This window comes from Arthrobacter sp. BGA-UO-ETr-C19 (genome assembly GCF_059568005.1).
Map to the genome: position 1 here is coordinate 1 of NZ_JCAQPC010000018.1, position 57,671 is coordinate 57,671.

General features: G+C 63.0%; 46 protein-coding genes and 1 pseudogene (1 of these 47 running past the window's edge). 28 read left to right on the plus strand and 19 right to left on the minus strand.

All coding sequences use genetic code 11. From position 1 onward, the window contains the following. Window positions 1-211: 211 nt before the first annotated feature. Window positions 212-418 (minus strand): annotated as a pseudogene (locus AC57BR_RS10030) (aminotransferase class I/II-fold pyridoxal phosphate-dependent enzyme); the annotation flags it as partial. A gap of 452 nt (window positions 419-870) precedes the next feature. Next, window positions 871-1,569, minus strand: coding sequence for a maleylpyruvate isomerase family mycothiol-dependent enzyme (locus AC57BR_RS10035; RefSeq protein WP_496360072.1), 699 nt, complete (start codon window positions 1,567-1,569; stop codon window positions 871-873). Between the two features lie 329 nt (window positions 1,570-1,898). Between AC57BR_RS10035 and AC57BR_RS10040 the strand changes: the two genes are divergently transcribed. The 4 genes from AC57BR_RS10040 to catC all read left to right on the plus strand — a co-directional run bounded on the left by AC57BR_RS10040 (window position 1,899) and on the right by catC (window position 5,687). Further along, complete coding sequence (locus AC57BR_RS10040; protein ID WP_496360074.1) at window positions 1,899-3,272, plus strand: MFS transporter; 1,374 nt, start codon at window positions 1,899-1,901, stop codon at window positions 3,270-3,272. A gap of 77 nt (window positions 3,273-3,349) precedes the next feature. Continuing rightward, a complete protein-coding gene (locus AC57BR_RS10045) occupies window positions 3,350-4,282 on the plus strand; it encodes a LysR substrate-binding domain-containing protein (RefSeq protein WP_496360076.1) in 933 nt (310 codons plus the stop codon). Beyond that, a complete protein-coding gene (locus AC57BR_RS10050) occupies window positions 4,279-5,379 on the plus strand; it encodes a mandelate racemase/muconate lactonizing enzyme family protein (protein ID WP_496360078.1) in 1,101 nt (366 codons plus the stop codon). The genes AC57BR_RS10045 and AC57BR_RS10050 overlap by 4 nt, the downstream gene beginning before the upstream one ends. Window positions 5,380-5,408: 29 nt before the next feature. Then, window positions 5,409-5,687: a muconolactone Delta-isomerase gene (gene catC, locus AC57BR_RS10055; protein WP_236820697.1), complete on the plus strand. Its 279-nt coding sequence runs from the start codon at window positions 5,409-5,411 to the stop codon at window positions 5,685-5,687. 17 nt (window positions 5,688-5,704) lie between these two features. Here the strand turns inward: catC and AC57BR_RS10060 are convergent, their stop codons facing one another. From AC57BR_RS10060 to benA, 5 genes are all read right to left on the minus strand, one after another. Then, window positions 5,705-8,536: an AAA family ATPase gene (locus AC57BR_RS10060; protein ID WP_496360080.1), complete on the minus strand. Its 2,832-nt coding sequence runs from the start codon at window positions 8,534-8,536 to the stop codon at window positions 5,705-5,707. Between the two features lie 59 nt (window positions 8,537-8,595). Further along, window positions 8,596-9,423: a 1,6-dihydroxycyclohexa-2,4-diene-1-carboxylate dehydrogenase gene (locus AC57BR_RS10065; protein ID WP_496360082.1), complete on the minus strand. Its 828-nt coding sequence runs from the start codon at window positions 9,421-9,423 to the stop codon at window positions 8,596-8,598. Next, window positions 9,423-10,994, minus strand: coding sequence for a benzoate 1,2-dioxygenase electron transfer component BenC (gene benC / locus AC57BR_RS10070; protein WP_496360084.1), 1,572 nt, complete (start codon window positions 10,992-10,994; stop codon window positions 9,423-9,425). The genes AC57BR_RS10065 and benC overlap by 1 nt, the downstream gene beginning before the upstream one ends. Before the next feature lie 124 nt (window positions 10,995-11,118). Beyond that, window positions 11,119-11,655 (minus strand): benzoate 1,2-dioxygenase small subunit, encoded by a 537-nt coding sequence (gene benB, locus AC57BR_RS10075; RefSeq protein ID WP_496360086.1) that lies wholly within the window; start codon window positions 11,653-11,655, stop codon window positions 11,119-11,121. 35 nt (window positions 11,656-11,690) lie between these two features. After that, a complete protein-coding gene (gene benA / locus AC57BR_RS10080) occupies window positions 11,691-13,076 on the minus strand; it encodes a benzoate 1,2-dioxygenase large subunit (protein ID WP_496360088.1) in 1,386 nt (461 codons plus the stop codon). A 324-nt stretch (window positions 13,077-13,400) separates the two neighbouring features. Here benA and catA point away from each other — a divergent pair, with 324 nt between their 5' ends. The 4 genes from catA (at window position 13,401) to AC57BR_RS10100 (ending at window position 17,626) form a co-directional block, all read left to right on the plus strand. Beyond that, window positions 13,401-14,282, plus strand: coding sequence for a catechol 1,2-dioxygenase (gene catA, locus AC57BR_RS10085; RefSeq protein ID WP_496360090.1), 882 nt, complete (start codon window positions 13,401-13,403; stop codon window positions 14,280-14,282). 91 nt (window positions 14,283-14,373) lie between these two features. Continuing rightward, window positions 14,374-15,657: a benzoate/H(+) symporter BenE family transporter gene (locus AC57BR_RS10090; protein ID WP_496360092.1), complete on the plus strand. Its 1,284-nt coding sequence runs from the start codon at window positions 14,374-14,376 to the stop codon at window positions 15,655-15,657. 858 nt (window positions 15,658-16,515) lie between these two features. After that, window positions 16,516-16,641, plus strand: a complete 126-nt coding sequence (locus AC57BR_RS10095; protein WP_496360094.1) for a hypothetical protein — start codon at window positions 16,516-16,518, stop codon at window positions 16,639-16,641. 505 nt (window positions 16,642-17,146) lie between these two features. Further along, window positions 17,147-17,626, plus strand: coding sequence for a hypothetical protein (locus AC57BR_RS10100; protein WP_496360096.1), 480 nt, complete (start codon window positions 17,147-17,149; stop codon window positions 17,624-17,626). Between the two features lie 112 nt (window positions 17,627-17,738). On the opposite strand, the gene AC57BR_RS10105 is transcribed toward AC57BR_RS10100, so the two are convergent. The 3 genes from AC57BR_RS10105 to AC57BR_RS10115 all read right to left on the minus strand — a co-directional run bounded on the left by AC57BR_RS10105 (window position 17,739) and on the right by AC57BR_RS10115 (window position 21,647). Beyond that, on the minus strand, window positions 17,739-18,461 hold the full coding sequence (locus AC57BR_RS10105) for a nucleotidyl transferase AbiEii/AbiGii toxin family protein (RefSeq protein WP_496360098.1): 723 nt from the start codon (window positions 18,459-18,461) through the stop codon (window positions 17,739-17,741). Next, window positions 18,440-19,033 carry a hypothetical protein gene (locus AC57BR_RS10110; RefSeq protein ID WP_496360100.1) on the minus strand — a complete coding sequence of 198 codons (594 nt, stop codon included), beginning with the start codon at window positions 19,031-19,033 and terminating at the stop codon, window positions 18,440-18,442. The genes AC57BR_RS10105 and AC57BR_RS10110 overlap by 22 nt, the downstream gene beginning before the upstream one ends. Before the next feature lie 1,471 nt (window positions 19,034-20,504). Beyond that, on the minus strand, window positions 20,505-21,647 hold the full coding sequence (locus AC57BR_RS10115; protein ID WP_496360103.1) for an alpha/beta hydrolase: 1,143 nt from the start codon (window positions 21,645-21,647) through the stop codon (window positions 20,505-20,507). A gap of 647 nt (window positions 21,648-22,294) precedes the next feature. Between AC57BR_RS10115 and AC57BR_RS10120 the strand changes: the two genes are divergently transcribed. Then, window positions 22,295-22,630, plus strand: a complete 336-nt coding sequence (locus AC57BR_RS10120; RefSeq protein WP_496360105.1) for a hypothetical protein — start codon at window positions 22,295-22,297, stop codon at window positions 22,628-22,630. Between the two features lie 525 nt (window positions 22,631-23,155). On the opposite strand, the gene AC57BR_RS10125 is transcribed toward AC57BR_RS10120, so the two are convergent. Beyond that, entirely contained in the window at window positions 23,156-23,956 is an 801-nt protein-coding gene (locus tag AC57BR_RS10125) for an IclR family transcriptional regulator (RefSeq protein WP_496360107.1), read from the minus strand. Window positions 23,957-24,251: 295 nt separating this feature from the next. Here AC57BR_RS10125 and AC57BR_RS10130 point away from each other — a divergent pair, with 295 nt between their 5' ends. The 5 genes from AC57BR_RS10130 to AC57BR_RS10150 all read left to right on the plus strand — a co-directional run bounded on the left by AC57BR_RS10130 (window position 24,252) and on the right by AC57BR_RS10150 (window position 30,587). After that, a complete protein-coding gene (locus AC57BR_RS10130; RefSeq protein WP_496360109.1) occupies window positions 24,252-25,655 on the plus strand; it encodes an MmgE/PrpD family protein in 1,404 nt (467 codons plus the stop codon). A 78-nt stretch (window positions 25,656-25,733) separates the two neighbouring features. Further along, window positions 25,734-27,086: an MFS transporter gene (locus AC57BR_RS10135; protein ID WP_496360111.1), complete on the plus strand. Its 1,353-nt coding sequence runs from the start codon at window positions 25,734-25,736 to the stop codon at window positions 27,084-27,086. Window positions 27,087-27,176: 90 nt separating this feature from the next. Next, a complete protein-coding gene (locus AC57BR_RS10140; protein WP_496360113.1) occupies window positions 27,177-28,649 on the plus strand; it encodes an aldehyde dehydrogenase in 1,473 nt (490 codons plus the stop codon). Window positions 28,650-28,765: 116 nt separating this feature from the next. Continuing rightward, on the plus strand, window positions 28,766-29,779 hold the full coding sequence (locus AC57BR_RS10145; protein WP_496360115.1) for a zinc-dependent alcohol dehydrogenase family protein: 1,014 nt from the start codon (window positions 28,766-28,768) through the stop codon (window positions 29,777-29,779). 40 nt (window positions 29,780-29,819) lie between these two features. After that, window positions 29,820-30,587, plus strand: a complete 768-nt coding sequence (locus AC57BR_RS10150) for an IclR family transcriptional regulator (RefSeq protein WP_496360117.1) — start codon at window positions 29,820-29,822, stop codon at window positions 30,585-30,587. Here the strand turns inward: AC57BR_RS10150 and AC57BR_RS10155 are convergent. Together AC57BR_RS10155 and AC57BR_RS10160 are read right to left on the minus strand one after the other, a co-directional pair. After that, window positions 30,561-31,952: an MFS transporter gene (locus AC57BR_RS10155; protein WP_496360119.1), complete on the minus strand. Its 1,392-nt coding sequence runs from the start codon at window positions 31,950-31,952 to the stop codon at window positions 30,561-30,563. The two genes, AC57BR_RS10150 and AC57BR_RS10155, sit on opposite strands and share 27 nt — an antisense overlap. A 39-nt stretch (window positions 31,953-31,991) precedes the next feature. After that, window positions 31,992-34,148: an amylo-alpha-1,6-glucosidase gene (locus AC57BR_RS10160; RefSeq protein ID WP_496360122.1), complete on the minus strand. Its 2,157-nt coding sequence runs from the start codon at window positions 34,146-34,148 to the stop codon at window positions 31,992-31,994. Window positions 34,149-34,397: 249 nt separating this feature from the next. Here AC57BR_RS10160 and AC57BR_RS10165 point away from each other — a divergent pair, with 249 nt between their 5' ends. From AC57BR_RS10165 to AC57BR_RS10200, 8 genes are all read left to right on the plus strand, one after another. Next, window positions 34,398-35,180 carry an IclR family transcriptional regulator gene (locus tag AC57BR_RS10165; RefSeq protein WP_496360124.1) on the plus strand — a complete coding sequence of 261 codons (783 nt, stop codon included), beginning with the start codon at window positions 34,398-34,400 and terminating at the stop codon, window positions 35,178-35,180. A 453-nt stretch (window positions 35,181-35,633) separates the two neighbouring features. After that, complete coding sequence (locus AC57BR_RS10170; RefSeq protein WP_496360126.1) at window positions 35,634-36,389, plus strand: SDR family NAD(P)-dependent oxidoreductase; 756 nt, start codon at window positions 35,634-35,636, stop codon at window positions 36,387-36,389. A gap of 189 nt (window positions 36,390-36,578) precedes the next feature. Continuing rightward, a complete protein-coding gene (locus AC57BR_RS10175; RefSeq protein WP_496360128.1) occupies window positions 36,579-37,961 on the plus strand; it encodes an MmgE/PrpD family protein in 1,383 nt (460 codons plus the stop codon). Between the two features lie 232 nt (window positions 37,962-38,193). After that, the gene (locus AC57BR_RS10180; RefSeq protein ID WP_496360130.1) at window positions 38,194-39,594 is read left to right on the plus strand and encodes an MFS transporter; all 1,401 of its coding nucleotides are present in this window, start codon (window positions 38,194-38,196) and stop codon (window positions 39,592-39,594) included. Window positions 39,595-40,133: 539 nt separating this feature from the next. Further along, a complete protein-coding gene (locus AC57BR_RS10185; protein ID WP_496360132.1) occupies window positions 40,134-41,537 on the plus strand; it encodes an MFS transporter in 1,404 nt (467 codons plus the stop codon). A 300-nt stretch (window positions 41,538-41,837) separates the two neighbouring features. Next, window positions 41,838-42,866: a zinc-dependent alcohol dehydrogenase family protein gene (locus tag AC57BR_RS10190; RefSeq protein ID WP_496360134.1), complete on the plus strand. Its 1,029-nt coding sequence runs from the start codon at window positions 41,838-41,840 to the stop codon at window positions 42,864-42,866. Window positions 42,867-42,900: 34 nt separating this feature from the next. After that, window positions 42,901-44,400, plus strand: a complete 1,500-nt coding sequence (locus AC57BR_RS10195) for an aldehyde dehydrogenase family protein (protein ID WP_496360136.1) — start codon at window positions 42,901-42,903, stop codon at window positions 44,398-44,400. 101 nt (window positions 44,401-44,501) lie between these two features. Next, entirely contained in the window at window positions 44,502-45,281 is a 780-nt protein-coding gene (locus tag AC57BR_RS10200) for an isocitrate lyase/PEP mutase family protein (RefSeq protein WP_496360138.1), read from the plus strand. A gap of 999 nt (window positions 45,282-46,280) precedes the next feature. Here the strand turns inward: AC57BR_RS10200 and AC57BR_RS10205 are convergent. The 3 genes from AC57BR_RS10205 to AC57BR_RS10215 form a co-directional block, all read right to left on the minus strand. Beyond that, a complete protein-coding gene (locus AC57BR_RS10205; protein ID WP_496360140.1) occupies window positions 46,281-46,775 on the minus strand; it encodes a cupin domain-containing protein in 495 nt (164 codons plus the stop codon). Between the two features lie 12 nt (window positions 46,776-46,787). After that, window positions 46,788-47,315 carry a cupin domain-containing protein gene (locus AC57BR_RS10210; RefSeq protein WP_496360142.1) on the minus strand — a complete coding sequence of 176 codons (528 nt, stop codon included), beginning with the start codon at window positions 47,313-47,315 and terminating at the stop codon, window positions 46,788-46,790. A gap of 71 nt (window positions 47,316-47,386) precedes the next feature. Next, window positions 47,387-47,833 carry a nuclear transport factor 2 family protein gene (locus AC57BR_RS10215; protein ID WP_496360144.1) on the minus strand — a complete coding sequence of 149 codons (447 nt, stop codon included), beginning with the start codon at window positions 47,831-47,833 and terminating at the stop codon, window positions 47,387-47,389. 335 nt (window positions 47,834-48,168) lie between these two features. On the opposite strand from AC57BR_RS10215, the gene AC57BR_RS10220 reads away from it, so the two are divergent. From AC57BR_RS10220 to AC57BR_RS10245, 6 genes are all read left to right on the plus strand, one after another. Next, entirely contained in the window at window positions 48,169-49,608 is a 1,440-nt protein-coding gene (locus tag AC57BR_RS10220) for a sugar porter family MFS transporter (RefSeq protein WP_496360146.1), read from the plus strand. A 101-nt stretch (window positions 49,609-49,709) separates the two neighbouring features. Next, window positions 49,710-50,477: an SDR family oxidoreductase gene (locus AC57BR_RS10225; RefSeq protein WP_496360148.1), complete on the plus strand. Its 768-nt coding sequence runs from the start codon at window positions 49,710-49,712 to the stop codon at window positions 50,475-50,477. 164 nt (window positions 50,478-50,641) lie between these two features. Further along, the gene (locus AC57BR_RS10230) at window positions 50,642-51,451 is read left to right on the plus strand and encodes an IclR family transcriptional regulator (protein ID WP_496360150.1); all 810 of its coding nucleotides are present in this window, start codon (window positions 50,642-50,644) and stop codon (window positions 51,449-51,451) included. Between the two features lie 497 nt (window positions 51,452-51,948). Further along, window positions 51,949-52,788: a hypothetical protein gene (locus AC57BR_RS10235; protein WP_496360152.1), complete on the plus strand. Its 840-nt coding sequence runs from the start codon at window positions 51,949-51,951 to the stop codon at window positions 52,786-52,788. 183 nt (window positions 52,789-52,971) lie between these two features. Beyond that, window positions 52,972-54,459 (plus strand): four-carbon acid sugar kinase family protein, encoded by a 1,488-nt coding sequence (locus AC57BR_RS10240; RefSeq protein ID WP_496360154.1) that lies wholly within the window; start codon window positions 52,972-52,974, stop codon window positions 54,457-54,459. A 78-nt stretch (window positions 54,460-54,537) separates the two neighbouring features. Next, window positions 54,538-55,389, plus strand: a complete 852-nt coding sequence (locus AC57BR_RS10245; protein ID WP_496360156.1) for a class II fructose-bisphosphate aldolase — start codon at window positions 54,538-54,540, stop codon at window positions 55,387-55,389. A gap of 289 nt (window positions 55,390-55,678) precedes the next feature. On the opposite strand, the gene AC57BR_RS10250 is transcribed toward AC57BR_RS10245, so the two are convergent. The 3 genes from AC57BR_RS10250 to AC57BR_RS10260 all read right to left on the minus strand — a co-directional run. Beyond that, a complete protein-coding gene (locus tag AC57BR_RS10250) occupies window positions 55,679-56,356 on the minus strand; it encodes an aspartate/glutamate racemase family protein (RefSeq protein WP_496360158.1) in 678 nt (225 codons plus the stop codon). A 327-nt stretch (window positions 56,357-56,683) separates the two neighbouring features. Then, window positions 56,684-56,956, minus strand: coding sequence for a hypothetical protein (locus AC57BR_RS10255; protein WP_496360160.1), 273 nt, complete (start codon window positions 56,954-56,956; stop codon window positions 56,684-56,686). A gap of 356 nt (window positions 56,957-57,312) precedes the next feature. Further along, window positions 57,313-57,671 carry the 3' portion of an aldehyde dehydrogenase family protein gene (locus AC57BR_RS10260; protein ID WP_496360162.1) on the minus strand. Its footprint extends 1,159 nt past the window's final position, so 359 of the gene's 1,518 nt are visible here — the last part of the coding sequence; the start codon falls outside the window, past its right edge; it ends in the stop codon at window positions 57,313-57,315.

Here is a 57,671-nt window from a genome sequence, read left to right on the forward strand (position 1 = left end):
TCGATGATCTCTCCCGTCACAGGATCGATCATCACCCCTGTCATCTCGGTCGTGGACTCTGACACGGCCGTCTCCTTTCGGATCAGGCCGGACCCTCACACACCGTTTTTCTTACAGTCCCTAGGTGGGGGACCGGCCTTTTTGGCCTGCTTTGGCACCACCGCTTGAAGGGATGCAAGGGCTGTCCGTGTCCCTTTAGAGGGGGAGATCCCGCCGTCGATTCGGCCGAAATGGGGTTCTGCAGGTCGTTGTAAATGATCGCCTCGGGATTAGGGGTGATCGACGCGCGCACCTGGTCAAGGTCAATCGCGAAGCCCTGGCTCGTGGGCAGGTAGCGGTAGGGCACGGCCGTGCCGCCGAGGTACTCGATCGGGGATTCGTAGCTCGGGAAGCCGGGGTTTGGGTAGAGGACCCGTTCCTGAATCAAAGGCAAACAGCATCATGACGAACACCAACGCACCCCGGTCCCCGATAACCTCTCCACGGCCATCGAGCACCTCGACCTCACTCCTGAAGGCCTTGCCGACGCCCCGGCCCTCCAGGAGGACACCGAGGGCCTCGTGCACACTGGAAACAGCTAAGACTGTTGTCCCCTCTGCTCGGGCAAGGCCCGGCTACTACGCCTGACGACAGCGGCCGCTCTTCGCTTGGGTGCGGTTGGGACTTCGTCCAGCCAAACCTGCCACACCCACCCCGGCTGACAGGGTCAATGCACATTTCTATGAGAGCGACGGTCCCGGCCTGGTGCACCTGTCTTTCCTAGGCTCACTGCTGGAGACAAAGTGGGACTGGAAAACATCCCCGCACCTGCGGCGAAAAGTCAGTCCGACCCGCTCAGGATGGGACGCTGCAATCTTCGAGCCGGCCGGCTCACCAGCTAGGCAGTGCTGGCACGGGGCCGTCCGCCTCGATATGTGCTGCATCGCCGCGCGCCAGCCACTGAAGCAGGCCCTCACGGTCGGACTCGATGTGCAGCGCGCCGTTGCCGATAATCCACTGGTCGCGTTCCTCGGTCACCAGCGTCATCCCCGGCGCCCCCTTGGCACGCAGTGCACGTACCACGGCCTCGATGGCGTTCAACAGCGAATCGGGGTCGGCCTCCTCGATGGTCCAGGCGGTCTCAAGGTCATGGTGGTGCACCACCACCTCGGCAATTCTCAGCGCCACAATGGATGTGGCCGGCAGGTCCCGGCCACCTGCCCTTACTTCCGGCGCCGCAAGTTCCCCGGTCAACCGCTCGGCTTCACCGGCGAAAGCGGCGGCTGAGTCCCGCACTTCAGCCAGGAGCTCCTCCCGCGGCAGGGCAGCAAGGGCAGCGATGGCCTCCGAGCGCGCTTCAGGGGATGCGTACAGCCGGCGTTCCTCCCCGGACGTGGCCCAGTCAATCAGCCCTATCAGGGCACGTCCGCTGGATGCGACGTGCGCGATGACGTGGGCGCGGGTCCACCCTTCACACAGCGAAGGAGTAGCCAGCTCTTCATCGGACAAAGAGGAGACCGTGGCCAGGAACATATCCGTCTCCCGGCCCAGGCGGGACAGGTCTGAGTGCAGCCGTGCTGGATTGATCATCACGCCAGCCTAACCGCGGCGCCCTGCTCCCGGCCACGGTTACGGCACGCCGGGTTCATACCGGCAGCCTATGGACTAAGACCCACCCTCCCACCGACGCCGGGATGCCCCTGCTGCCGGGCGCATTTGGCCTGTTCCCGCTGGATCCATCGCAAAAACAGCCCCTTTGATACGCGGAAACGGCACAATGCACCCCCGGCGCTAAACCGGGCATTTCCCTCGTATGCCGTGCGTCACATTACCTGTCAGGCTGGGTTGCCGAGGCCCCGGCGCGGATCCATCCGAATGTCGCAATGCCTCCACACCCGCCCCCTGAAAGGACACGCCCCATGACGCTGCCGCACCCCCAATCCACCCTCTCCGGAAACCCGGGAAAGGAGGCTCGGACGGCCAACTGGGTGGCTTTCGTCATCTGCGCCGCCCTCCTGTTCGATGGCTACGACCTGGTGGTCTACGGCACCGTCCTTCCGGGACTGCTCGCAGACGCAGGCCAAATCGGTCATTTTGATGCCGCCACCGCCGGGCTCCTGGGATCCTGGGCCCTCATCGGCGTGCTGGTGGGGTCGCTGGCATGCGGTGCGATCGGCGATTTCTTCGGCCGCCGCCGGCTGATGCTCGCCGGCATCGCCTGGTTCTCCCTGGGCATGTTCGCCACCGCCCTGGCCACGGACGTCACCGCCTTCGGCGCCCTCCGGTTTGCCACCGGACTCGGCCTGGGCGTCGTCATCGCCAGCGCCGGCGCCACGATGGCCGAGTTCGCCCCTGCAGGACGGCGGCAGTTCTACAACGCGATCGTGTACTCCGGGGTCCCCGCGGGCGGCGTGCTGGCGTCCGTCCTGGGCATCGCGTTCCTGGACAGCATCGGCTGGCGCGGTCTCTTCATCATTGGATCCCTGCCCCTCCTGGTCATCCTGCCCGTTGCCTGGCGGAAGCTTCCGGAATCCCCGCGGTGGCTGTTGGCCCGGGGCCGGGAAGAGGAAGCCCTGGCCGCTGCCTGGCGCACCGGGGTGCCGCTTGCCGAAGAGCTGGTGATCCGGGAGGCCGGCGCCGCCCCGCGGAAATCCGGGTTCGCCGCCGTCTTCTCCCGCCAGTTCGCCGTGGCATCCATCCTGCTGGGACTGATGTCCTTCTGCGGGCTCCTCCTGACCTACGGGCTCAACACCTGGCTGCCCAAAATCATGGAGGGCTACGGCTACGGCAGGACCTATGCCCTCTTCTTCCCGCTGGCCCTGAACCTCGGCGCCGTGGTGGGCGGACTGGTCGCCTCCCGGATGGCCGACAGGAACGGACCGCAGCGGGTTATCGCTGCCACGTTTGCCCTGGCCACCATATCCCTGGGATTGATGACGTTCAGTTTTCCGTTGCCGCTGCTCTTCACCTTCATCGCCACCGCAGGGGTGGGAACCCTTGGCACCCAGGTGCTGGTCTACGGATTCCAGTCCAACTACTTCACCACCAATGCCCGTGCCGCCGGCGTCGCCTGGTGCGCCAGTGTGGGCCGGCTGGGCGGGGTGCTGGGTCCGATCATCGGCGGCTGGCTGGCCGCCGCGGGCATCGGCGGGGCAACAGCCTTCTATATCTACGGAGGGGTGGCCCTGCTTGGCGGCGCAGTCACCATCCTGGTACCGCGCCAGCACAGGCTGGACGAAGCTGTGCCGGCGGCTGAAGAGCAGCAAGATTACGTCGAAAAAGTATCTAAGTAAGGCTTTTTATGGTTATTCTATGAATCAATGAGGCTCCATCCCGCCTCACCCCGAACGCTTGGAGAGGTGGCACCGCAATGGAGATCCGGCAGCTGAACTACTTCATTGCGGTGGCGGAGGAGCGGCACTTCGGCAGGGCGGCCAAGCGGCTCCATATGGCGCAGCCGCCCCTGTCCCAGCAGATCCGCCAGCTGGAAGACCAGCTGGGCGTCCAGCTCCTCAACCGCACCACCCGCCGGGTGGACCTGACGGCGGCGGGCCAGCTCCTGCTGGACCGCGGCCGCCAGATCGTCAACGACGTCGAGACGCTCCGGGCAGATGTCTACCAGGTGGGAATGGGCGCCACCGGCGTCCTCCGGGTGGGGTTCTCCGGATCGGCAACCTACGGCGTTATGCCCCGGATAGCGCGTCTCACCAAGCAGGTCCTTCCCGGCCTGTCGCTGGCGCTGAACGGAGAGATGCTGACGCCGTCCATGGAAGCAGGGCTGCGGAACGGGACCCTGGACGCGGCACTGCTGCGTCCCCCCGTTGCCTCAGAGGAGATCGACTACCGCGTCGTCTCCCAGGAGCCACTCGTCGTCGCACTTCCCTCCTTCAGCGCCCTAGCGGTGGACCGGCCCGTGGCCATGCACGAACTGCAGGACCAGGACTTCATCGCCTACAGACCGGAGTCCGTGCTGAACCGCATTACCTCGGACCTCTGCCGCCAGGCAGGCTTCCAGCCGCGGATCACGCAAGTGGTTGGTGAGACCTCCACAATGCTGGCGTTCGTGGCAGCGGGCGGCGGCATCGCCGTCATGCCGTCCAGCGTGCGTGCCTTCCAGCTCGACGGCGTCGCGTACCGGGAAATCGACAACGTTCCGCCGGTGGAACTGGCCGTCGCCTGGCTGCGCGGCCACCGGTCCGCCCTGCTGCAAAACTTCCTGGACGTCGTGGCCACGGCAACGGCTGACGCGTCCGCCCATGCCGCCACCCCCGCTCCTGCTGACGAAAGGCTCCTCCCATCATGAAGATCGCAGCCATCGAGGCGATCCCCTACTCGATCCCGTACCGCCACCCGCTCCATTTCGCCTCCGGCTCCGTGCACGAGGCCGACCACGTCCTGGTCCGCGTCCACATCGATGACGGCGTGGTGGGAACCGCAGACACCCCGCCCCGCCCCTACACCTATGGTGAGACGCAGAAGTCCATTGTTGCGGTGGTGCAGGATGTTTTTGCCCCGCAGCTGGTGGGCATTGACGTCTTTGACCGGGAAAAGATCCAGGCCGTGATGGCGCGGACCATCCACAACCAGACGGCCAAGGGCGCGGTAGACATTGCCGTGTGGGACGTCATCGGCAAGACCCTGGGGCAGCCCGTGACCAAACTGCTGGGCGGCTACACCGACTCGCTGCGGGTCTCCCACATGCTCGGGTTCAAACCCGCCCAGGAACTCCTGGCGCTGGCCCTGGAGTTCCGGGAAACCTACGGCATCAACACCTTCAAGCTGAAGACCGGACGCCGTCCGCTGAACCTGGACATCGAAGCCGCCAGAGTGCTGCGGGAGGGCCTGGGCGAGGACGCCGAGCTGTACATGGACGCCAACCGCGGCTGGACAGCCAACGAGGCCGCCGAGGTGCTGCGCCGCACCTCCGACCTCGGCCTGCAGTTCCTTGAGGAGCCCGACGACGCCCGCGAAGTCCTTGGCCGCCGCCGTCTGGTCACCAACTCCCCCATCCCCATTGCCGCGGATGAGTCCGCCGCCAACCTCGGCGAGGCTGCCCGCGAAATCCTCACCGGCGGGGCCAACCTCCTGTCCGTCAAGACTGCCCGGTCCGGCTTCACCGAAGCCGCCAAGATCGTTGGCATGGCCGAGGGCATGGGCATCGACGTCTACATCGGCAACCAGATCGACACCCAGCTAGGCACCGTGGCCTCCGTGGTGTTCGGCGCAGCCTTCGCCCATAGCGCCAAGCGTGCGGCGGAGCTGTCCAACTACCTCGATATGACCGATGACCTGCTGGCCCGGCCGCTGGCCATCACGAGCGGCCGGATCCACGTTCCCGAGGGGCCCGGCGCGGGCACCGACGTGGACGACGACAAGCTCGCCCACTACCGCACCGACTGACACCAACCCCTTCCATCGAGAGGTCACCCATGAAGTACCTGGTCCATATGGACGTCAAACTGCCCGCCGGCATGCCTGCCGAAGAAGCCGCCGGAATCAAGGCAAAGGAGAAGGCCTACTCCCAGGAACTGCAGCGCTCCGGAAAATGGCCCGAGATCTGGCGCGTGGTGGGGGAATACGCCAACTACTCCATCTTCGACGTCGAATCGAACGACGAGCTCCACGGCATCCTGCAGGACCTTCCGTTGTTCCCGTACATGGACATCACCGTGGTTCCGCTGGCCAAGCACCCCTCAGACGTGAAGTAGCCGCCACAGTCCCAGGGTCAGTCCTTGTCCCGGAACGCCGCCGCGAGCTCGCTGCGTGACCGGATTCCCATTTTCCGGTACAGCCGCGTGAGGTGGTACTGCACCGTCTTTTCGGCCAGGAACAGGGCCCGGGCTGCCTCCTTGTTGGTTGCCCCCGCAGCCACCAGTTCGGCCACGGCCTGTTCCTGGGCCGTGAGCTGTTGATGGTGGCTGCCCACCGAAGAGAGCACCGGATCAGCCGGGTCCGGCAGGTTTCCGACGTCCAGGCCTGTCGCCTTCAGCTCGCGGTCGCACCGTTCCACATACGTGGCTGCGCCGAGGGTGTCATACAGGTCGCGGGCCGCGCGCAGCACCGATGACGCCAGGCGCCGCTTTCCGGCCCGGCGCATGCTTTGCCCGAACGCGAAACTTATCCGCGCCCGCAGGTAAGGGCGGTTAAGCCCGCGGAGGTGTCCCAACGCCGCCTCGAAGTGTTCCCTTGCCGTGTCCGGGTCCCCCTGCGCGGCCAGCAGCCGCCCCCGGGCCCATGCCATGCGGGCCAGGTCCGAAGGGACTTCCCGCTCGCGGTGCACTCCTTCAAAAGCGGTAAGGAACGTATCGGCGGCATCGAGCTTGTCAGTCATGACCAGCGCGTTGACGTAGGTGTCCTGCCACGGCCAGAAGGACACCCGCTGATCAGTCCAGGGGTCCAGCTCAGTCAGCGGCTGCAGGGCAGCCAAGGCACTTTCATAATCCGCCCGCGCCTCGTGGAAACGGGCACGTGCCAGGCTGGCCGGGACCTGCATGGCCCGGTACGTTCCCGGCTGCACTGCGGCCTGCGAAACGTAGTAGCGTGCCCGGTCCCAGTCGCCCCGCATGGACCACAGCTCGGCGGCCGTCCAGTACAGCAGCGGGCGGATCAGCGGCATCCGCGAGGTCTCCAGCCGGACGCTTGCCCGGGTGATGGTGGCGGCGGCCGCATCCCAGTTGCCCAGCACAAGGTGGGTGCGGGCCAGCCAGGCCTCGGCCCACAGGGAGATCCGCAGCGATCCCCCGCGGTACTCGGTGGGGGCGGCCGACTCAAAATTCACCAGCGCGGATTCGGCGTTGTCCAGGCGCAGGGCCAGCCAGCCGGCGCCCATCTGCACCCGCTGCTTCTGGGCATTCTCGGCCGCCTGGGCAGAGGCCCGCTGATAGGAGGCCTCGGCGTCCGCTATCCGGCCCTGGGCATAGAGGCCCAAACCGTAGATGGCTTCCGACTCGATGTGCGCCGGTGTTCCGGGCTCCGTGAGCGCCATAGCGCGTTCGGCCCAGCCGGTAATCATCGGACCATCCCAGGAGGCCACCCCGTGGAGGACGAAACGCTGGGCCACCTGTGCTGCCGCGGCGGGTTCATGCTGCGGATTGCTGGTCCGCCAAGCCATCTCCAGTTGGCTTTCGGCGCTGTCACTCTGGCCGGACACCGTGGACAGATACCCCAACACCGAGGAGCGAAGGGGCGAGGGCGGCAGGGCATCCACCGCCCCTGCCCAGGCCTGCGCCTGGGCCACATTACCGGAGCCGACCAGGGCGTCGACCGCTCTCAGGAGCCGGAGGTTGCGGGCGCGGATATCAGGGGACAGCCGCGAGGCGGAGAACAGCGCGGTGGAGGCATCCTGCCACGCTCCAACCGTGGCCTGCCGCCGCGCGAACTCTTCCAGTTCCGCGGCCAGGGTTTCGTCTGCGGCCGGGGTGGCGGCAACGCGGTGGCCCAGCTGTTCGCCTTCGGACTGGACAGCCTCGGCGGCCTTCCGGTGCAGGGCAATGCGCCGGCTGGGGACGATCTGTTCGTAGACGGCTTCCGCGGTGCCGGGCTCCAGGAAGACGACGGCGGAGCGCGACTGGTCCACGGACAGTCCGAGCAGCCCGGCACGGTGCCCCTCATCGAGGGCCGGCATGACGGATTCCAGGCCGCCCACCTTGGCCACCTCAGCCAGGCCCGCGCCGGGGGCGAGCACCGATGCGGCCTCAGCGGCGGCGACCAGGGCGGGGGACGCGCCGGCCAGGACGCTGCGGACCCTGGCGCGCACCCGGGAGGTCGGCGGCAATGAGGGAAACCACGACTGCCAGGTCTCCGGGGGCAGTTCACGGAGCAGCTCCACGATGGACTGGGCAATCCCGCCGGTGTGCGTCACCAACCCGTGGGCCGCCGTCGCGCTGAGGTCCAGGCCGAACAGGCTCCGTGCCACGTCCTGGACCTGCTGCGGCGAGAGGGGCTCCAACGGAATGCGGGCCACCTGGTGGCCGGAGAGGAAGTCGAGCACACCGGCGGGGACACGGGGCGCGTCGACGGGGTTGAGCGTCAGCAGGAACAGGACCCGCTTGTCGTGCAGCCTGCGCATGACAAAAGTGAGGATGCGCAGACTCTCCTCGTCAAGTTTGTGGACGTCGTCGACGGCGACCACCACGCTGCCGTGCGTCTGCAGGCCTTCGAGATGGGTACTGAGGGTGGCGGCGTAGTTGACTACCTGGTCGGGGGTCAGGGAGGCGACGGGCCCGGGCGCCAGGGCCGGGCCGCCGTCGTAATCCTTTGCCGTGCGGAGCGGCAGGGTACGCATGAGCTGGGAGTAGCCTGCCAGGGCGAACTGCGCCTCCCAGTCGTCCCCCATGGCGGACAGGACGCGGACGCCACGGGCCGCCGTCCGGCAGTGGTCAAGGAAGAGTTCCAGGAGCGAGGTTTTGCCGGACCCTGACGGGCCGGACAGGACCACGGTTCCCACCTTGCCCTTGCGGACGGTGCGGAGGATTTCCAGGAGCTGCTCAAACGCCGCGGCCCGGCCCGCCAGCGGGAAGTCCTCCGCCATTTCGCCCTGGGTGGAGCCCGCTGTCATGGCCGTAATCCTACCGGAGCGGCCCGTGCGCCCCTGGTGCCGCGCGTCCAGCACGGGCCCTACCCCAGGTCGCCGCCGGCCACCGGGAGGATGCTGCCGGTCAGGTAGGACGCCTCGTCCGAGGCTAGGAACACAATGGGCGCCGCCTGCTCGTCCAGGGTGCCGTAGCGCTTCATGAACGAGGAATCCACCGTCTGGTCAACGATGGTTTGGTACCAGTCCTTCTCGGTGGCGGATTCGGCGTCGGGCCCGCGCTTGACCTTGCGCGGCGGGGCTTCCGTGCCACCGGGGGCGGTGGCCACCACGCGGATGCCGTGTCCGGCCACCTCCATGGCCAGCGACTGGGTCAGGGCGTTCACGCCACCTTTGGCCGCGGCATAGGGCACCCGGTGCATTCCCCTGGTGGCTACCGAGGAGACATTCACGATCGTGCCAGAGCCTTGCTTCATCATGGCCGGCAGGACTGCCCGGCAGGTCCAGAGCGTGGGAAAGAGCGAGCGGCGGATTTCCTTCTCGATCTTGTCCTCGTCGTACTCCTGGTACGGGCGCGCCCAGATGGTGCCGCCCACGTTGTTGACCAGGACGTCCACGCGCCCGTGGGCCGCTAGCGCGGCCTTGATGGCCTGGGTGGCGCCGGCAAAGGTCTCGAGGTCTGCGGTGACGGACGTGGCCGACCCGCCCGAACCCGACGCCTTGGCGGCCTCGTCGATGCCGCCGGCAACATCGTGGACCAGGTCCGCGCGGTCCACCAGGACCACGGCGCCGCCTTCGGCCCCGATGCGCTCGGCCACCTTTTGGCCGATCCCCTGGGCAGCACCGGTGACGACGGCGACCTTGCCGGCGAACCTACCGGGGGTCACGTATTGCCCGGCGTACGGCGCAGCCATCAGTGTGTGGCCTTGGCGTCGATGGCCCCGACCATTGTCCCCTTGGCATCCTGGGCGTGGGCCATGATGACTTCGCGCAGTCTGGCTTTGTCCCCGCGTTCAAAGGCGTCGACGACGTCAAGGTGGTCCTGCGTGACGCGTTCGAAGATCGGCGTGCCGGTTTCGAAGGCTGCGGCCATCTGGGCGTGGACGTCGAGGCGGCGGTAGGACTCCAGGAGCATCGGGTTATCGCAGATCATGAAGAGGTACTCGTGGAATTCCTCGTTGGTGCGTGCGAACTCCTCGGGATCGGTGATGTTCCCGCCCTGTACCGAGCGGGTGGTGGCTTCGGCCAGGCGGCGGAACTGGTGCAGTTGCTCTTCGCTGAGCCTTCCCAGCAGCAGTTCGCTGACCGCAAGCTCCAGGCCCATGCGGGCATCGAGCTGGGCGAAGCTGTCCTCCTTGCGGAAATCCAGCCGGCCGGTCTCCAGCGAGGACACGGCCTCGCCGCGGGTCATGGTGTCGCCGTCGGCCTGGATCTTCTCGGCCGGCGCCGGGGCGCCCGTTTCGGTGTCGCCTCCGGTGGTCTCCTTCGGAGCGAACCGTTCGAAGTAGAAGTTGGCGGGCTGGATGCCTTCGGTGTCCAGCCATTTGGAGACGGCGTTGACCATGGGGGGCGGGCCGCAGAGGTAGATGTCCACGTCGCCTTCGTTGAGGTGCGCGGGTTCGATGATCTGCGTGACGTAGCCGGTGTGCGGGGCGGAGGTGCCTGGCTCGGAGGCGATGTAGTCCCAGGTGAAGCCGGGCAGCTTCGCCTCGTAGGCGCGCAGCCAGTCCAGGCCCACGATGTCCGCTTCGCGGGTGAGCCCGTAAATGAGGTGGACCGGGGTGGACGGCGGGTTTTCCGCGAGCTTTTCCAGGATGGACAGGAGCGGGGCCAGCCCGGTGCCGCCGGCCAGGAGCAGCAGGGGCCGCTTGGGCTCACGCAGGAAGAACGAACCGTACGGCCCCGTGAACTCGATGGCGTCGCCTACGGCGGCGCGGTCGCGCAGGTACTCGGACATGGCGCCCAGCGGAGTCACACGGACCATGAAGGACGCGCCCTGGACCTCGGGACCGCTGCTGAAGGAGTAGGAGCGCTCGTCATCCGTGCCGGGAACCTTGAGGTTGACGTACTGGCCGGGGAGGAAGGCCAGCGCATCCCGGTTGTCCACCTCCAGGGTGAAGGACACCGTGGTGTCCGTATGCCGGTTGAGCTCCTTGATGGTGGAGGTGAAGGACGCGGCTGCAGTCTTCGCCGATTCCGACGTGGCCGGGATTTGGATGGTCAGGTCGGACTCCGGAACGGCCTGGCAGGTCAGCAGATAGCCTTTTTCGAGTTCCTCCTCGGTCATGGCGTCGTCGATGTAGTCGCCCGGGTCGAAGGAGCCGGAATCGCAGAACGCCTTGCAGGTGCCGCAGGCGCCGTCGCGGCAGTCCGAAGGGATGTTGATGCGCGCCTTGTAGGCGGCATCCATGACAGTCTCATAGTCGCCGACCTTGATGACTTTGGTGACGCCGTCTTCGAAGCTGAGGGCTACTTTGTGGCCCATGGGGTCCTCCTGGCTGGCCGGGCGCGTCGTCGCGGCCCGGGAAAAAGTTGTGGCGTGCCCGGCGGGCACGGGGTGGGAGCCGCCGTGCGGAGCCCGTATGTCCCGGGCGCCGGTTGCGGGCAGGTCAGATCATGTAGACGTCCACCACGTGGTGGATGTAGTCGTTCTTCAGGATCACCTTCTTCTTCAGGATCACCGGCTGCGGACCGGACAGGTCCACCGTGTAGTAGCTGGTGCCGAAGTAGGTGTCCGTCGTGTTGTAGCGGAAGTAGAGGGTGAACCAGTTGAAGCGCACCTCCACCTTGCCGCCGTCGTTCGCCAAAACCTCGACGTCCGTGATGTTGTGGCCCGTACGCGGCTCCGGGAGGGAGGTGGCCGAAGACCTGTCGGTCTTGATCCGGAACACCCGGTCCTCGATGCCACCGCGGTTGTCGTAGTAGATCAGGGAGATCTCGTTCTGGGGATCCTGCGTCAGCTGGTCGTCCACGTCCCACGCCGGCATCCAGAATTCGGAGTCCGGGTGGTAGCACTCCAGCCATTCATCGAACTGGCGGTCGTCCAGCAGCCGGGCTTCCCGGTAAAGGAACGCCCGGACGGTTTCGAGGGTCGCAATGTCCTCCGCAGTCTTTAGGACCGGGGCGGTGTGGGTCAGGTTGGTCATGGGTTCTGCGCTCTCTGTGGTTCCGGCGGGCTCTGTCAGGCGGAGACGGGGACGGATTCCAGCGCGGAACGCTCCTCTTCCTCCGCAAGGGCCCGGTCCATGACTTCCTTCCAGTACCCGTGCTGGATGGGGTAGAGCCCTTCGTCTTCGGTGCGCACGCCGGAGGCGATCACCCGGGTCATGCCCAGTGCCTGAGCCTGCTCGTCCGGGCCGGTGATCTCGTGGGTGGAGCCGCGGGTCATGTCGTTCCACGGGGCGCTGGTGGCCCAGTAGGTCTTGTTGCAGGAGCGGAATTCCTCCAGGTCGTCCGGTGTGGCCATGCCCGTGGCGTTGAAGAAGTCCTCGTACTGGCGGATGCGCTTGGAACGGTTCTCCTGCGACTCCCCCTTGGGGGCGATGCAGTAGATGGTCACCTCTGTCTGGTCAGCGGAAATCGGCCGGAAGTGGCGGATCTGCGAGGAGAACTGGTCCATGATGTAGACGTTCGGGTACAGGCAGAGGTTGCGGGAGATGTTGATCATGAAGTTGGCCATCTCTTCGCCGTACGTGGCCACAAGCTCGTCGCGGCGGTCCCACAACGGGCGGTCCTGGGGGTTGGTCCATTCCTGCCACAGCAGCAGGTGCCCGTGGTCGTAGGAGTAGAAGCCGCCTTTGACCTTGCCCCACTTGCCGGCGTCCATGGCCTTGGTCTTGTTGGCAGAGTCTCCGGCGCTGCGGCGGGCAGTTGTGGCCGCGTAGTTCCAGTGCACGGCCGTGACGTGGTAGCCGTCGGCGCCGTTCTCGGCCTGGACCTTCCAGTTGCCGTCGTAGGTGTAGGTGGAGGAACCGCGCAGCACCTCGAGGCCTTCGGGTGACTGGTCGACGATCGAGTCGATGACCTTGGTGGCATCACCCAGGTGCTCCTCGAGCGGGAGCACGTCAGCCTTCAGCGAGCCGAACAGGAAGCCGCGGTAGGATTCGAAGCGGGCCACCTTGGTGAGGTCGTGCGAGCCTTCCTTGTTGAAGGTCTCGGGGTACCCGGCGTTCCGGGAATCCTTGACCTTCAGCAGCTCACCCGAGTTCTTGAAGGTCCACCCGTGGAACGGGCAGGTGAAGGTGGTGCGGTTGTCCGTCTTGCGGCGGCACAGCATGGCGCCGCGGTGCGAACAGGCATTGACGAGGCAGTTCAGCGTCCCGTCCTTGTCCCGCGTGATCATCACGGGGGTGCGGCCGATGTAGGTGGTGAAGTAGTCACCGACGTTGGGGATCTGCGACTCGTGGGCGAGGTACACCCAGTTGCCTTCGAAGATGTGCTTCATCTCGAGTTCGAAGATCTCCTGGTCAGTGAAGATCTCGCGCTTGGCCCGGATGACACCGTTCTCGCGGTCGTCGATCACGGCGTCGGCAAGGACCTCGCGGGCATGGATCAGGTTCTCGGTCATGGCGTGCTCCTTCTTGGAGATTGCTGGACGGATGGGCGGAGGTCCACTCGGGAAGAGGCTTCGGCGGCGGACGTTATCCAGCAATTCTTGCCGCTCGCGACTGGCCTCACATCAGGCAAATACCTAGGTTGGACCAAGGGTGTCTTTATGTATTGATAATGACTCAAAAGACGCCTAGTTGATATTTGTAGCGTCCTTATCTGCGGCCTACGATTGAGACCGAGATCACGCGGTGCGGCGCAGGATAAAACGACTGGCCCCGCAGCCCGCGTCGGGTGCAGGAGCCCTTCCTGTCCCCATTCAATGAAGAAGGTGGACATCGTCATGACCCAAACCCCAGCGGACAGCCGCACGGAAAACGAAGGCACCGCCGTCGAAGCAGGCGCCAAGGCAACCGAGCGGTTCGCAGCGTCGGGCAAGCTCTCCAAGGTGGAAGTGTCCAAGGAACGCGTGAGCCTGCTGGCCGGCGCGCTGATCAAGGCCGCCAACGACATCGTCGCCGAGCACCAGGTCACCTACGAGGAGTACAACGCGCTCAAAGCCTGGCTGATCAAGGTTGGGACGGACGGTGAATGGCCGCTGTTCCTCGACGTCTGGCTTGAGCACACCGTTGAGGACGTCAACTCCCAGGACCGACCCGGCACCGTGGGCACCATTGAGGGCCCCTACTACGTTCCCAATTCCCCGGAACTTCAGACGCCCGCCACCGTTGAAATGCGCGACGGCGAAGAGGGCACCCCGCTTCGCTTCAGCGGCCAGTTCACCGACACCGAAGGCAACCCCATCCAGGGTGCCCAGGTAGAGATCTGGCACGCGGACGCCGCCGGCTTCTACTCCCAGTACGCCCCGGGCCTGCCCGAGTGGCTCTTCCGGGCCACCGTCAAGGCCTCGGACGACGGCCGGTTCGAAATCAACACGATGCGTCCGGCGCCCTACCAGATCCCCACGGACGGGGCCTGCGGGCAGCTGATCAGTGCCGCGGGCTGGCACGCCTGGCGTCCGGCGCACATCCACATCAAGGTGTCCGCACCGGGCTACGAGCCGGTAACCCAGCAACTGTACTTCCCCGGCGACCCCCACAACGCTGACGACATCGCCTCGGCAGTCAAGCCTGAACTGATGCTGGACCCCCGCCCCCGTACCGACGGAAAGGGCGAGGAAGTAGTTTATGACTATGTCCTGGCCAAACAGGGCCAGAAGAAGTAGCACGCAAACTGGGAGATACCCCCGCACGAAGGCGCTCCGGAGCTGATGCTTCGGAGCGCCTCCGGTTTTTCCGCGCCAGCCAGGAGTTCCGATGAGCCATCCCCGTCCCGACCTGCCCGCCACGTCCGTCGGATCAGCCGCGCTGGCGCCGGAGCCGGAACCCTTACTGGAACGCCCGGGGGTCCGGCCCGCAGGGCCGCGCCGGATTCTTCGCGACATGGGTCTGTCCTACGTCTCCAACGGGGCCATCGGGCTCATTTTCGCGGCGTCCGGACCCATCGCCGTCACCCTGGCCGTCGGAACGGCGGGCGGCCTGACCCAGGGCCAGCTGTCGTCCTGGGTTTTTGGCATTCTCTTTTCCGGCGGGGCGGCCACGCTGCTGATGTCACTCATTTACCGGCAGCCCCTGGGCTTCGCCTGGTCCATCCCCGGCACGGTTCTCCTGGGACCTTCCCTGCAGCACCTGACCTTCCCCGAAGTCGTCGGGGCCTTCTTCACCTCCGGCGTGCTGATCCTCGCCCTGGGCGCCACCGGGCTCGTGCGCAAAGCCATGGCGCTGGCGCCCATGCCGATCGTGATGGCCATGGTGGCCGCGGTGTTCCTGAAGTTCGGCACGGACATCGTCGCCTCCACCCAGGACAACCCGGCCGTGGCTGCCCCAATGGTGGCCGCGTTCCTCGTGCTTACTGCCGTTCCCATGCTCGGCAGGTATCTGCCGCCGGTCCTGGGCACGCTGGTGGCAGGCTGCATCGCCGTGGCTGCCAGTGGCCAGTTCAACCTTTCACACGGCGGACCGCTTCTGGCCACCCCGGTTTTCACCGCGCCTGAATTCACGTGGGCTGCCCAGCTCGAGCTGGTGGTTCCCCTGGCCCTCACCGTGCTGTTCGTTCAAAACGGCCAAGGCATCGCCGTCCTCCGCGCCGCCGGCCACCATCCGCCGGTGAATGCCTTCGCCATTGCGTCCGGCGCCTTCTCGGTACTGAACGCAGGGTTCGGGGCCGTTTCGGCCTGCGTCACAGGTCCCACCAACGCCCTGTTGACGTCGTCAGGGAAGCTCCAGCGCCAATACACGGCCGCCGTGGCGTACGGCCTGCTGGCCCTGGTGTTCGCAGCGTTTGCCCCCACCCTGACCCGGCTGATGCTGGCCGCGCCCAAGGAGTTCGTCCTGGCGCTGGGTGGCATCGCGATGCTGCGGGCCCTCCAGCAAGCCTTCGTCACGGCCTTCGCAACCAGCTTCACCCTGGGCTCGCTGGTGACGTTCGTGGTGACCATCTCCGGCATGAACCTCTTCAACATCCATGCAGCCTTCTGGGGCCTGGTGATTGGCTACGGGGTGTCCAGGCTTCTTGAGCAGAGGGACCATTTGGGTCTCTAAGTCGGCCAACCTGCAGCGTCGTCCGCGTACAGGCCCATCCCGGCTTACGTGACCGTGGATCCATCAACTCCTCCTCCCACAAGGCCAGGTCCTGAGTGCGGGACAGCTGGAGTATCGCGGCAAACCCCGGCTAATGATGATGCCGAGGCAATCACCCAGTTCAGTCAACGCGACTTTACGCCCCCAGCCGCGACGCGGTGATCGAAAAGCCCCGCAGGTTCGGCCCCAAAACCGTTCGGGCCGCGGTGACTGCCAGTAAGCCCTGGATCCGGGCGGCAAGAATCCGTGAACAAAGAGCTATGGAGTCTCGGCGTTAGGTGGCGGCGTTTTGTGTCGCTTCGTGTCGCTAGTTCCGATGACCAACACGCTTGCTGCTGCTTTCACGACATCATCGGCGATGATTCCGAGCTGGTTGGTTTTGAGGACGCGGACGATCTGCGGGACAAGCCGTTCGAGGATCCGGATGTGGCCTCCAAAACAAAGAGAGGCTCTCCCCGGCCCGAGGGCGCGGCATCGATGCGAGAAGCCGAGACGCGATCGCAGAACCCCGCCACTTACCGGCAATATTCACAACAGAGAGCGCCCGGTCGCGCCGTTCCGCGGGACATCCCCCAACGAACAGGGCAACCCGCCCGCAGGCATCGAGGCCGACCAGTTTGGGCACACCTGAACCTGACGTCAGAGAACAAGCAGAGTGGGTGTCAGAACAGGGGCCCGTTTCGTCCTTTTCTGACGCTGGGTCAAAAGGCTCTTAGAGATCAATCTGACATTAACTGACCTGCCTGACGCGCTGTTCCGGGTCATGGCGATGTCTGGTTGGCTATAGCGTGCTGCAGTCCGTGGTGGGACTATGCCTGAATGGCGGGGGGCAACACTGTACAGGCAGCCGTTGAAAAGGCGCGTGAAGAAATGATTTTCATCGGACCGGACCACCCCTACTACCGGCTTCTGGCCGAGATGGTGACCGCGGTGGAGGCAGCCTGACAGCAAGGGTATGACGCGCACCGGACCGGCAGACCTAAATCCAACCCCTATAGCTGGCACCTGGGAACCCCACACTGACAGCCCTCCCCACGGCAGTTCCGACCCCGGGGGCCGCATCGTAGTCATGGTCTCCCGGCCCAGGTCCAGAGTGTTCGATTTCGAGTTGACCTCGGTGAGCAGGTCCGTCATGTAGACGCCCCATGTGCCCGATCCCCCGGAAGGCTTCACCAATGCCCGCCTACAAAACACGTTTGCTCATCACAAACGGAAATTCAGGGCGAGTGGTTGAGCGTTCTGAGGACGTGGGCAACTCACTTCAAGGCTTTTGACGGCTGCATCCTTGGACGGTTCGCCCGTGATCTGTCTCCGGGCGGAGCTCGTGCGGGAGCCGCCTGAAGGCGTTGACGCCCCATGGAGACGCAGGAGGAGGTCAGGCCAGACCGAAAGGCACCGTGATTTACAGGGTCGCGATAGGTTGGGGGGCAGAACTGCAAAGGAGATGCCCATGGGCTACACCCACTACTTCCCGGGCCTCGCGGCCACCGCTGACGTCATCACCGATGCCGTGAAGATCATCGAAGCCTCCTCGGAGACCATTTGCGGCCCGGCCGGACAGGGACAGCCAATCCTCAACGAAGAGGACGGAATCCGTCTGAACGGCTTTAAGGCTGCCGGCGAGGCCTACGAGACGTTCCATCTGCGCGGCACCACAACGCCGGCCTACCCGGAAATGGGGACGTTCTGCACGACGGAGAACCGGCCCTACGACGTCGTGGTCACCGCCATTCTGGTCGCTGCGGCGGTCCGGTCTCTTGCCTCCGCCACAGGCACCATCCAGAGCGACGGTCGGTGGGACAACTGGGCTGCCGGCGTGAACCTGTTCGAGAAGGCGCTGCGACCGCTGACCGAGGACGAGAAGATCGCACTGGAGCTCGACGTCGAGGCCATGCGCCCAGCGCCCACTCCACACCCCGACGTCCCCTAGGAGTGGCAGAGACCCGGTCTCGGATGACTTGAGCACGCAAGATCGATGCCGGACATTTCAGCCGGTTGGAGGTCGCTCCCCCGAAACCTGACCGCACCCCGCTTGGGACCGGTTATGCGATGTCGGGGCCGCTTGAGGTGTTACCGGATCCGCCGAGGTCGACTGGTTCGATTGTTTGGCCGGCGACGGATTTGTAGTGGCGGATGGTTTTGGCGAATCCCGTGAGGGTGGTGTCCAGCCGGGAGAGTTCTTCGGCGGGGAGCCCGTAAGTGGTGAATGCAGTGGTTGGCAATGCCCTGTGACCCGTCATGGAGGTGGCGAACAGCTCGAGGTCCAGATGGGGGTCCCGTCGCCGGCACAAGTCAATCAACTGCCATGGCGTGAACCGGCCGCTGTTGATGATCGAATAGGCATCAAGGTAGTCCCGGGCGTAACCACGGGAATAGACCGCCAGCAATTTGGAGGCCACGGAATCCTTCAGCGACATGACCGGACCCACATCCACGACGGCGGGCTTGTTCTCCCACCAGTCCAGCCCAAGGTCCATAACGACTGTTGTGCCGTCCTTTTCCACGGTCAGGCTGGCGAACTCCTGGTACGGCCGCGTGACCTCGACCGTGTACCCGGCCGATTCAAGGGCTACCGTCATCTTCTTCACGCACGTCGCGAATGTTTCAGGGGTATGGTTTCGGTGCAGCGCGAAAAGATCGACGTCCTCCGACATCCGGGCGATCACGCCGTGTTCCTCCAGTGCCTGTCCCCCGGCCAGGATGAAGCCGTCTTCAGCGAGAACAGACAGCGCTATTTCCGCTGCTACCCGTTGAGCATCGTCCATGAAGGATGTTCCTTGCTTTCACGGTGTCCCGGAAGCTGAGGGAAAGTCGACTCCCACAGTTCGCGGCACCGATCGGGCAACCGCATCGAGGGCCACAGTCCGACCAGCCGGCCCGCGTTAACGATCCCGCCCATCTCATCGACCGACCCCGAGTTCTGCAGCGTCAACTGATAGAGCGCCACGCAGGCTGCATCATCAGCCACGTCATACCGCCGGTCCGGGCCCCAATCCAGATGAATCGGCACCTCAAGAACGCCGGACGCCGGGCCTTTCAGATCTTCAAGGGCTTTCGGAACGAGGTAGACGAGGGAATCGGCAATAGTGTGCCGGTCCTCCGGCCCGTAAACGTACTCGCGCAGCCCCGCCCGCACGCGTTCGGAGACCGTGGTACCTTCCCTGACCGCCTTGGCTTGGGCCTGGTTCCACAAGTCATCCTCTATACGGACTGTATGCCTAGTTGTCCCGGCCGACATGACGCCCTCCCGACTAATCCCCTGCTCTTCCGCTTCCACATTATCGGCTGTCATGACACCCCGTAAGGCTTGTTCGTCCTTGAAGGCAATCAGGGTCACGCATGGTTCCACATCTGGTTGCGCCCTAGGCATCCAAGGCCCATTCCGTCATGTTCTCATCCACCAGGGTGGCGATGAACAGATATGCAAGATCACCAAGCTGCAGCCGCCTCAATTCAGGACATAGCGGCAAAATCGACAGCCCAGTGTCATGTAGCCGACGTCGCAGATAAGCATGAGCAGGTATCGACAGAAGAACCCTCAATCCAGGAGAGACGCGCGATGAACGTCATGGGCCACATGAACGACGGTGTTGACTGCTGTTTGGCACCACTCTACGTCAGACCGCTTGCCGGCATTCGGCAGGAATGAGCCCTTCGGATTGAGCCCAAGTCATGTTGGCCGGCACCGGACACACCATGAACAAGCAGAACAGCCACTCAAAGCCGAACAGGAGGAACCAGGTGAACCGCCTACAACATATTCAAGAAGCTCGCACTGAATATTCGTCGCGTCATGTTGCCCAGGCCACGGACGTCCATGAACAGGTAACGAAGTACGTACGGTCGATCGAGGTAGGCAAGGAGGCAACCGGCCAGCAATGAAAAAGGCCCCCGAAGGGGCCCTTCGCACCACAAATTGTCCACACTCAGAGGCTAACAAGCCCCTGAACAGGGGAAACACGTGCCCGAGATGGGACTCGAACCGGGCGCCAACCCTTGAAAACCCGCCACTCCCCCAGAAACATCCGCAGTACGGCCCGGTCCGATGCCGGTACAACCGAATCCGAAGCCCCAGGTGTGCACATTGTGCACGCCCTCTTTTTTGGCATTTTGATGCGGCAAAGAGAGGCGCGCACCACTTCGCGCCCGAAGTACCTGCGCCTATTCATTTCGTCCAGTGTCGCTGCACATCGCTGCGCTGGTCGGGGCTCGACGCACGGCCTCGAGCGAGCCCCAACGTCCAGAGCAAGTTGAGGCTGGGGATCAATCAGTGTCACGGCGCTGCACCTCCTTCAGACATCTCATGGGCGAAACAGCGGAAGCACGCATGACCACGACCCTGCACCCAGGAAGTACCGCGGTTCAATGAGGGTCCAGCGCACCGGTTTCCGCGGAACCGATTGAGCTGACGAAATCTCCATTATCGGCGTTCGGTCTCGGCCGTCTTAGACGAGAGAATCCCGCTTCTGATTGCAGGCCTGTCGCTCGAGCACCATCCAGCGCGTTCGGCGGTGACTGGACCCGGCGAAGCCCTGACCCGTAAAGGAGGAGCCACCTGGCAGTGTCGGATCTGTCATGAGAATAGCCAGGCAGATAGGCGTGAAAGCACGGAAAGCATGCCTCTTATTGGATGGCGAGATCCTTGCGGCAGGACCCATTACCTCGCGTTTAAGCCGCCCGAGCCCACAGCTTCTACTCCATGTTCCACGCCGGTCTACTGGTATTTTCAATCACCGCGATAACGAGATGTTTTGACACCGCGATGGGTGGGGAGCTCACGGACAGAAACGCCCGCAGCTCCCTCAACATCACTTCAGGTTGCTGCGGAAGAAATCGGTGAGTTTGTCGAAGGGGATGAGACCGACGCGGTCGTACAGGTCGACGTGGCCGGCGCCCGGAACCCAGAACAGTTCCTTCGGGCCGGTCGCGAGCCGGTAGGCCTCTTCGCTGAACTCCCGCGAATGTGCCTGGTCGCCGGTGATGAACAACAGTGGCCGCGGCGCGATCAGCTCCAGGTCCGCGAACGGGTGGAAGTTCATGAACTTGGTGTTGGTGGCCAAGGCGGGATGCGTCGTGGTATTCGGGTGGTATCCGCGCTGTGTCCGGTAGAAGTCGAAAAACTCCCGGTCAACTGCTGTGGAATCCGCGGTGAGCTCTTCGGGCGTACCACCGGTGTACTGGATCGCGCCGCCAGCGAACTCGACGTCCCGCTGGGACGCGGCCTGGGCGATGATGGCCTTGCGCTGTTCCAAGGTGATGGATTTCCGCAGCCCGTCACGGTTGGCGGCGCCCATGTCGTACATGCTCACCGTGGCGATGGCCTTGATCCGGGGGTCAATCTTGGCCGCGCTGATCACGAAGCTGCCGCTGCCGCAGATCCCGATGGCACCGACGCGCTCCCGGTCAATGAACGGCTGGGAGCGCAGGTAGTCCACGGCGGCGCTGAAATCTTCGGCATACACGTCGGGTAAGACAGCGTTTCCGGGCTTGCCGGCGCTCTCTCCCCAGAAGGACAGGTCGAAGGAGAGCGTGACGTAGCCCTGCTCGGCCATCTTGGTGGCGTAGAGGTTTGCGCTCTGTTCCTTCACGGCGCCCATGGGGTGCCCCACCACCAGGGCGGGGTTGGTTGTGCTGCGGTTCAGGTTGTTGGGGACGAAGAGGTTGCCAATAACCTTCATCTCGTACCGGTTCTTGAACGAGATCTTCCGGACGGTGACCAGTTCACTCGTGTAGAAATTATCGGCACCGTTAGAGGTGTCCCCCGGGGCCAGGTCCTTTCGGGCAGTCGGAGCGGCGAGGGCCTGCTCTGCTCCTGTCAGGCCCGCCGCGCCAGCAAGCCCGAGAGCCGCCGCACCGGCGCCTGTCAGTTTGATCAGGTTGCGGCGTGATACACCGCGCTCCCCTGTTGCTCCGGCGGTCATGTTGTGGTTCACGTCGAAGTTCGTGCTCATGATGTTCATCCTCGTGGTCGGTCGGTTACGTATCTTGATGCGTTTCAGTGGCACTTTCGAGCAGACCACAACCTGATTGGCCGGTGAGAGTCCCTGCTGAGACGGGTTCTGCCATAGCCCCTCTAGATCCGTGCCAGTTCAGATGGCACATGTGCGCCGGAGCCAAGACGGTGAGGGCTGTTTGACAATTGCGTGAGGGGCAAAGCAGTTAATTCGTTCCGATCCTCAAGGTCGACAGGGCGCAGGCAGCGAAGATCGGGACGGCGGATACCTCGGCTCGTGGAACACGATTCGTGAATGATTCATATAAGGGCCGCTTCGCCATCGTCGCCCTCGCCAAGGGCGCAGACTCTTAGTTTCCGCCGTTGCCTGCAGTGCGGTGAAGTACGAATTGACTCCTAAAGCTGTTAGCCGGATTTTGATGCGCCGGCGGACGTCCACCGCGGTAGGCGAGTGCGAGTTTGTCGCAGCGCGTTGCCAAAGCTCGCCACCCGAAAGACTTCCCCGGAATCTAGGAGACACGCCCTGGCAAACCGATTCCAGGGGAACATGGCGCAGGTCTGCGACAGAAGACACGCTGGCCGACGTGCCGCCTCCAATGCCTCTGCGGCGTCAGGTCAGATCAGTCATTTACGGGCGCGTAACCGTTGAGCCGTGTAGCCGACGAACACAAGACGCCGCCCGCGTTCTTGAGCGACGTCATGAACTGCTCCTGGCTCAGGATGGTTCAGAAGGCGAAGCAGGCTGACATCAGCCCGAAGTTATGGCTAGCGAGTAGACACGTCCGGTTTGGCCGGTTTGGCGTCACCGCCGGAATCAAGATCAAGGAAGGCCAGCAGATCCCCGCCCAGGTCCCGGTGCACATTCCCACCGTCGCGTCCGACTCGGTCCTGGGCACCAACAGCCCGGACACGCCCTCCAGCGTCCCCGTTTCCAGCCTGCTCACCCCCGCGCAGATGAACCTCGCTCTGGCAGCTCCCTAATCCGGTCCGCGAACACGAACGCGCCAGGCCCCGTAACCGAGTGCCTGGCGCGTTCATTTGTCTCTCTTGACATCAGCGGCTGTCCACGCATGGGGAACTTTGCCAGCAGTGCCCCCTTCAGGAGAAGCGTTCCCTCGAGCAAATCTTAGAGATATATGAATTATGAGGTCGGATCGAAGCTATGGTTGGCTGGCGGGTCTATCGTTGCGACGCCATAAGAAGAGCCCGGGCCGGGTAGCGGGTGGAGGCCGCTCGTCGGGCATTCCCCGGGTTCTCCACGGCAAAGGGCTTTTCGGCGAGATGCATGCAACGTTTTGGTGGACCGCCGCCCCTGAGCAGACTTCGGAGATCCCCAGTTCCAGAGATCAAGCCACTCCACTGCCAGGTTCCTCCACAGCGCCTGCACGCGGGTTGCCCGCCACAGATCCTTTGGGTATGCCGTGGTAAGGACGAACACCGCCAGCCCAGGCGCGCAGTCCTGGCAGCAATACAGGCGCCTCCTGTCGAACTTTGTCTGTTCGAGGCTCAGTTCGCGCTATCGGTGGGGCGGCCGTGGGATCCGAGCATGTCTGCGACAGGTATCCGCCCGAGCTTTTCAGCAACGTCCTTCATGACCGGCAGCACGTCCTGGGCTGCCTGTTCATTAAAGCGGAAGCTGGGCCCGGAGACGGTGAGTACGCCCACAATGTCATCACGCCCCGCCGCCCGGATGGGATAGGCAAGAGGCGCAACGCCCTCCTCGTAGATGTTGGGGAGGTAGAGGTAGCCATCAGAGCGTGCTCTATGGATGATGCTCAAGGCCTCCTCCGTGCTGCGGGGCGCGGCAGAACCGTACTCCCCCGGTGATGCGAACCCCTCTTCCTGTAACCGTGCTGCCGCCTCGTCGTCTGAAAAGCTACTGAGCAGGAGCAGTCCGCTTGCGGTACAGGCAAGAGGGAGATTGCCGCCATGGAGGGGGTCGTACTTAAGGCCCGACTGCCTGCCCTGGGCTTTACCGACCCGCACCAGGTGGGGTCCGTCCACGAGGTTCAGCCGGGCGAGTTCGCCGCTGGCAGCGGCAAGTTCTTCAAGCAGCGGGCGCGCAAGCTCCACCAGCGGGATGAGTTCGAGGTATTGCAGTGCGTGGGACGTAAGTTTCAGGGTCAGGTGATACCGGCCAAAATCGTCGAGCCGGGCATACCCCAGCCGCGTCAGCTCCCCCATTAACCGATGCGCAGGTCCTTTGGAAGCGTCCAAAGCCGTAGCGATCTCGGTGAAGGTCAGCCCGCGGGGGGCGTGGCTCAGGAGTTCTATTGTTTGAAGTCCGCGCTCCAGTTCAGCGCTCATGCCTTCTCCATACTGCTTCCACCAATTCTTTCGGCCGGCCCAATGCCCCTCGCGGTCGGCAGGACCACGCCTCCAGCCTGCCTTGGGGCAAATTCCCCCTCCGTGCTGGCCTCAGGTCCACGGCTTGCCAACCGGCATTGCAAGCCTAGTCGCGATCAAAAGGCGCTGCCAGTCTTCCGCATCACTTCATTCTATTGACTAAGTCCCAAAAGGCGAGATATTGTCGATCTTGTTCTGGAACCAAGTTCCAAAAATCTACGCAATCTGCGGTGAGCAAGCAAAGGCAGTACGAGGCATGACCGAAAGAATGTCGATCCCCGGGCGCGACATCGTGCATGATCTGGCAGAGTTTGCAGTGGGCGCGGATTACAAGCGCTTGCCGAAGGACGCCGTTGAGGGCGCGAAAAAGAGCATTCTAGATACCATCGGTGTGATCTTGGCAGCCAGCGGACTCGAGCCGGCTATGTCTCCGATCATCGATCTCGTGAGAGAGTCAGGCGGTCGCGCCGAATCCTCAGTGTTGGGCTTCGGAGGTAAAGTCCCGGCGCTCATGGCGGCGTTTGCCAACGGTGCGATGGCGCACTGCCTTGATTTCGACGACCAGACGCCGTGGGGCCAGCACGCTGGCAGCAGCATCATCCCGGCAGTGTTCGCGGTCGCGGAGCGGCACGGCGGCGTCTCCGGCGAAGACCTCATCGCAGGCGTCGCCGTGGGGCAAGACATCTTCGCCCGGTTCCGTCGGAACATCGACTGGCGCAAGGACTGGAACCTCTCGACCACCATGGGCGTGTTCGCCGCGACGGCTGCAGCCTCCCGGGTCATCGGCCTTCCCGCCGAACGCATTGTGAACGCCCTGAGCATCGCAAGCATGCAGTCCTCCGGTGTCAACGAAACTGTCTTCTCAACAGGCAGTGACCTGCACGGGACATACGCGGGATTCTCTGCCAAAGGCGCCGTGCTCGCCACGCTTCTCGCGCAGAAGGGCACCACGGGGGTATCGACCCTGTTCGAAGGCGAGCACGGCGTCTTCAACACCTACTTTGGTGGGCGATACGACCGCGAAAACCTCCTGAAGGATCTGGGCGACGTCTACCTCGGTGGCACAACGCTCTACAAGTTCTGGCCGTCCGTGGGCACGTCCCACGGTCACATCCACGCAACGACTCAGATCCTGGCGGAACAGTCGCTGACCGTAGGTGACATCAGCGAGATCCGCGTATACGTAGGAGATCATCACGAGCTGATGTGCCGCCCGCTCACCCGCCGGCGTGCACCAGCCTCAGCCGTCGATGCGAAGTTCAGCCTTCCCTTCCTGGTCGCCGTCGCTGCCGTACGCGGAACCATCGTCGTCTCCGACTTCAACGAGGAGACACGACAAGACCCGGAAGTGCTCGCCGCCGCACAGAAGGTCGTCCCCATCCCTGATCCAAGCCTGGACTGGGAGTACGACATGCTTCCCGGCCGGGTCGAGATCCTCACCCACGACGGACGAAGCTTCACCAAGGTGGGAGACGGACTGCCCGGAAGCCCGGCGGCACCCATGACCTGGGACCAGGTGGCACAAAAGTTCAGCGACTGCGCTACCGCGTCCGCCGTCCCACTCTCCGCGGAGCAGATCCATGAAGCTCAGGAATTCACACACACTTTGGAGTCGCAGAACGACGCCACAAGGCTTGTAAGGATCCTCACCGGGATCTGAGCACCTGCCGCAGGTCCCATATTCCGCTGCGCAGCAATACAAGTAATCCCTTCCAAGCACTCAACGAGGAGAAATGCTTTGAAAACAACCAAGACCAATGTTCGCCCCTTCCAGAGACTCATGGGCGGTGCCATTGGCAACGTCGTCGAGACCTTTGACTGGTCAGTGTACGCACTGACCGCACCCGCACTGGCAGCCCACTTCTTTCCTAAGGGCGATCCGGCAGCCGCTCTACTGGGCACGTTCGCCGTCTTTGCGGCGGCGTTCTTCGCGCGCCCCCTTGGTGGCCTGATCTTCGGTATCCTTGGCGACCGCCTCGGCCGATTGCGCATTCTCACCCTGACGGTCCTGATGATGGGTGGTGGCACGCTGGTGACCGGCCTGCTCCCCGCCTACGAGGCGATCGGCATCGCCGCCCCGATCCTCCTGGCGACCTGCCGCATCATTCAAGGCCTGTCGATGGGCGGTGAATCCTCCGGCGGCTACACCTACGTCATTGAATCCGCCCCCGCTAGCAAGCGAGGGCTGTGGATCGGCATAGTTATGTTCGCCATCTACGTGCCCCACACTTTCCTGTCCCTCACGATCGTTGGTATTCAGGGCGCAATGGGAGATGCCTACATGGACTGGGGATGGCGCGTCCCCTTCGTCTTCGGCGGCGTACTCGCGGTAGTCGGCTTCTGGCTCAGGAAGAACCTCGATGACCCTGAGGAATTCGAAGCCGCCACTGTCAAGAAGGTCACGATCAAGGACACTTTCCGCGGACTCGCCGAATCCTGGAAGTCGATCGGCCGCATTCTTCTCCTGCAGGCCCCGCAGGCAGCAGTCGCCTACCTGATTGTGGGATACATGTACACGTTCGTTGTGACGCAGGGTGGCCTCAGGCAGATTGACGCCCAATGGACCAGCGGAGCGGCAGTCCTGCTTCTCGCCTGCCTCGGCCCGGTCTTCGGTAGCCTCAGCGACCGTGTCGGACGCAAGCCCGTGATTTGGGCAGGTTTCATCTGGCTAACAGTGACTGCTTATCCAGCGTTCGCCCTCGCCTCCAACGGCACTGTGGTCGGCGCCCTCCTCGGCCAGTGCATTCTGGCCACCGGCAGCGCACTCATCACCTCGGCGTACTTCGTCGTCGCAGTCGAAATCTTCCCGACCCGCGTAAGGTATGCCGGGCATGGTCTGGCCTTCAACCTTGCAGCAGCCGTCTTTGGCGGTACGACCCCGCTTGTCGCCACAGCCCTTGTCGATCAATTCGACACCCCAGTCGCCCCTGCTTTCTACGCAATCGGAGTCGCCCTGACCCTGGGCGTAGCAGGATTGCTGCTGACACCGGAAACACGCCACGTCAGCCTACGCCACTCGCTGCTCGGCGACGATAGCAGTGCCGCTGAGGAGGCCGATGCTGCAAAGTCACCGGACATGACGCCGCGATAGGCGCTTAGACATGCAATGTTCGTTGCCCAAGACCACGTACACCCCCAGACACCACCCACCAGAGTCGCGTACAATCCGGAGGCGTTTTGAATGACCACTAAGTTGATGACAACCCACGATTCGGTCTTTATCGGCGGCGACTGGGTTGCTCCAACAACCGCTGACCGCATCGAGGTGATCTCACCGTGGAGCGAAGACGTCATTGCCACTGTGCCGTCCGGTTCCCGTGAGGACGTTGACCGTGCGGTGGCCGCCGCGCGGCGGGCACTGGACGCGGGACGCTGGCCCTCGATGTCCCCTGAAGAGCGGCTGGCGATCCTGAAGCGGTTCCGCGAACTCCTCCTCGAGCGCAGTGAGGAGCTCGCCCAGCTTATTACCGCCGAGATGGGCTGCCCCATCACGCAGTCCCGCAACATCCAGGTCGTCAATCCCGTTGGCATCCTGGATGCGTACCTGGAGACAGCGGAAACGTACCCCTTCCGCACGGTCCGCCGCTCTGCCAATGGCCAGGCTCTCGTCGCGCGTGAGCCGATCGGCGTGGTGGCGGCTGTGGTTCCGTGGAACGTGCCCGCCTCATTGACGGCACAGAAGATCGTCCCGGCGTTGCTCGCCGGCTGCACTGTGGTGCTCAAGCCGGCACCAGAGACTCCGCTGGACGCCTACTTTATGGCTCAGCTCCTTTCGGAGGCCGGCGTGCCGCCAGGGGTTGTGAACGTGGTGCCGGCAGGCCGAGAGGTCAGCGAGTACCTGGTGTCGCACCCGGGTGTGAACAAGGTGACCTTTACCGGTTCGAGCGTTGCCGGTCGGCGGATCGCTGAGATCTGCGCACAGGACCTGCGACGTGTGACGTTGGAGCTGGGTGGCAAGTCGGCCGCCGTCATCCTTGAGGACGCCGACCTTGACTTCGCCGTGTCTGCGCTCCGGGTGGGGTCCTTCCGGAACAACGGTCAGGTCTGCAGTCTGAAGACCCGGCTCCTGGTGCCCTCGAAGCTCGAGGGGGAGTTCCTCGACCGCCTCAACGCGATGATCGACACGATGCCGATCGGTGACCCTCGTGACGAGGCCACTCAGATCGGCCCCCTCGTGAGCGCCCGTCAGCGTGAGCGGGTTGAGGGCTACATCGCCTCCGGAATCTCCGAAGGCGCCCGGCTCGTGCGAGGCGGCGGGCGGCCTTCCGGCCTGGAGAAGGGCTGGTTCGTCGAGCCAACGGTGTTCACCGGGGTCGACCCCGACGCCACGATCGCCCAGGAGGAGATCTTCGGGCCCGTGGTGTCGGTCATCCCCTACCGAACTGAGGACGAAGCGATCGCCATCGCCAACAACTCCAGCTACGGCCTCAACGGATCGGTCTTCACAACGGACATCGAGCGCGGATTGCGAGTAGCCGGCCGGATGGAGACGGGGACGGTCGAGCTGAACGCCAATCCCGCAGGATTCCGCGCCCCGATGGGCGGCGTTAAGCTCAGCGGACTCGGCCGCGAGTTCGGCCCCGAAGGCATCGACGCCTACGTCGAACTGAAATCCATCGGAATCCCGAAGGAAATCGCCGATTCACTCCAGTAAGCGGCTGGTCCTGTCCCCGGCGTCGACCAGGATGCCGCCTGGAGCCGAAACAGCCGCCCGCCGACCGGGTGAACCACTGACCATGCTCACTTATCTGTTACATCAAGGAGAATCCGATGCAAGGAGTTCTTTTCAAGGGCGACCGCGAACTCGAGTTGCGGGAGTTTCCGGACCCAACACCCGGTCCGGAAGAGGTTGTCGTCGAAGTCCGCGCCTCTGGCATGTGCGGTTCTGATCTGCACGAATATAGAAAGCCGCAGGGCCAGACCCCGAAAGCCATCGCAGGTCACGAACCCGCCGGCGTCGTCGTGGCCGTCGGCGATCTGGTGCCGGCATCGTGGATCGGACGCTCCGTGATGATCCACCACTACATAGGTTGTGGGCGATGCGACCAGTGCCGGACGGGATGGACCCATCTGTGCCGTGAGGAGCACCGCGCGCTCGGATACGCGGTGAACGGGGGCCACGCCAACTACATCAAGGTTCCGTTCTCGATCGTTATGCCCTTGCCTGACGGACTGTCGTTCGAGGCGGCTGCCGCCATCAGCTGCGGGACAGGAACCGCGTGGGGGGCACTGGAAATGATCAACCTGCGAGGTGTCGACACCATCGCCATCTTCGGGCAAGGGCCCGTCGGTCTCTCCGCGACCCAGTTGGCCACCGCGCTTGGCGCCAGGGTCATCGCCCTCGATATCGAGCCGCACCGGCTGGAACGCGCGCGCGAGTTCGGCGCTGCTGAGGTCATCAATCCGCTCGAGGTTGACTCCGTACGCGACGCGGTATTCGACCTCACCGGCGGCCGCGGCGTGACGAAGAGCCTTGAAACCTCGGGGGCGCCGATCGCTACCAACCAGGCGCTGCAGGTGCTCGGCCTCTGGAGCACCGTGTGCTGGATCGGACGCGGAGCCCCGCTCCAGGTCGACATGACAGAACAACTCTCGAAGCAAGTAACGGCCAAAACCTCCTGGACACTCTCCACGGAACAAATGGGGCGCTTGGCGGACTTCGTCCTCGATCGCGGCGTCGACGTCGACGCACTCTTCACCGACCGCTGGAAACTCAGCCAGGCAGTGGAAGCCTACGAGTGGTTCGACCGCCAGAGTAGCGGCAAGGGCGTTATCGTTCCCTGAACGCACCGTAATGTGCACTCAATCGGGCAGCCTGGCCCGGATGCTTCACATCCTGATGCTCTTCAACGAAGCGCGGCCCGTTTGGTCGGCGGCGGCCCAAATTGAGGCTCTGGAGACGTCACGAGCGACGGGATACCGCTACATCAAGACACTGCACGACGCCGGATTGCTCACCACCGTCCGTAACGGCTACTACAGTCTCGGCCCGCGGATCATTGAGATGGACCTCCAGATCCGTTTGGCAGACCCACTGCTGCTGGCCAGCCAGGGCGTCCTCGAGGAGCTGGTGGACAAGGTGGGGCACTCAGCGCTCCTGCTCACCACATGTCACGATGTGTCCGTCCTGTGCGTTGGGGAGTGCCGCACCCCGCTTAGCCCGGTTAACCGTTGGAGCCGTGGCCAGCGACTTCCCTTGTTTCAGGGAGCCGGGTCAAAGGTGATTTTGGCCCATCTCCCCCATCACCGCCTGAAAGCCATCTACGCCCGCCACGCCATGGAGATTGAGAACGCCGGGCTGGGCAGCACGTGGAGCGGTTTCCGCAAGGCCCTGGGCGGGATCAAAAGAGACGGCTATCTCTTGACTACAGGCGAGTTCACCCCGGGCGTCCAAGGCGTAGCAGCACCAATCTTTAGCCATCAGAAAGCCGTCTTGGGCAGCGTCGGGGCCGCATGGGACGAGAAAGTCGGCAGCGACATTGACCTCCAGCATGCGGTACTGGCCGTCAAGCAGGCGGCCAGTACTGTGTCGGATCGCCTCCAGGCTGTGCGTAGCCCTTCTGTATTACCTACTGATCTCCCCGGTGCCTAGACGGCATCCGACTCCTCCCGCTGCCGGCGGCTCCCGTTTCGTTTGTTTCGGCGATGCGTCGGCGGCCAGGCGCGTGTGCGATGGGCTGTTTGCCGCGAGGGCACGGTTTCTTTGGAAGAACCACAGGGTGAGGGCAAAGACCATGACCACTGCGGAGCAATTCATGATTGCCGGCCACTGCCCGATGTGCCAAAGCGTCGCGGCCATAGTCGAACCGATGGCCCCGCCGATGAAGTTGCTGACAATGTGGGCAGTGTTGAGACGGCTGCGCGCGGCAGGGTTTATCGAGACCATCATCGTCTGAAGGAGCACCAGCACGGACTGGGCGCCAACTGACAGCAACGAGATTGCGATAAATACGGCGACGATGGATGAACTGCCGAATCCAGCAATGGCGATTGCGGATAACGTGATGACCAAGCCGATGCCGATGGCGGGGACGGCCCACCCGCGGTCATACACTTTTCCGGTGTACTGGGCGCCGATGACTCCCAAAACTCCGAGCAGGCTCACGAGGCCAATGTGTGACGCCGGAAGGGAGAACGGAGGTGCCGCCAGCAGCAAGGTAAGGCCGGTCCAGAAGGCAGTGAAAACGCACATCAGGGACGCGCCGAAGAGTGGGATGATCTTTCCCCGTCGATGCCGGAGAGCAACGTGAACGACCGAGGCGAGGAGCCGGCCGTAGGGTATTCGTTTTCTGGGCGTGAGGGCAGGAATTGCGCGCCACATGATGACGGCGAGGACAAGGATCGTCCCTGATGCGAGAGCGTAAATCATGCGCCATCCGAAGGCGTCCGCCACGATGCCGCTGATCGTCCGGGACAACAGGATGCCGGTCAATAGCCCGGATGCCACTGTGCCGAGCACGCGGCCGCGTTGTTCATCAGTGGCAAGATCCCCGGCGAGTGGCAGCAGCATTTGTCCGGCCACGTTGGTGAAGCCGACCAAGGCAAGAGTGCTCAGCAGAAGGGCGAAGTTGGGCGCCAGGACACAGCCCGCCAGGGAAATGGAGCAGCAGACCATGATCGCCGGGATCAGGCGCTTCCTGTTGAAGGTGTCGCCGAGCGGCACGACGAAGAACACCCCCAGCGCGTAACCGATCTGAGTGAGTGTGACGAGCAGTCCGGCGGTACCGGGCACGACACCGAGCTGTGCAGCGATGTCGCCCAGCAGCGGTTGCGCCCAGTACAGGTTTCCGACGCCGGCTCCGCCGACGAAAGCGAAAAGAAGAGTTAAGCCCAGGCTGATCCCAGGAGTTCGGGTGGGAGCGTGTTGGCGGGTGACCATCAAGGTGGCCCCTTTCAAGGCAAAATAGGCGTGTAAGTCTCTCCTGCACAGCCATCTGGCACTGACGGCATGAATCAATAATATCCCAAACTGCGGGATTTTGAGGTATACATGTGACTAGTGTCCCTCACGGCCCTTTGCCCGTTCCGCCAGCTCCGTAGCCCGTGGACGAATCCCCTGGTGGAACTGCATGCCGGGGGGCATCCCTGTCACCTTCGCGTGTGAGCCGGAGATGTCGATGGTGATCCTGCCGTTCGCCATGGGCGCATTGGTGATATGGAGGTCGCCGTAGGACTCGGGGAACGCTGGATCCATCCAAAGGCCCCCGCGGGCGACATCCGCGTAGTAGCCCATCAGGGTCTTGATCAGCATGATCGGAGTCGTGGCGGCCCAGGCTTGGGGGGAGCACGCCGTGGGATATGGGACGGGTTCGTCGAAGTGCTCCCGGCTAAAGCCGCAGAACAACTCCGGCAGCCGGCCATCGGAGTACTCAGCTGCCTCCAGGAGCGCCGTGGAGATCCGCTGCACATGCTCTTTGAATCCGTGGCGCAGGAGTCCGGCTGCAATGATGGCGTTGTCGTGGGGCCACACTGACCCGTTGTGATAGCTGACGGGGTTGTAGGCCTCCATGTCGCTGGCCAGGGTTCTTATGCCCCAGCCGCTGAACATTTCCTTGGACATGAGCCTTTCGGCCACCAGGGGTGCCTTATCGTCATCGACGATGCCGAACAGCAGGCAGTGCCCCATATTGGAAGCGCAGGCATCGACCGGTCGCTTCTTTCCGTCCAGCGCTATGGCGTAATATCCCCGTTCCGGTAACCAGAACGACTCGTTGAATTGGGCCTTCAACTTCTCGGCGAGGTTTCTGTACTCGGCGGCCAAGGCGAAGTCACCTGCGTCGTACGCCAGCCAGGACCGGGCCAAATAGGCGCCATAGACATATGCCTGCACCTCGCACAGTGCGATTGGCGGCTCTGCCAGCCTCCCGTCCGCGAAGTTGATGCCGTCCCAGGAATCCTTCCAGCCCTGGTTTATTAGCCCGCGGTCGTTGAGACGGGCATATTCGACGAAACCGTCGCCGTCCCTGTCGCCATAGTTACGGATCCAACTCAACGCCCGGTCCACGTGGGGCAGCAGTGCGGAGATGGATTCGGGGGCAAACCCCCACCGACTGACTTCCCCGAAGAGGGCCACGAATAATGGGGTGGCATCCACGCTGCCGTAGTAGGCGGATTTACCGCCCAGGGCCAGGCCACTGGAGACGCCGAACCGGACCTCGTGCAGGATCTTGCCGGGCTCCTCCTCGCTCCTGGCGTCGACAGCACTGCCCTGGTGGTCGGCCAGCGTTTGGAGCGTGCCGAAGGCAAGCGACGGATCGACGGGGAGTGCCATGAGGGACGCCCACAGAGAATCCCTGCCGAACAGTGTCATGAACCAGGGCGCTCCCGCAGCCACCACGATGCGTTCCGGGTGGGCAGGATCCTCAATGCGGAGCGATCCCAGGTCGTCATAGCTGCGGCGGAGTGTCCGTTCGATAGAGTGGTTCCCCATTTGCAATACCGGAATTCTGGCCACCCACTCCTGCCGGCGCAGGTCGCGGGGAGTTACCTGGTCCTCGTCGGGACGAACGAACTGCCCACTCGAACCCGCCTCTTCTCCGATGGGTACAACGCTCAGACTGGCGCTCCATACCCCGTGCGGCGGAACGACGGTATGGTACGTGAGCCCGTCGGGGGACGCCTCAGCACCGGATCCCGAGACGACGACGGCCTTCCGGATGTCCTGCCACGTGGCCCGGATCGTTAGCCCGGTGCTGTCCGGCTCGCGGGACTGGTTCCAGTGCCGCTGGAATCTGGCCTCCTTCACCTCGAAGAGATCGGCAAAGTCCGCCTCAACCCGCACGGAAACAACACACTGGGCGGGAATGGACGAGTAGTTCCGGACAGTGATCCGTTCCAAAATCCCCACTCCCACCTCGCGAAGACGTTCAACGATGAGCGGGGTATCGGGGCGTCCGTCCGAGCTGTGCACGCGGCCGGCAAACACGGCGCGGTACGGTTCCTTCAACTTCGCGGTCAACGGCTCCACGGGTTCGCCATTCACTGTCAGATTCAAGCCCGACACGATGCGCGTATCTTCATGGAAGACCCCATGCGGAAGTCCCGGATGGATGTCGCCGTTTCGGGACGAGATGCAGAAGGACGACCCCTCCACCAAGGTGACGGACCCCGGTTCCAGCGGCCCGGCAGCAGTATCAGCGTTCCATCCAGACATCGCGGCTCCTTTGATGGATTGTTTCAACAGCGCTGTATAACCGGCCTTGCAGGGTGGCGACTGGCGCGTTTCCTGCTGTGCACGGCCATTGCCTGCGGACTTGACGCTACGCCTGGGTGAGTGGCGAGGCCAGAGCCGGAGGGGGAAGTGTGCTTGACCAAGGTACGGAGAAGACGATAAGTTTCATATATAAAACTAGCTGAGTTTGCGCCGTGCACTAATGGTGCTGGGAGAGAAGCGGGGCTCATATTGGACACCGAGACAAGTGATAGCAAGTACCGGGCGCCGGCCCTCTCAAAGGGACTGGACATCCTGGAGCTTCTCTCGTCGGCCGATGACGGCCTCAGCCAATCTGAGATCGGCAAGAAACTCGGTCGAACCACTTCGGAAATTTTCCGCGTCCTCATGGTGCTGCGCGAGCGGGGCTACGTGGACCTTGATGAGGCCGAGCGATACCACTTGACCACTCGATTGTTTGAAGTCGCCCATCGCCATCCAATCATCAGGCGCCTGACCGCCATTGCCGGCGATGAGATGCAAAAGCTTGCGAACCGCATCAGCCAAAGCATCCACCTCTGCATCCTCAACTCCGGAAAGCTGCTGGTCATCGCCCAGGTCGACTGCCCGGACACCAACGTCAACACAGTTCGCCTCGGCTCACAGATCCCCATCGACGACTCTGCTTCGGGCAGGGTTCTGGCTGCTTTCATGGGAGAAGACGAACTCTCCAACCTGCTGTCGCTCGCCGGCAATGAAACCAGTTCCAGACGCGCCCGGTTCCTCGCCGACCTGCCCGAGGTGCGCAAAGCCGGCTACTGCCAAGGAAAGTCACTCACCATTGAAGGGGTCACCAACATCTCGGCCCCCGTCTTCGACTTCACTGGCAAGGCCATCGCTGCGGTGACCACTCCCTACATCCACCGCCTGACGGGTACCGACAATATGCCGGCGGACGAGGCTCGCGAGCTGCTCGTCCAGACCTGCAAAGAATTGTCCCGCCGCATGGGCGCCGGAGCCATGAGCGGCAGCTAGTCCGAAACCCCGCGAGGCCCTTGTGCTCGCGGGGTAAAGCTCGTTCAGTTCCCAGTTATCCTCCTTCCACACTGCCGGCCCTGCCAGGGCCGAAAGTGCTAGCACCCGGCTGCCTCCCAGGAGCACCTTCAGCAAGCTTTCTCCATTACGAATCCTGAACTCGAAGGCCCGTCCGGACGGGCTGCATGACGCCATCACTGCGGCATTCACCGCCCCAAGAGCGCCTTTGTGTGAACAACCTGAGAGCCAGCGCCTCACATCAGCCACGCAGGCACTCGAAGATCTGCGCATCCACCTCCCCCATACCCCGGGCTCCTACGCATCTTCATGGAGCAGCACTATTGACGACGCCTCTCATATATGGAACTCTGTTTTAAATACAAAACAGCAACGCTCTGCGTCTGCCGAAGTCGGCCGAAAAGCAGAAGCGTCGCAGACACAAGAGGAGTCTCGATGAAGCGATTCGAAGGGCGCACTGTCGTTGTGACGGGCGCCGGCAGCGGAATTGGCGCGGCCACTGTCAAGAGGTTGCTCGATGAGGGCGCGACCGTGGTCGCCGTCGACGTCACACAAGCCGGCGTGGACTCGGCCTTGGCCGGCGCCACCGATTCCGCCCGCGTCCACGGTGCAGTGCTGGACGTCCGCGACCACGATGCGGCCATGGCGCTCCTCGCCGACATGCGCAAAATGCACCGCGGCCTCAACGGCCTGGTCAACTGCGCCGGAATCACCGGCGAGGGAACCATTCTCGATTCCGATCCGGAAAAGCACCGCCGGATCATGGCGGTAAACCTGGACGGAACAATCAACATGTGCCAGGCGTTCGTGTGTGCGGTGAAAGACGATGCCGTGCCTCGTGCGATCGTCAACATCTCTTCGGGCGCTGGCCTGCTGGGCGTGCCCAACAGGCTGTCGTACGTTGCCTCAAAGTTTGGGATTTCCGGCATCACGAAATCAATGTCGCCCGAACTCGGTCCCCTCGGGATCAGGGTCAACGCGGTGGCTCCAGGCATGACCAGGACACCCCTGATCGAGTACATGATGGAGGATCCTGCCGCTGTCGCCCGTATAAATGCAAAGCATCCGATCGGACGGATCGGTGATCCGGAAGAAATTGCCGCGGTTATCGTCTTTCTCCTGACCGACGATGCGAGCTTCATGACGGGTTCGGTCGTTTCTGTGGATGGCGGCCAGACGGCCTGCCTCTGACCTTCGGCTCAAACTTTGTTCGGCAACGGTGCAACCACGGGACCGAACCACTCTCCATCCACCCGACCCCACCGGCCCACATCCGGCCTACGCCCTAGGTCCAACAAACCCTAAAAGACCGTTTCGCTGAATACTCCAATCCGCAGCGACGGGGCATGAAATCTTCTGAGAAACTGAGAAAGACACGTTATGGCAAACAACCTCGATCTGTCCCACGACTTGGCAAAATTTGCGGCGAATACGCGGTTTTCCGACCTTCCTCCGAAAGCGGTCGAGGCCGCCAAAAAGAGCCTCCTGGACACCATCGGCGTCATGCTCGGGGCGAGCGGCATGGAGCCGGCTGTGAGGCCCATCATCGATCTCGTCACGGATGCTGGCGGCAAGGAAGAAGCGCGGATCCTCGGCTTTGGCGGCCGGGTACCGGCCGCCGCGGCTGCCTTCGCCAACGGCACACTGGCTCATGCCCTCGATTACGACAGCCAGACGCCTTGGGGCGCTCACCCGGACAGCTCCCTCGTCCCCGCTCTCCTGGCCTTGGCTGAACGCAAAGGCGACGTAACAGGCAAGGAACTGATCACAGCCGTGGCAATCGGCCAGGAATTGTTCATCCGCCTGCGCTGCAACGTGGGTTGGCACATGGACTGGAACTTGTCATCGGTGGTTGGCGTGTATTCTGGCGCCGCCGCCTGCGGATCCCTCCTGGGCCTGAACGCGGAGCAGATCGCACACGCTATGGGCATCGCCAGCCTGAATGCGGGCGGCACAATGCAACAGATCTTTGGCATCGACAGCGATCTGCGCGGACTCTACGCCGGATTCATCGCCCAAAGCTGCGTGAACGCCGCTCTCCTGGCCCAGAAGGGCATGCTCGGAATGGAGAACCTGTTCGAGGGCGAAGCCGGTGTGTTCAAGGTCTACTTCAACGGGGAGTACAACCGCGAGAAGATGCTCGAGAACCTCGGGTCAGAATATCTCTCGGCCGGGATGACCTATAAGTACTGGCCAGCGGTAGGTAACGCCCACACCTACATCCACGCTGCCATCGAACTGATACGCGAACATCCACTCAAGATCGAAGACATTGAGTGCGTGCGCGTCTACGTCGGAGACTTCGCTGAGCGCATGAGCCAACCGCTGAAGGAACGAAAAGCGCCCCAAACGATGATGGACGCAAAGTTCTCCTTGCCATTCACGGTCGCCCTGGCGCTCGTCAAAGGCAGCATGACCATCTCAGACTTCTCCACCGATGCCCTCAAGGACCAGCAAGTCCTGGCACTGGCCGATAAGGTCGAGCCTGTGTTCGACGCGGGCTTCAACTGGGACCTGAAATTACCCGCAGGCAAAGTCGAGGTGACCATGAATGACGGCCGCGGCATCGAACGGCTAGGAATCGAGGTGCCCGGCACGTCCGAGCGCCACATGACCTGGGAAGAACTCCGGCAGAAGTTCAAGGATTGCGCGGAGGCATCGATTCAACCGGTGCCCCTTGAGAGTATTAACAAAGTACAAAACCTGGTTGCCGCCCTGGAGACCTGCGGGGAGATCACCCCTGTCTTAGAACTGCTCTCCTGAAGATCGGCACCAACACCAGCGAGGCTTATGGAAAGCCACATGCGATCGCGACCCACAGGTCGCAGGCGATCATAGCGATGCCAGGTCCGCTCTTCCGACGGATCAACGAACCACCCCAATGGCCGCCAGGACGATCCCTACTCTTGGCCATGAACCCATCAAGGACGTCAATGGACGTCGGCAGTCTTACTGAATCAGCCCTACGGGGCGCACCCTACAAGGAGGTAGCAGAGTGGCTACAAATTCTGTACCGGCCAAAACGGCCGTTGACCGGAATGCGGTCATCAGGAAGGTTAGACGGACAATCCTGCCTGTCGCCTTCCTGCTCTATGCATTCAACTACATGGACCGCTCCTCCATCAGCTATGCCCAACTGACCATGGGCAAGGAACTTGGCATCGACGTCGCCACCTACGGCGCCATTGCCGCCATCTTCTTCATCGCGTACGTGGTGCTTGAAGTGCCCAGCAACATGATCCTCGCCAAGGTCGGTGCCCGCCTCTGGCTGGCACGCATTGCCATTACCTGGGGCTTGGTCACCATTGGTACCGGCTTCGTGTACAACGTGACCCAGCTCTACATCGCCCGCATCCTCTTGGGCATCGCCGAAGCCGGGCTCTTCCCCGGACTCATCCTCTTCCTCACCTACTGGTTCCTCAACCATGACCGCGGCCGCGCCATCGGCGCCATGGCACTGGCCATGCCCGTCGCCCTCATCGTCGGAAGCCTCAGCGGTGGCTTTATCCTCGATCACGCGAACTGGTTCGGACTCAGCTCCTGGCGCTGGATCTTCATCCTTCAGGGCCTGCCGCCGGTCCTCCTCGGCATCTGGCTCCTCCTGACGCTCGCTGACCGGCCGAGCAAGGCGAAGTGGCTCAAGGCTGACGAAAAAGAATGGCTGGAGGGCGCGATCGCCGATGAATACGCGGCCATGCCCGAAGAAAAGCACGACCACGCGAGCGAGCTGCGCGCCTTGCGGAACCCGAAGATCCTCTATCTGGGCCTGATCAACGCCCTTGCCGGTGTCGCAACGTACGGCATGACCTTCTTCCTCCCCCAGGTAGTCTCCCAACTCAACCCGTCCTACTCCCCCACCAACATCGGTATCTTCGGTGCCATCCCGTACGTTTGCGGTGCCATCGTGATGCTGCTGCTCGTCCGCTACGCCGACATCACCGGACGACGGAAGTTCATCGTCCTGGCCTGCTTCGCCACCGCCATCATCGGTCTGATCATGACCGCCGTGTTCCGCGGCTCCCCACTGCTGGGCATGATCGGTCTCATCCTGCTCGCCTGCGGCGTGATCGGAAACATCCCGACATACTGGGCTTTGATCAGTGAGGTACTGACCAAACGGCAGGCCGTCGTCGGAATCGCCGTCATCAACGCCCTGGCATCCGCCGGCGGATTCTTCGGACCCTTCCTCATCGGCAAGCTCGCCACACCCGGCGACACCATCGTTGGAATGACCGTCCCGATGGTGGCACTGGCTCTGGCATTTGTCCTGCTGCTCTTCGTCAAAGTCCCCGCCCGCACCGGGGCTGTGCTCCAGGCGTCGGAAGAACTGCCCCAGCCTGCACCCGGAACAACCTTCAGCGGCGACATGGGCCGGCCAGCAGCCAAGCAGCCCTAGCTTCCTCTCATGGCGTTGGTCCCGCATGTCCTGCATGCGGGACCAACGTTGTCGTTTTAAGGCCATTACGGCCGACGTGCGCAAATCCAGCCTGTGCACGGGACATCGGGCTTGCCGCGCGCAGAGGAGAACCACCAAAAGATATTGACTAAGTCTCACAATGCAGGATATTGTCGAACATGTTCATAAGAACTGTGTGCACCGTCACCGTCACAGCAGGGGTTGGATTCCGGCCCTGCTGTCGCGGCCCGCGGCAATCTATCGTCCTGAGAGTGTCCGGCAGGGCCGAGAGGACCAGTTCACTACACACCGTCGTGTTCGCGCCGTTGCGCACCGAACACCAAACCAAAGGTAGTAAGACGCATGCCTGAACAGTGTCGATCGAATTCATGCGAAGCCTGTACTCCCAGCCCAGCTGACCACGCTCGTACCGCAAGAGTTCTCCCGGAGCGTGCTCTGCTCCCCCTCACCTCCCCGCGCTCCGCCACAGATTCCTGCCAGGCACAGTCCCCGGCTGCACGTCCGAAAGGTGCTGTCCGATGACCACCATGCACGTCAACGCGACCCACAGGCTCGACAGCCTCCCGATCAGCAAATTCCACCGGCGCATGGCGTGGCTGGTTGGCCTCGGGTTGTTCTTCGACTCGTTCGATAACACACTCTCCTCAGCGGTGCTGGCCTCCATGCTGCCCAGCGGGTTCTCCACGCTTGCTTTGAATTCGCTGTTCCTGTCAGCCACATTCGCCGGCCTGGCAACTGGAGCGGCACTTTCCGGCTGGCTCAGCGACCGGATCGGACGAGGCTTCGCGTTCCAGTTCAGCCTTGGCCTGTTCGGAATCCTGGCGCTGGCTGCGGCCTTTGCACCCAACATTGAAGTGCTCATCGGTCTGCGGCTCGTGATGGCCATCGGCATGGGTGCTGAATACGTCATCTGCTACGGCATGATCACCGAATTCTTCCCGCGTTCCCACCGCGGCAAGTACCTGGGACTCCTCGGGGTTTTCGGCGGATTCGGCGTCTCGCTGTCCTCGCTCATCGGCTTCCTGGTCATTCCCGCGTTTTCGTGGCGGGCAATGTTCATCATCGGCGGCGTTGGCGCGCTGATCGCCTGGTGGCTGCGCCGTAATATGCCGGAGTCTCCCCGTTGGCTGGAGTCCCGCGGCCGCTACGAAGAGGCCGAAGCAGCTCTTCAGAAGATCGAAAAGGAGTCGGGCGTTGCCAGCCCGAAGGTCACCCCGGCTCCGGTTGTGGACCAGGCGGCCGGTGCTGCCCATGACAAGGCCAACTACGTGCCCGTCACGGTGCTCTTCTCACGCGGCGTCATCGGGCGGACCATACTGGCCCTGTGCCTGACCGTTATCTGCCTGTTTGGCTCCTACTCCGTGACCGGATGGATGCCCACCTTCTTCGTCAAGCAGGGAATGAACGTTACCTCCTCCCTGGGATTCAACGCCGCGATCATGTCCGGCTACGTCGCCGGTCCGCTCCTGTGCATGCTGCTGGCCGACAAGCTGGGCCGCCGCCGCAGCATCGTCGGTTCCGGCACCCTCGCCGCGATCTTCGCCGGCATCTATCCGTTCATGACCGAACCCGCACTCATCATTACCATCGGCTTCATCCTCGTTGCCATGGCCGCGTCGTTCCTGACCATGTGCCTGGGCACCGTTCCGGAGTTCTTCCCGACCGCCTTCCGCTTCCGCGGCGGTGGCCTTGCCCAGACCGTAGGCCGTGTCTGCCTGATCGCCTCCCCCTTCATCGTCCTCGGGCTGTTCACCAGCTTTGGAATCGTCGGAGTCATCCTGACCGTCTCCGGCCTGTACATCGCCGCTACAGTGATCTTCGCTGCGGCCCGCGTGGACACCTCCACCGAGGCCCTGGCACACATCGCCCCAGCCGGTGACACGGCCGACGCAGATGCCGACGAGCCCAAGGCCCACGCATAACCCCAACGGCGAAGGCGCAAACGCAGCGGCGCCGCTGACGTACGAGACAGCCGGCCACCGGCTGAATATGTACAACCAAGCCTGACGTCCTCGGACCTGACTTACCGGTCCGAGGACGTCAGATCCATCACCCGACAGAACCCTCCACAGTGTGCACCACTGCTGAGGACTTCACCACAAGCCATCGAATGAGCGCCGCTCCCCTCCGTCAGGGAGGGCCCGGTGCAGCAACTCCGATGCAGAATGTACCCGAGGCGTCACCGATGCCATCCATCTCCTGACCATCAAGGAGCAGTAGTCATGAAAGCCGTTGTTTTCCAAGGCGAGGGTGGGCTCGAGATCCGCGACTATCCGGACCCCGTGCCCGGGCCGGACGAAGTCGTAATCCGCATCAAGGCCTCCGGTATGTGCGGAAGCGACCTCCACCATCTCCACGGCCCTGTCCGTACCGGCTCAGAGCTGGTTATCGAGGGCCACGAACCATGCGGGGTCGTGGAGCTTGTCGGCGATGCTGTCGGGCCGAGCGAGGCAAAGGTAGGCGACCGGGTCATGGTCCACCACTACGACGGATGCCGCGCTTGCCAGTACTGCCGTTCCGGCTGGACCCAGTACTGCCCCAACGCACGCATCGTCTACGGCGGACTGAACGGAGACGGCGGGCACGCCGATTTCATGAAGGTCCCCGCACACACCCTCATCAAACTGTCGGACTCACTCTCCTTTAAGACCGGTGCAGCCATCTCATGCGGCACCGGAACGGCCTTCGCCGCGATCAAAAGGGTTGACCTGTCCGCCGACGAGACCGTCGCAGTCTTCGGCCAAGGACCTGTCGGACTGAGCGTCACCCTGCTGGCCAAAGCCTTCGGAGCCAGGGTCATTGCAGTGGACGTGGAGCCTTCACGGCTAGACATGGCGAAGCAGTTCGGCGCCGACCACGTCGTGGACTCCCGCGAACAGGACCCTGTTGAAGCCATCCGCGAGCTGACCCGGCGTGGCGAAGGGGCGGACAAGACCATCGAATGCAGCGCCATCCCTGCCGTGCGCCGCCAGGCGATCCAGGCAGCCCGGCCGTGGGGGACCGCGTGCATGGTCGGAGTCTTCGGCAAGATTGACCTGGACAGCGAAGAGCTCATCCATCTGCACAAGACCGTCCTCGGGTCGCTCACGTTCAGCAAGAACCAGCAGGAAGACTGCGCCCAGTTCGTCGCCGAACGGGGCCTGGACGTGGAGTCCCTGTTCACCGATGAGTTCCGTCTTGCTGAGGCCGAAAAGGCCTATGAGCTGTTCGATCAGCGCAAGATCGGAAAAGGCGTCTTCATCTTCGATTGACGGAATGTCAAAGGTCACCCCTGGAAGGAATGTCATGACCACAACCCAGCACAGCTTCGCCCCGTCCGAGCAGGCACAGAGCTTCCTGTCCCGCGACGTGCACCATCTCTTCATCGACGGCCAGATGGTTCCGGCCGAGTCCGGACAGACCCTAACCACCACCAGCCCGTCCACGGGCGAGGTCCTGGCACGGTTTGCTGCCGGCGGACCCTCCGATGTGGACCGGGCGGTTCTCGCCGCACGCAAGGCGTTCAATGGCCCCTGGAGCTCCTGGAGCCCCTACGAGCGACAGGCGCTCCTGACCCGTGTCGCGCAGGTCCTCGACCAGAGGTTCGAGGAACTGATTCAGATCGAGGCCCTGGACATGGGCGCCCCGGTCTCGAGGTTGCGCAATTCCAAGGCCTCCTTGATGAAGATGCTGTCGTTCTTCGCCTCCCAGGCGATGAGCATTTCCGGTGAGACGCTGATGAACGGGATCCCCGGCAACGTGGCCACGATGACGCTGAAGGCACCGGTCGGAGTCATTGGCGGCATCATCCCCTGGAATGGACCACTCAACGGACAGTTCTGGATTATCGGCGCTGTTCTGGCCAGCGGGTGCACCGCCGTGCTCAAGCCGGCGTCGGAAGCTTCCCTGTCGGTGCTGCGCGTTGCCGAGATCCTGCACGAAGCCGGGGTCCCGGCCGGCGTCATCAATGTCGTCACCGGATCCGGCAGCTCAGCCGGAAATGCTCTCGCGGCGCACCCGGATGTCGACCGCGTCGCGTTCACCGGTTCCACTGAGACCGGGCGGCGGATCATCGAGGCCTCCACCGTGAACATCAAAAAGCTGCAGCTGGAACTGGGCGGCAAATCGGCGGATATCGTGTGCGCGGATGCGGACCTTGATACAGCGGTGCCGGGAGCGGCCATGGGTGTCTTCTCGAATTCAGGCCAGATCTGCTTCGCCGGTACACGCGTGCTGGTTCAGCGGCCCATCGTCGAGCAGTTCACGGAACGGCTGCTGGCATTTATGGACACCCTGAAGGTCGGGCACAGCCTGGACGACGCCGCCACTTTGGGCCCGGTGATCTCCCAGCCGCAGTTGGACAATGTCCTGAACTACATCGATATCGGCCGCAACGAGGGCGCCGAGTTGCTCTACGGTGGCCAGCGTCTCGGCGGTGAACTCGGAAACGGGTACTTCGTGCAGCCGAGCGTCTTTGGCGGCGTGAACAACGACATGCGGATCGCCCGTGAAGAGATCTTCGGACCGGTTCTTTCCATCCTTCCGTTCGATGACATCGACGAAGCTGTCGCCATCGCCAACGACAGCGAGTACGGCCTGGGCGGAGCTGTCTGGTCACAAAACCTGTCCACCGCCCTCCGGGCAGTACACGGTGTACACACCGGCACCATGTGGGTCAACTGCTACGGCTACATCGACCCGCTCGTCGGCTTTAGCGGAACCAAACTGAGCGGCTACGGCTACAAAGGCACAGCCGCGCACATGGACACCTACCTTTACACGAAGAGCGTCTACATGCAGCTGTGACCCTCCGCCTTTTGCATGACATGCTCCAGACCCAGGCCGCGGAAGTTAACGGCGTCCTCCTCAGCCCCTGCAAAATCTGCGATAGAGAACGGAGAGGGAGAATGACCGGACCAAGCACGTCCGACCGTGCCCAGCAGTTGAAGGCCTTGTACGAGGCACCGGAGATTCTGCGGGTTGTAAACGTCTGGGATGCTATAAGTGCCGCAACCGTCGCGGCACTGCCGGAGACGAAAGTGATCGCTACCGCCGGCCACTCGATCGCCGCCACGTACGGTTTCGCCGACGGCATGATGCCTCTGGAGATAGCGTTGGCAGGGATCAAAACAGTCGTGGACGCAGTTGATGTTCCGGTCACTGCCGATCTTGATGATGGTTACGACAACCCGGCTGAGACGGTCCGCCGGGCGATGGGACTAGGCGTCGTAGGCGCGAATGTTGAAGACCGGCTTCGACCCTTCGATGAAGCTGTTGCCCGCGTGCACGCCATTATCAAAGCCGCCCACGACGAGGGCATCACGTTTCAGCTCAACGCACGGACAGACGCGATCGTGCGGGGCGGGGACCGCCCCATTAGGGTCAGCATCGATGACGCGATCATTCGGGGTCGTGCCTATCTCGACGCCGGTGCCGCCCTGGTGTTCGTCCCCAGAGCACTCACCCGCCAGGTCATCGAGCCTCTCGTCGACGGACTCGGGAGAGGAAAGCTGTCAGTAATCGGCGCACCTGGAGCGCTTCCCGCGGCCGAATTGGAAGAACTCGGGGTAGCACGTATTTCATACGGACCCTTCCCACAGCGCGTCGCACTTCGTGCGCTTCGCGATCTCGCTGCCGAGTTGTACGGGACCGGTGTGGTTCCACTAGATACTCCGCCCCTGAATTGAGCCGGGGCACAAAGGTGTCACCGTGCCCGTCCTGAACCCTGAAATGCTGTGCTGCTACATATCACGGCGGCCTGGCCCCAACCAAAAAACATCGCGCAGACTGCCCGGCGTCCCCTGTCTTCACTCACGGACGCAACGCCGGGTGGTCGCTACAACCGGGAGGAAACCGCACGAAAATTCCCGACGATGTAGGCCCACAAACCCGTCACCGAATCAGGCCCCTCGCGCGCAACGATTTCCGGCACGTGTAGCTTCTTTGCGCTGCGAAGGCTGAACCGCCTGCTTCATTCCATGCCGGAGGGGAAGGACGTTGTGGCCGAGCTTCACTGCGGTTCTGGATCACGCCTTCCATGAGGCACTGCTTGCCCGGAAGAAACAGCAGCGGCCTTGCGGCGGCTCTGTCCTGGTGGAGGAGCACGGGACAGTGTTCAGCGATGCCGCTCACCGAGCGTCCCAGCGCCAGGAGCCGAGAGAGTTCCGGTTCGTCACCGACAGCAGCCCGCCAGTCCACCTTGATGGCGTCCGCTGGGGCCGCGCCCCAGGGACATATCGATCCTCAGCGGACGACGGCGTTGAGCGGCTTCCGCTGCGGTCCATCCTCCTGGGCATCGATAAGTATCACCGCGCAGTTGCGCAAGCTGGAGGATCACTCTGTGACCGGGGCTCCGCCCTGGCTGAGCGGCAGGTGCAGGCAATCGTTCTTGGACATCGCCACTGCACGCGTTGTGCTGATTACCCGGGAGCGAAATCGAGAACCCTGAATCCAAAGGTGGGGCCGGCGAGCAGGCTGCAGTTCAGGCTTAGGCCAATCTCTTTGTGTACAGGTACGTATCCATACGTGCAGCAGCCGTCCTCTCCGTGGACCGCCCGGAGAGCTGGACAGGTTTTGTCACGGAACAAACCGTAGTTGGGCGCCGTCCATCTGGACGGCGCCCAACTACGTTAAGATTTTGCCCGCTGCAGGTTGGAAAGGAGCTGTCTGCTGGGACGGCAGGACCTTCAGAGGGGCTTGGATCCGCTTATAGCGAGAGGAAAGGAGGTGTACACGAACGAGGCCGGCCGCGGCTGTACGTTTCGGAGGTCGTGCATACTGCCCCGCAGCACGATCGAGTCCCCCTTGGCGAGCGTCACCTCGCCGTCTTCCAGGACAACGGCCAACTCCCCGTCGAGCATCGTGATCACATGCAGGGAATGGTCCGTGTGCAGGTCGGGCGCCGCCAAGGTGTCACCCGAAGCACCTGGCACAGTGAGTATTCGGACGACGGCACCCTCGGCCGGCGCATCAGGCCCGAGCGTCCAGCCGGGCTCTGGATGATCATCCGGAGCAGCGGGGATACTCCGCTGTTGCCATAGCTCCTGCAAAACGTTTCCATTGGGGAGCCGGGTGGAGGGGAGGTTTCGCTCGTCAGCGACGACTGCGGACGCCTTTGAGGCGTTGATCCCGACGATGACCCGACGGGCAGGCGTGGACAGGTCAGTGCTGTTGGAGTGCATGATCGATGGCGGTCAGCGAATCACGCTGACGTGAACGGCGGAGACTACGCATGGCTTGTCCGTCCTGTTCCGCCAGGCATGTTTGGTGCCGCGCTGCACGATTGTGTCGCCCTGACGCATGGTTGTCTCGCCAGTGTCGAGAAGAACGCACGCTTCCCCGGAAATCACGGTGACGATATCGATCGTGTCCGTCGTGTGCATTCCGGGAGCATCGTTGGGATTCACTGCGTCGCCAGCGCCGGACTCGGCCAGGATCCTGGCGTAGCCGCCCTCGTAATCCCATTCGCTGTCCGGGGCGAAGGCCGTGATCACGTAGTTGTAGCCTGCCGGCGGCGGCGGGATGATCGAGGCATCACCGGGTCCGTTGGGCGCCATCACAGGCGTCGGCACTTCCGTCGCCTGCCACAGGTGGTTGCGCGTGTAGCCATCGGCGACGAGCCGGTCGCTCGTTGGACCGTCACTTACGAACGTCGACGTGCCGTCGGCATTCAGGCCGGTAACGATCAGGCGTGACTGGAATTCGCGATGTTCTCCCACCATGATTGTGGTCCTTTCCATTGTTGAGGTCATTCGTTCGGACGGTGATTCTGGCCCCCATTAGAGGCTGGAAATCAAGGACGTCCCACTAGCCCTTTTTCTTGCTCCAGGGCTTCAAACACAGGCGCGTTGTCCACATAAATGCGCTGATCGACGAACTTCCCGTCTTTTACGGTGATCTTCGAAGCGGCCTTGATCTCGATCACGGCCCCGCTGAAAAGTGTCCAACGGCCGACGGATTCGAAGAAGACGACTCCGTCCTCTTCCTCCCACACGTTCACGAGGTCATGCCCCAGCGATTCGATCTCATTGAGCTTGTCGCTAAAGGCCGCGATGATGTTTTCCCGGCCCTTGATTTCCGGGCTGTTCCCGAACGTCAGCGTCATGTTCTCCGCGTAGTAGGACCCGAACTCCCGTGGGTTGTTTGCTTCCATGGCCGCGTAGTACTCGGTCAGCATCTTTGCCGTCTCGGTGTTTGCACGCATTGTTGTCAGACCTTCCGTCTCTATCGGTGTCGTCACTTGATGTGCCCCCTCATCAGGCGGCAGGTCAAGTGGCAGACCTCTTTGGCTGTTGACTAATTCTCACAATACAGGATATTCTCAAATCCGACACCAAAGAAGTGTGTGGAGTATCACAGCCTAGCCGCAGGCCGAAAAGAGTCCGCGCGAAAGCTAAAGCCACTGATCTCGACCATACGATCCACCCGGATCGAAGGTCAGTGCGTATGCAATGCCGGGTTCCTGCCGTCGCATGGAACCGGAATCAAGCCAAGGCAGTATGGCGCATGGCCGATCGACGCCGATCGGCCCTGGGGATTTGCTCCCTGAGCCTTGCTCACCAATAAGGAGACCTCGTGTCCGAAAAATTCCACTCGACAGGAGCGTTGACCACTACGGGTGGCCGCGAAGACCCGAGAACATTCATGTTCCGGCTGACCCTGATCGCCAGCCTGGGCGGTCTGCTGTTCGGTTTCGATACTGGCGTGATCGCCGGGGCCCTGGTGTATCTCCGGGAGGACTTCCAGTTGACTGCCGTCGCCGAGGGGCTGGTTGTCACTTCGCTGTTGTTCCCCGGCGCGACGGCAGGCGCGCTTCTGGGCGGTCCCATCGCTGACCGCGTGGGACGGAAGAAGTCGCTGGTCATTGCAGGTGTTATCTTCGTCCTCAGTACGGTCACATGCGCTTTGGCTCCCAGTGTGGGGATTCTGGTCGCGGGGCGCATCGCGCTCGGTTATGCCGTCGGCGTCGCCTCCGTCGTCGTTCCGCTGTACCTTGCCGAGATGGCTCCGGCCTCGCAGCGAGGCCGCATCGTCACCGTGAACCAACTGATGCTGGTCATCGGCCTGTTCCTGGCATTCGTGATCAACGCGGTCCTTGCCAACCTGATCAACGACACCGTGGTGTGGCGCTACATGCTTGGCATCGCCCTCGTTCCGGCCGCGGGGCTTCTCATCGGCATGCTCACCCTGCCCGATACCCCTCGCTGGTATGCCAGCAAGCAGATGTGGGCGGAGGCCAGGCGCACTTTGCAGCGGGCGCATGTCGCAGACCGGGTTGAGGACGAGTACCGGCAGATCGCGGCCATCGTCGAAACTGACCACATCAAGGGCAAGGTCTCGGTCCTGGCAACCCTTCGCAATGAACCGTGGATGAAGCTTTTGATCGTGGTCGGTATCATCCTGGCGATCGCCCAGCAGACTACCGGCATCAACGTGGTGATGTATTATGCGCCGACCGTGCTTGAGAGTTCCGGCCTCACCCGGTCCGCGTCGCTGCTGGCCTCCGTCACCGTTGGAATCGCGATGATCGTCTTCACGATAGTGGGCATGTGGATTCTCGGTCTGATGGGGCGCCGCAAGATGATGCTGCTCGGTTTCGGGGGCGTCGCCGCCTCCCACCTGGGGCTCCTCGCTACCTACATGCTGCCGGAGTCCACCCTGCGTTCGTACCTGATTCTGTTGTTCATGCTGCTGGTTACCGCCTTCATGGTGACCTTCCTGGGTACAACAGGCTTCCTGGTTCTCTCCGAGCTGTTCCCGCTGCCAATCCGCGGTTTCGCCATGGGCGCTTCCCTGGGCGGGCTCTGGGTTGCCAACTCCCTCATCTCATTCCTCTTTCCGATCCTCGCCGAGCAGTTCGGTTCGGTGGCCGTTTTCTCCGGATTCCTTGTCCTCAACGTGCTGGCAGCGCTGTTCGCGTTCCGCTACATCCCGGAAACCAAGGGGCGAACCTTGGAAGAGCTTGAGGTTGAACTACGTGACCGTTACACGGGTTCGGCGACCGCCCGCCCGTGACCGAGGAGGCGCTCTCCTCTTCCTGATTGCGTGCCGGCCGGGCCGATCCGGCCGGCACGCACCTGATTCCACCACCTGATTAACAGAAAGTGAGACCAGCAATGACTGAGTCCAGGTTCGCCGGAAAGGTAGCCTTCGTGACCGGCTCCGGCAGCGGCATCGGCCGGGCAACGGCGATAGCATTTGCGGCTGAAGGAGCAACGGTAGTGTTGGCCGATATTGACGCTGCCGGCAACGAAGAAACCGCTCGCCTCGTCGCCGAGCATGGCGGGCAGGTGCTCGCCGTCAAATGCGACGTAACGTCCTCACAGGAGATTCAAGCGGTCATCGAACAGACCGTCCAAGAGTTTGGCCGCCTTGATATCGCCTTCAACAACGCCGGTGTCGAGCAGCCGCCCGCAGCACTCGTCGATATCTCCGAGGATGAGTGGTCCCGGCTGCTCGACATCAACCTGCGCAGCGCATTCCTCTGCATGAAGTACCAGATCCCTGCAATGCTCAAGAGTGGCGGCGGCTCCATCGTCAACACGTCCTCGGGTGCCGGAGTTGTCGGAATCCGCGGGCAGGCCGCCTACGTCGCAGCAAAACACGGACTGATCGGCCTGACGAAGTCGGCGGCATTGGACTACGCAGCCCAGGGCATCAGGGTCAACGCCATCTGCCCGGGCATCATCGAGACACCAATGATGGACAGGTTCTCCGGCGGCACCCCCGAGGGCCGGGAACGCGTGATTGGCCAGGAACCCGTCGGCCGGATGGGCAAACCTGAGGAAATCGCCTCCGCCGTGCTGTGGCTTTCCTCAGACCTCGGCAGCTTTGCAACCGGTCACGCAATGGTCATCGATGGCGGCCAGACCGTAGGCATCTAATCGGTAGCACCATCCACAAGATCTACAGGACTGTGGCGGGCACTGGACCTCAATCCCGTGCCCGCCACCTTGCCGCGCCTATACTGGCAGTAATACCGCCGTTCGTGAGGCTGCCTTCGAGGGTCTTGGTATACGGCTTGTAGAGAAGGATGGGGCCTCACGTCATGAGCGGACGCGGTTTGCCGGAGAATGTCGCGGAACTGAGTGGCACTCCGGACAGCGCTGGAAGTCTGGCCAGGATGCTGACCATCCTGGACCTCTTTACTGCACAAGAGCCTGTCTGGTCGACGGCGGACCTCATTGATGCCCTGGAGACCTCGCGTTCCACGGGCTACCGCTACATCAAAACCCTGCATGACGCGGGTCTGCTCACCACTGTCCGCAACGGCTACTACAGCCTTGGTCCGAGGATCATCGAGATGGACCTGCAGATCAGGCAAACGGACCCCTTGCTCCTCGCCAGCCAGGGCGTCCTGGAAGAACTTGTAGAGAACGTCGGACACTCCGCTCTGCTGTTGACCGCGTTCCGTGACTCGGTGCTGTGCGTAGGGGAAGTCCGCGCACCATCAAGTCCGGCAAATCGGTTCAGCCGCGGGCAACGCCGGCCGATGTTCCAAGGGGCCGGGTCAAAAGTCATCCTCGCCTATCTCCCCCACCACCGGCTGAAGGCGATCTACCCCCGCTACAGTGACGAAATTGAGAAGGCCGGGCTGGGCGCTTCCTGGAGTGAGTTCCGCAAAGCCCTGGGTGAAATCAAAAAAAACGGCTACCTGCTCACGCGCGGGGAGTTCAACCCCGGAGTCTACGGCGTCGCCGCGCCTATCCTCACCGACCAAAAGACGTCGGTGGGCAGCGTGGGCGTCGCGTGGGATGAACACGTCCGTGACATCAACGTCGAGCAGGCGATAAAGGCCGTTAAGGAAGCTGCGGCCACTGTCTCCCGGCGACTCACGCAGAACCAGAACGACTCATAGATCCAAACCGCTGACGAGCGGGCCGAAAGGCACGCATCGGCCTGCCAAAACCTTTGGCCCTGTCCACATTTCCGGCCTACTGGCCGGGGAGTCTCCGCCCAGCGCAAGCCTTTCAGCGTCCACCGGGCTCCCCCAGTGGAAACGGCAGGCACGGTCGGCCGACAGATACGCGGCCTCCCCGCATCACGGATTGCAGCACATGATGCCCGGCTCATGACAGTTCGGGATGCCTTTGCCCTGGCGGCGCCACGCCCCGACCGCAGCTGCCCGGCGATACCTGCAACACCGCCCTCTTGTGTTCCTTGCGGTCTGTAGGAACCGGTTGGCTACTCGAAACTCTGAGCTGGCATTTGTTCTATTAAAAAGTCGTTGACGATATCCCGTTATGTGGGATATGGTGAATTTAGAGCGGTTGGCTGGCACGTAATGCAGCGGAGAACCGCCACCCCCTACCGGTTCTTGGTGGGGATGAATCGACTTTTGTGAAGGAGCAGGAGATGCGCGTAAGCAAAGCAGCGGAGACCGACATCGAAGCAGTCGGATCCATGCGCGAGGGGAAGCTGGACCAGAAGCACCTGCTGTTCGGTGAGGATGGCTCCCCGAACAACTACGACCTGAACATGGGCCACACCGGCGGCGGTGGTTGGCGGACCCCACGTCACCGGCACAACTTCGACCAGGTCCGCTACGTCATCCAGGGCCGGCTGCCCTACTCCGAGGAAGATTACCTGGAGGAAGGCTGGGTAGGGTACTTCCCCGAAAGCGTCCACTACGGACCGCAGGAACGCGCCGAAGGCCTCCGCACCCTGGTACTCCAGGCCGGCGGCGCCAGCGGCCAGGGCTACCTGTCGGTCGCCCAGCGCGAAGCGACCAATGCCGAACTGGAAAAGACCGGCGAATTCAAGAAGGGCCTGTACCACTACACGGACGCCAACGGCGACGAGCAGACCGTGGACGGATCGCAGGCGATCTTCGAACACGCCACGGGCGGCAAGCTCGAGTTCGCCACCCCGCGCTACGAAGACGTCATCGCCATGAACCCCGACGCCTACGACTGGCTGACCTCAGCCGACGAAGGCGTGTCCGAGAAATGGCTGGGCACCTTCACCGAGCGCAACTTCCGCATCGGATTCCTCCGGCTCGATGCCGGCGCTGTGTACCAGGCCGGCCAGTTCCCGTCCATCGAAATCCTGTTCCAGACCAAGGGCCAGGTCACCGCAGGCGGTGAAAAGTACGGCCCCGAAACCGGCTACGAGTTCCTTGCCAACGAAGGCCCCGCCCCCATCGAGGCCATCGAACCCACGGAATTCCTCCGGTTCGTCCTCCACACCTTCTAAAAAACAGATACGTCAGCGGGCAACACGGAAACCCCGTGTTGCCCGCTGACGTGCATAAAGGATGTCGGTAGGTCATTCGACCCCAGGCGCCCCTGGCTCTGAAAGCTTTGCCGGAAGCCGGGCACAGGGATGCGGCCCATCCTGACGATTTGCATCAATAAACCCCACACAATGGAGTGCATAGTGACACTTGAAGCCGATGTTCTAGACCCCTTCCCGGCGGAACTTCAGATTCCAGCACAATCAGTAGCCACGGCCGTAGCTGCTTCCTCGGAGGCGACCCCGCGCATCCTGGTGGTGCTCGATGATGACCCCACGGGCACGCAGTCCGTGGCGGATTTGCCCGTGCTCACCCGCTGGGAGGTTGAGGACTTCACCTGGGCCTTCAGCCAGTCCAAGCCGGCCGTGTACGTCCTCACCAACACGCGCAGCCTTGACCCCGAAGAGGCGGCTGCCCGTAACGAGGAAGTGGTTCGCAATGCCCTCGCCGCGGCAGGCAGCGTCAGGGTTGGCTTCGTGAGCCGCAGCGACTCCACCCTCCGCGGCCACTACCCGCTGGAACCGGATGTCATTGCCGCTACCGTGACCGCCGAAACCGGTGAGGCCACTGACGGCGTCGTTATCGTTCCCGCGTTTCCCGACGCCGGCCGCCTCACCATCGGCGGAGTCCACTACATGCGCGGTACCGGGGACGACGCCGGCAAGCTCATCCCCGTCGCCGAGACCGAGTTCGCCAGGGATGCCACCTTCGGATTCGCCAACTCGGAGCTGGCCAAATACGTGGAGGAGAAGTCGCAGGGCCGGTTCGCCGCGGACTCCGTGATCGTCCTGGACCTGAACATCATCCGCGCCGGCGCGTCCGCCCAGGACCCTGCCATCTCGGCGAAGGCCATCGCCGATGCCATTGAAGGCGCCACCAACTCCACGCCGATCGTGGCGGACATCGTCACCGAAAACGACCTCCGTGCCCTGGCCCTGGGCCTGGAAGAAGCCGAACGGCGCGGCAAGAAGCTGCTCTACCGCGTCGGCCCGCCGTTCGTCCGCGGCCGGATTGGCCAGGACGTCCGCACCGCCCTGACGTCCGGGGAGGCCTACGAAGGCAACACCCCCTCCACGGCCGGCGGCCTGATCGTGGTCGGCTCTCACGTCGGGCTCACCACCCGCCAGTTGAACGTCCTCACCGCCGAACACAGCTCCGCGAGCATCATCGAGATCGATGTCGAAAAGCTCCTCGCCAGCGAAGCAGAAGCAGCAGCACACCTGGACCGGACCGTGGACGCCGTCGTTGAGGCCCTCCGCGCCGGCGATGTCATCGTCCACACTAGCCGCCTGCTGATCAAGACGGACGACCCCGCCGAGAGCCTGCGGATCGCCCGCACCGTGTCCGCCGCCGTCGTCGCCGTGGTCAACCGGACACTGAAGACCTTCCCGCCGCGGTTCGTCATCGCCAAGGGCGGTATCACGTCCTCGGACGTGGCAGCCCATGGCCTGGAGATCCGGCACGCGATTGTCCGCGGACCCATGCTGCCGGGCGTCGTCAGCCTGTGGGAACCCGTGGACGGCCCGGCCAAGGGGATCCCGTACATCGTCTTCGCCGGCAACGTCGGCGAAGACGACTCCCTGGCCCAGGTCACCCGCAAACTCAGCAACACCTTTGAATCCGGCAAGTGAAGGAGAGCATGAGCAGCAACCACAAGACACCTGTCCCGGCGGCAACGCCCATGAGGATCCTTGAAGGAGGGGCCTTTAATGCGTACCCGGCTCGATGACCTTGTCACCGCCGCACTGCAGCGCGGCTCGGCTGTTCCGGCCTTCACCTGTTATGACTTCACTACCGCGCTGGCGGTGGTAACGGCGGCCGAGGATGCAAACCAGGGCGTGATTCTCATGGTTGCGCCGAAGACCGCGGCCACGCCCAATGGACTGCGCCTGATCGCCGCACTGCGCGGACTCGCCGATGCAGCGCGTGTCCCGGTAGCCGTGCAGCTGGATCATGCTACGAATCTTGGGGTCATGGCAGAGTCTGTTGCTGCAGGGGCAGACTCGGTACTTGCCGACGGTTCATCTTTGCCGTTTGAGGACAATGCCCAGCTGGTCCTGGCGGCCCGCGCTCTTCTGGGGAGTGACGTCGTGCTTGAAGCTGAACTGGGGGGTCTTGCGGGCGACGAGGACCGAGCCTTTGGCGCGGATCAGTCCGGGGTGCCGGTGGCCGGCCTGACCGACGCAACCCAGGTAGAAGGATTTATCGCCCGTACCGGCGCCGAACTGCTTGCCGTGGCAGTGGGCAACGTCCACGGCAAGTACCAAGGCGAGCCGCAGCTGCGCTGGGACGTTCTACAGGACATCGCAGGACAGACCAACGTCCCACTGGTGCTGCACGGGGCTTCAGGTATCCCGCCAGAAGAACTCGCCAAAGCGCCGGCGATGAACGTCGGCAAAGTCAACTTCAACACCGAGCTCCGCACCGGAATCCTGGCGACCCTCCAGGAAGAACTCCCGGGCCACCGGAGAGACGGTGAGAATATGCAGGGCCTGCTCGGCCACTGGAATACTTCGGCCAAAGATTTCGCCAGCGGAGCCTTTGCCACCCTCACCCGCTAATTCAACTGCCCGGGAGAGGCCGCTCGGACTTCAGCGCCGCGCGGCCCGTCCCGGGCAGCCCCGTTTCTGAGGGACTAAAGGGGAGGCTCACAGGTGCTCACACGCGGTCGGGATTGCGCGGCGTCTTCCGAGCCGACCTCTGTGCGGTGACCGACAGAACGACGGGGACCTTGGAACCTCCGCTGAGGGCGGGACAGCTGTGGTTAAAAGCTGATGCCGGCGCAACAGGTTCGGGTTGCGCCGGCATCAGGCGTAGGGGATTGATAGATCCCCACTGATTACACGGGAGTCAGGCAGGGAGCTCGGCCACGCGCCGGGCCAGATAGTCAACGCCCATCCGAGGGCTGGACAACACCGTCAGATTGGTCTTTTCCTGAAGGACTGGCGCGAGGCGGTTCATCGAGGCCTGTGCCAGGACGATCAGGTCGACGTTTCCGGCAAGATCCGTTGCCTGCTCGATGATCATGGAGTCGTGCTTGTCCCGGTCTCCTGCCATGAGGACCGCGAACGCTCCTTCGCACAACCGCTGCTCGATCGTGATGCTGCGCCCCATCTCGTCTGCCTTGGCCTGGATCAAATCCGAGGTCGGACCAAGCGTCGTGGGCACAGTGGCCAGGACCCCAATGCGGGTTCCGTCGCTGGCCGCCCGAAGCGCCATCGCCTCATCAATCTTGATGACCGGGGTGTGGACATTGCGGGCAGCAACATCCAGGGCAGGTCCCAGCGAGGAACAGGCGGAAAAGATGATGTCAGCGCCGGCGGCCTCAGCAGCCTGCGCCAAGTGGGTCATCCGCTCCTCGCTCTTACGCGAGATGCCGTTCTCCCGCTGAACAGTGGCCAGGACGTCCGAGTCAACAAAGTGCATGACTTCAGCATCAGGAATCAGCTCAGCAATCAGGTTATTGATCACAGGTTCGACGGAGACAAACACGAAGCTGGTGTGCAAAATCGCGATCTTCTTTGACACGCTAATACTTCCTTACTGGTTGAATTTCTGATGCCCTGTCGCTCATCACGCGTGGGTCCGCTACAGATGGGACGACGAAGCAGAAGTGGATGAGAACTCATGTAGACAATATCCCACACTGTGGGATAAAGTCAATATCAGAGTCGGCCGCCGGTGCATCATGAATCGCAGTTGACGCGGAAACGCATCCGAGCTCTCGGACACTGGGAGGCCCTGATGGCACCCAGCGGAAATGACACGAGACCTTCATCTGCAGGTACCTCGAAACAGGAGAAGAGCATGGCAGAGACATGGGGAACGTCCCACAATTCCGGCCAGTTCGTGGGATCAGCGGTCGTTGCCGGAGCCACCTATGGCCCGCACCATACGCTTCTGCGCCTGAAGACGTTCGGGGGCGAACTTATTGACTACCGCGTTGGTGACGTTCCAGATCCTGAGGGAATAGCTGAATTTAACGGCGACGATCTCCGGCCCATCTCGGTCAAGATCCAAGACGGCGGCAAGCAATGCAGTGTGGTTGCCCGTGCCGCAGCGGGCGGGGCGCGAGCTCTCAGGGTGACCCTGGGGGCAGCCCTGGCGCTGTACAAATCTGGTGTCCATGCAGTAGTCGATGGCGGCCTTTCAGCCGCAGTACCCTGTTCCGCGCGGAATGCGCCAAGGACTGCCCTGCAGTAACGAGCTCTATATGCGATACGCGACCCAGGCATGAGTTGTACTGGATGCCCTCCGCACTTCCTCTCGCCCAGCGCAGGGCATGCTGCACCCGACTCCTATTGGAGGGCGTCCCAGACCAGGAGACCCATGACTAGGAACGTGGTCACGCTGGTGCTTTCACCTGGCACTTCCCCCAGCAAAGTAGGGTTCCCGTCCATGGACGGGAACCCTACTTTGCTTTTTTGCTTCTCGTGCCACGCACGGAATGCGCTCGATCAGAAGGCCGCTTCAGCCCGTGCGCGTCAGTTGGTGTAGGGGAGTTCGCGTTCGGTGGTGAGGTCCCAGACGACTGCTTTGCGGCGGGTGTACATCGCGACGGAGTCGAAGCCGTTTTCTTTGCCGAAGCCGCTTTGTTTCATGCCGCCGAAGGGGACGGTGGGGTGGAAGGAGCGGTAGGTGTTGATCCATACCGTTCCCGCGATCAGCTCCTTGGCCAAGTGCTGGATGGTCCGTGCGTCGTTGCCCCAGATCTGGGCGCTGAGGCCGAATTCCGAGGCGTTCGCGCGGGCGATGACTTCGTCGGTGTCGGTGTAGGACAGCACGCTTGCCATCGGGCCGAAGGCCTCCGTGAGGGCTGCGGGGTTGTCATCGGTGACATCGG

Coding starts and splice junctions, on each gene's coding strand:
- AC57BR_RS10035 (WP_496360072.1), bottom strand. CDS start 1,569: ATGATCAATCCAGCACGGCTGCACTCAGACCTGTCCCGCCTGGGCCGG.
- AC57BR_RS10040 (WP_496360074.1), top strand. CDS start 1,899: ATGACGCTGCCGCACCCCCAATCCACCCTCTCCGGAAACCCGGGAAAG.
- AC57BR_RS10045 (WP_496360076.1), top strand. CDS start 3,350: ATGGAGATCCGGCAGCTGAACTACTTCATTGCGGTGGCGGAGGAGCGG.
- AC57BR_RS10050 (WP_496360078.1), top strand. CDS start 4,279: ATGAAGATCGCAGCCATCGAGGCGATCCCCTACTCGATCCCGTACCGC.
- catC (WP_236820697.1), top strand. CDS start 5,409: ATGAAGTACCTGGTCCATATGGACGTCAAACTGCCCGCCGGCATGCCT.
- AC57BR_RS10060 (WP_496360080.1), bottom strand. CDS start 8,536: ATGACAGCGGGCTCCACCCAGGGCGAAATGGCGGAGGACTTCCCGCTG.
- AC57BR_RS10065 (WP_496360082.1), bottom strand. CDS start 9,423: ATGGCTGCGCCGTACGCCGGGCAATACGTGACCCCCGGTAGGTTCGCC.
- benC (WP_496360084.1), bottom strand. CDS start 10,994: ATGGGCCACAAAGTAGCCCTCAGCTTCGAAGACGGCGTCACCAAAGTC.
- benB (WP_496360086.1), bottom strand. CDS start 11,655: ATGACCAACCTGACCCACACCGCCCCGGTCCTAAAGACTGCGGAGGAC.
- benA (WP_496360088.1), bottom strand. CDS start 13,076: ATGACCGAGAACCTGATCCATGCCCGCGAGGTCCTTGCCGACGCCGTG.
- catA (WP_496360090.1), top strand. CDS start 13,401: ATGACCCAAACCCCAGCGGACAGCCGCACGGAAAACGAAGGCACCGCC.
- AC57BR_RS10090 (WP_496360092.1), top strand. CDS start 14,374: ATGAGCCATCCCCGTCCCGACCTGCCCGCCACGTCCGTCGGATCAGCC.
- AC57BR_RS10095 (WP_496360094.1), top strand. CDS start 16,516: ATGGCGGGGGGCAACACTGTACAGGCAGCCGTTGAAAAGGCGCGTGAA.
- AC57BR_RS10100 (WP_496360096.1), top strand. CDS start 17,147: ATGGGCTACACCCACTACTTCCCGGGCCTCGCGGCCACCGCTGACGTC.
- AC57BR_RS10105 (WP_496360098.1), bottom strand. CDS start 18,461: ATGGACGATGCTCAACGGGTAGCAGCGGAAATAGCGCTGTCTGTTCTC.
- AC57BR_RS10115 (WP_496360103.1), bottom strand. CDS start 21,647: ATGAGCACGAACTTCGACGTGAACCACAACATGACCGCCGGAGCAACA.
- AC57BR_RS10125 (WP_496360107.1), bottom strand. CDS start 23,956: ATGAGCGCTGAACTGGAGCGCGGACTTCAAACAATAGAACTCCTGAGC.
- AC57BR_RS10130 (WP_496360109.1), top strand. CDS start 24,252: ATGACCGAAAGAATGTCGATCCCCGGGCGCGACATCGTGCATGATCTG.
- AC57BR_RS10140 (WP_496360113.1), top strand. CDS start 27,177: ATGACCACTAAGTTGATGACAACCCACGATTCGGTCTTTATCGGCGGC.
- AC57BR_RS10145 (WP_496360115.1), top strand. CDS start 28,766: ATGCAAGGAGTTCTTTTCAAGGGCGACCGCGAACTCGAGTTGCGGGAG.
- AC57BR_RS10150 (WP_496360117.1), top strand. CDS start 29,820: ATGCTTCACATCCTGATGCTCTTCAACGAAGCGCGGCCCGTTTGGTCG.
- AC57BR_RS10160 (WP_496360122.1), bottom strand. CDS start 34,148: ATGTCTGGATGGAACGCTGATACTGCTGCCGGGCCGCTGGAACCGGGG.
- AC57BR_RS10170 (WP_496360126.1), top strand. CDS start 35,634: ATGAAGCGATTCGAAGGGCGCACTGTCGTTGTGACGGGCGCCGGCAGC.
- AC57BR_RS10175 (WP_496360128.1), top strand. CDS start 36,579: ATGGCAAACAACCTCGATCTGTCCCACGACTTGGCAAAATTTGCGGCG.
- AC57BR_RS10185 (WP_496360132.1), top strand. CDS start 40,134: ATGACCACCATGCACGTCAACGCGACCCACAGGCTCGACAGCCTCCCG.
- AC57BR_RS10190 (WP_496360134.1), top strand. CDS start 41,838: ATGAAAGCCGTTGTTTTCCAAGGCGAGGGTGGGCTCGAGATCCGCGAC.
- AC57BR_RS10195 (WP_496360136.1), top strand. CDS start 42,901: ATGACCACAACCCAGCACAGCTTCGCCCCGTCCGAGCAGGCACAGAGC.
- AC57BR_RS10200 (WP_496360138.1), top strand. CDS start 44,502: ATGACCGGACCAAGCACGTCCGACCGTGCCCAGCAGTTGAAGGCCTTG.
- AC57BR_RS10205 (WP_496360140.1), bottom strand. CDS start 46,775: ATGCACTCCAACAGCACTGACCTGTCCACGCCTGCCCGTCGGGTCATC.
- AC57BR_RS10210 (WP_496360142.1), bottom strand. CDS start 47,315: ATGGTGGGAGAACATCGCGAATTCCAGTCACGCCTGATCGTTACCGGC.
- AC57BR_RS10225 (WP_496360148.1), top strand. CDS start 49,710: ATGACTGAGTCCAGGTTCGCCGGAAAGGTAGCCTTCGTGACCGGCTCC.
- AC57BR_RS10230 (WP_496360150.1), top strand. CDS start 50,642: ATGAGCGGACGCGGTTTGCCGGAGAATGTCGCGGAACTGAGTGGCACT.
- AC57BR_RS10235 (WP_496360152.1), top strand. CDS start 51,949: ATGCGCGTAAGCAAAGCAGCGGAGACCGACATCGAAGCAGTCGGATCC.
- AC57BR_RS10245 (WP_496360156.1), top strand. CDS start 54,538: ATGCGTACCCGGCTCGATGACCTTGTCACCGCCGCACTGCAGCGCGGC.
- AC57BR_RS10255 (WP_496360160.1), bottom strand. CDS start 56,956: ATGGACACCAGATTTGTACAGCGCCAGGGCTGCCCCCAGGGTCACCCT.